General features: G+C 46.9%; 52 protein-coding genes (1 of these 52 cut by a window edge). 39 read left to right on the forward strand and 13 right to left on the reverse strand.

Features of this window, described 5'->3' with window-relative positions; translation table 11 throughout:
• Positions 1-241 precede the first annotated feature (241 nt).
• From isdG to WH37_RS02590, 3 genes are read right to left on the reverse strand one after another with little or no spacing between them, the layout of a single operon-like run.
• Positions 242-1,360 (reverse strand): heme oxygenase, encoded by a 1,119-nt coding sequence (isdG, locus tag WH37_RS36970; RefSeq protein ID WP_046229014.1) that lies wholly within the window; start codon positions 1,358-1,360, stop codon positions 242-244.
• Complete coding sequence (locus tag WH37_RS02585; protein ID WP_046229015.1) at positions 1,357-2,355, reverse strand: FecCD family ABC transporter permease; 999 nt, start codon at positions 2,353-2,355, stop codon at positions 1,357-1,359. Before WH37_RS02585 ends, isdG begins: the two co-directional genes overlap by 4 nt.
• Positions 2,352-3,320: an ABC transporter substrate-binding protein gene (locus WH37_RS02590; protein ID WP_046229016.1), complete on the reverse strand. Its 969-nt coding sequence runs from the start codon at positions 3,318-3,320 to the stop codon at positions 2,352-2,354. Before WH37_RS02590 ends, WH37_RS02585 begins: the two co-directional genes overlap by 4 nt.
• Before the next feature lie 507 nt (positions 3,321-3,827).
• On the opposite strand from WH37_RS02590, the gene isdC reads away from it, so the two are divergent.
• From isdC to WH37_RS02635, 9 genes are all read left to right on the forward strand, one after another.
• Complete coding sequence (gene isdC, locus WH37_RS33275) at positions 3,828-4,868, forward strand: heme uptake protein IsdC (RefSeq protein WP_269431265.1); 1,041 nt, start codon at positions 3,828-3,830, stop codon at positions 4,866-4,868.
• 21 nt (positions 4,869-4,889) lie between these two features.
• Entirely contained in the window at positions 4,890-5,294 is a 405-nt protein-coding gene (locus tag WH37_RS02600; RefSeq protein WP_046229017.1) for an NEAT domain-containing protein, read from the forward strand.
• 68 nt (positions 5,295-5,362) lie between these two features.
• Positions 5,363-5,833: an NEAT domain-containing protein gene (locus WH37_RS02605; protein WP_046229018.1), complete on the forward strand. Its 471-nt coding sequence runs from the start codon at positions 5,363-5,365 to the stop codon at positions 5,831-5,833.
• A gap of 135 nt (positions 5,834-5,968) precedes the next feature.
• Positions 5,969-9,643 (forward strand): NEAT domain-containing protein, encoded by a 3,675-nt coding sequence (locus tag WH37_RS33280; protein WP_052736761.1) that lies wholly within the window; start codon positions 5,969-5,971, stop codon positions 9,641-9,643.
• Between the two features lie 142 nt (positions 9,644-9,785).
• A complete protein-coding gene (gene isdE / locus WH37_RS02615; RefSeq protein WP_046229019.1) occupies positions 9,786-10,739 on the forward strand; it encodes a heme ABC transporter substrate-binding protein IsdE in 954 nt (317 codons plus the stop codon).
• Positions 10,740-10,792: 53 nt separating this feature from the next.
• A complete protein-coding gene (locus WH37_RS02620) occupies positions 10,793-11,776 on the forward strand; it encodes a FecCD family ABC transporter permease (protein ID WP_046229020.1) in 984 nt (327 codons plus the stop codon).
• Positions 11,766-12,536, forward strand: a complete 771-nt coding sequence (locus tag WH37_RS02625; RefSeq protein ID WP_046229021.1) for an ABC transporter ATP-binding protein — start codon at positions 11,766-11,768, stop codon at positions 12,534-12,536. Before WH37_RS02620 ends, WH37_RS02625 begins: the two co-directional genes overlap by 11 nt.
• Positions 12,537-12,666: 130 nt before the next feature.
• A complete protein-coding gene (locus tag WH37_RS02630) occupies positions 12,667-13,653 on the forward strand; it encodes a Gfo/Idh/MocA family protein (RefSeq protein ID WP_046229022.1) in 987 nt (328 codons plus the stop codon).
• Between the two features lie 65 nt (positions 13,654-13,718).
• Complete coding sequence (locus WH37_RS02635) at positions 13,719-14,954, forward strand: aminopeptidase (protein WP_046229023.1); 1,236 nt, start codon at positions 13,719-13,721, stop codon at positions 14,952-14,954.
• A gap of 107 nt (positions 14,955-15,061) precedes the next feature.
• Here WH37_RS02635 and WH37_RS02640 read toward each other — a convergent pair whose 3' ends face one another.
• A complete protein-coding gene (locus WH37_RS02640) occupies positions 15,062-16,441 on the reverse strand; it encodes a Glu/Leu/Phe/Val family dehydrogenase (protein ID WP_046229024.1) in 1,380 nt (459 codons plus the stop codon).
• A gap of 263 nt (positions 16,442-16,704) precedes the next feature.
• Between WH37_RS02640 and WH37_RS02645 the strand changes: the two genes are divergently transcribed.
• Positions 16,705-17,001, forward strand: a complete 297-nt coding sequence (locus WH37_RS02645; RefSeq protein WP_046229025.1) for a hypothetical protein — start codon at positions 16,705-16,707, stop codon at positions 16,999-17,001.
• Positions 17,002-17,186: 185 nt separating this feature from the next.
• Positions 17,187-17,465, forward strand: a complete 279-nt coding sequence (locus WH37_RS02650) for a YqkE family protein (protein ID WP_046229026.1) — start codon at positions 17,187-17,189, stop codon at positions 17,463-17,465.
• 22 nt (positions 17,466-17,487) lie between these two features.
• Here the strand turns inward: WH37_RS02650 and WH37_RS02655 are convergent, their stop codons facing one another.
• Positions 17,488-17,697 (reverse strand): hypothetical protein, encoded by a 210-nt coding sequence (locus WH37_RS02655; protein WP_046229027.1) that lies wholly within the window; start codon positions 17,695-17,697, stop codon positions 17,488-17,490.
• 322 nt (positions 17,698-18,019) lie between these two features.
• Here WH37_RS02655 and WH37_RS02660 point away from each other — a divergent pair, with 322 nt between their 5' ends.
• Positions 18,020-18,847: a sugar phosphate isomerase/epimerase family protein gene (locus WH37_RS02660; RefSeq protein ID WP_046229028.1), complete on the forward strand. Its 828-nt coding sequence runs from the start codon at positions 18,020-18,022 to the stop codon at positions 18,845-18,847.
• 115 nt (positions 18,848-18,962) lie between these two features.
• Here the strand turns inward: WH37_RS02660 and WH37_RS02665 are convergent, their stop codons facing one another.
• Positions 18,963-20,651 (reverse strand): methyl-accepting chemotaxis protein, encoded by a 1,689-nt coding sequence (locus WH37_RS02665; protein WP_046229029.1) that lies wholly within the window; start codon positions 20,649-20,651, stop codon positions 18,963-18,965.
• 19 nt (positions 20,652-20,670) lie between these two features.
• Complete coding sequence (locus tag WH37_RS02670; RefSeq protein ID WP_046229030.1) at positions 20,671-21,984, reverse strand: ABC transporter substrate-binding protein; 1,314 nt, start codon at positions 21,982-21,984, stop codon at positions 20,671-20,673.
• 443 nt (positions 21,985-22,427) lie between these two features.
• Between WH37_RS02670 and WH37_RS02675 the strand changes: the two genes are divergently transcribed.
• From WH37_RS02675 to WH37_RS02725, 10 genes are all read left to right on the forward strand, one after another.
• The gene (locus tag WH37_RS02675) at positions 22,428-23,027 is read left to right on the forward strand and encodes a ribonuclease H-like YkuK family protein (protein WP_231594094.1); all 600 of its coding nucleotides are present in this window, start codon (positions 22,428-22,430) and stop codon (positions 23,025-23,027) included.
• Positions 23,028-23,129: 102 nt separating this feature from the next.
• On the forward strand, positions 23,130-24,014 hold the full coding sequence (locus WH37_RS02680; RefSeq protein WP_046229031.1) for an ROK family protein: 885 nt from the start codon (positions 23,130-23,132) through the stop codon (positions 24,012-24,014).
• Positions 24,015-24,038: 24 nt separating this feature from the next.
• Entirely contained in the window at positions 24,039-25,517 is a 1,479-nt protein-coding gene (locus tag WH37_RS02685) for a serine hydrolase domain-containing protein (RefSeq protein WP_046229032.1), read from the forward strand.
• A gap of 177 nt (positions 25,518-25,694) precedes the next feature.
• Positions 25,695-27,089: an AAA family ATPase gene (locus WH37_RS02690; protein ID WP_143088554.1), complete on the forward strand. Its 1,395-nt coding sequence runs from the start codon at positions 25,695-25,697 to the stop codon at positions 27,087-27,089.
• 92 nt (positions 27,090-27,181) lie between these two features.
• Entirely contained in the window at positions 27,182-27,985 is an 804-nt protein-coding gene (locus tag WH37_RS02695; RefSeq protein ID WP_052736763.1) for an alpha/beta fold hydrolase, read from the forward strand.
• An 81-nt stretch (positions 27,986-28,066) separates the two neighbouring features.
• The gene (locus WH37_RS02700; protein ID WP_046229033.1) at positions 28,067-29,095 is read left to right on the forward strand and encodes a LacI family DNA-binding transcriptional regulator; all 1,029 of its coding nucleotides are present in this window, start codon (positions 28,067-28,069) and stop codon (positions 29,093-29,095) included.
• 274 nt (positions 29,096-29,369) lie between these two features.
• On the forward strand, positions 29,370-30,791 hold the full coding sequence (locus tag WH37_RS02710) for an ABC transporter substrate-binding protein (RefSeq protein WP_414811803.1): 1,422 nt from the start codon (positions 29,370-29,372) through the stop codon (positions 30,789-30,791).
• A gap of 26 nt (positions 30,792-30,817) precedes the next feature.
• Entirely contained in the window at positions 30,818-31,900 is a 1,083-nt protein-coding gene (locus tag WH37_RS02715) for a carbohydrate ABC transporter permease (RefSeq protein WP_046229035.1), read from the forward strand.
• Positions 31,900-32,994 carry a carbohydrate ABC transporter permease gene (locus tag WH37_RS02720; protein ID WP_046229036.1) on the forward strand — a complete coding sequence of 365 codons (1,095 nt, stop codon included), beginning with the start codon at positions 31,900-31,902 and terminating at the stop codon, positions 32,992-32,994. The genes WH37_RS02715 and WH37_RS02720 overlap by 1 nt, the downstream gene beginning before the upstream one ends.
• An 83-nt stretch (positions 32,995-33,077) precedes the next feature.
• Positions 33,078-33,791 (forward strand): Crp/Fnr family transcriptional regulator, encoded by a 714-nt coding sequence (locus tag WH37_RS02725; RefSeq protein WP_046229037.1) that lies wholly within the window; start codon positions 33,078-33,080, stop codon positions 33,789-33,791.
• A gap of 244 nt (positions 33,792-34,035) precedes the next feature.
• Here WH37_RS02725 and WH37_RS02730 read toward each other — a convergent pair whose 3' ends face one another.
• The gene (locus tag WH37_RS02730; protein WP_046229038.1) at positions 34,036-34,923 is read right to left on the reverse strand and encodes a helix-turn-helix domain-containing protein; all 888 of its coding nucleotides are present in this window, start codon (positions 34,921-34,923) and stop codon (positions 34,036-34,038) included.
• 118 nt (positions 34,924-35,041) lie between these two features.
• On the opposite strand from WH37_RS02730, the gene WH37_RS02735 reads away from it, so the two are divergent.
• The 5 genes from WH37_RS02735 (at position 35,042) to WH37_RS02755 (ending at position 40,543) form a co-directional block, all read left to right on the forward strand.
• Positions 35,042-36,547: an L-fucose/L-arabinose isomerase family protein gene (locus WH37_RS02735; RefSeq protein WP_046229039.1), complete on the forward strand. Its 1,506-nt coding sequence runs from the start codon at positions 35,042-35,044 to the stop codon at positions 36,545-36,547.
• 409 nt (positions 36,548-36,956) lie between these two features.
• Positions 36,957-37,292 carry a mediterrocin family bacteriocin gene (locus WH37_RS02740; protein ID WP_046229040.1) on the forward strand — a complete coding sequence of 112 codons (336 nt, stop codon included), beginning with the start codon at positions 36,957-36,959 and terminating at the stop codon, positions 37,290-37,292.
• 226 nt (positions 37,293-37,518) lie between these two features.
• The gene (locus WH37_RS02745; RefSeq protein ID WP_046229041.1) at positions 37,519-39,489 is read left to right on the forward strand and encodes a DUF1430 domain-containing protein; all 1,971 of its coding nucleotides are present in this window, start codon (positions 37,519-37,521) and stop codon (positions 39,487-39,489) included.
• On the forward strand, positions 39,486-40,094 hold the full coding sequence (locus WH37_RS02750) for an ATP-binding cassette domain-containing protein (protein WP_046229042.1): 609 nt from the start codon (positions 39,486-39,488) through the stop codon (positions 40,092-40,094). Before WH37_RS02745 ends, WH37_RS02750 begins: the two co-directional genes overlap by 4 nt.
• Positions 40,091-40,543 (forward strand): hypothetical protein, encoded by a 453-nt coding sequence (locus WH37_RS02755; protein WP_046229043.1) that lies wholly within the window; start codon positions 40,091-40,093, stop codon positions 40,541-40,543. The genes WH37_RS02750 and WH37_RS02755 overlap by 4 nt, the downstream gene beginning before the upstream one ends.
• A gap of 140 nt (positions 40,544-40,683) precedes the next feature.
• Here WH37_RS02755 and WH37_RS02760 read toward each other — a convergent pair whose 3' ends face one another.
• Positions 40,684-41,061, reverse strand: coding sequence for a YtxH domain-containing protein (locus tag WH37_RS02760; protein WP_046229044.1), 378 nt, complete (start codon positions 41,059-41,061; stop codon positions 40,684-40,686).
• A 225-nt stretch (positions 41,062-41,286) separates the two neighbouring features.
• On the opposite strand from WH37_RS02760, the gene WH37_RS02765 reads away from it, so the two are divergent.
• Positions 41,287-42,429 (forward strand): PP2C family protein-serine/threonine phosphatase, encoded by a 1,143-nt coding sequence (locus WH37_RS02765; protein WP_046229045.1) that lies wholly within the window; start codon positions 41,287-41,289, stop codon positions 42,427-42,429.
• A 103-nt stretch (positions 42,430-42,532) separates the two neighbouring features.
• Here WH37_RS02765 and WH37_RS35290 read toward each other — a convergent pair whose 3' ends face one another.
• Positions 42,533-42,700: a hypothetical protein gene (locus WH37_RS35290; RefSeq protein ID WP_156182207.1), complete on the reverse strand. Its 168-nt coding sequence runs from the start codon at positions 42,698-42,700 to the stop codon at positions 42,533-42,535.
• Positions 42,701-42,777: 77 nt separating this feature from the next.
• Between WH37_RS35290 and WH37_RS02770 the strand changes: the two genes are divergently transcribed.
• The 8 genes from WH37_RS02770 to WH37_RS02805 all read left to right on the forward strand — a co-directional run bounded on the left by WH37_RS02770 (position 42,778) and on the right by WH37_RS02805 (position 51,341).
• Positions 42,778-43,104, forward strand: coding sequence for an STAS domain-containing protein (locus tag WH37_RS02770; RefSeq protein WP_046229046.1), 327 nt, complete (start codon positions 42,778-42,780; stop codon positions 43,102-43,104).
• Positions 43,105-43,121: 17 nt separating this feature from the next.
• Positions 43,122-43,577, forward strand: coding sequence for an ATP-binding protein (locus WH37_RS02775; protein WP_231594103.1), 456 nt, complete (start codon positions 43,122-43,124; stop codon positions 43,575-43,577).
• A 146-nt stretch (positions 43,578-43,723) separates the two neighbouring features.
• A complete protein-coding gene (locus WH37_RS02780) occupies positions 43,724-44,287 on the forward strand; it encodes a DUF948 domain-containing protein (RefSeq protein WP_046229048.1) in 564 nt (187 codons plus the stop codon).
• 50 nt (positions 44,288-44,337) lie between these two features.
• Positions 44,338-44,790: an anti-sigma B factor RsbW gene (gene rsbW / locus WH37_RS02785; RefSeq protein ID WP_046229049.1), complete on the forward strand. Its 453-nt coding sequence runs from the start codon at positions 44,338-44,340 to the stop codon at positions 44,788-44,790.
• A gap of 44 nt (positions 44,791-44,834) precedes the next feature.
• The gene (locus tag WH37_RS02790) at positions 44,835-45,539 is read left to right on the forward strand and encodes a sigma-70 family RNA polymerase sigma factor (protein ID WP_231594104.1); all 705 of its coding nucleotides are present in this window, start codon (positions 44,835-44,837) and stop codon (positions 45,537-45,539) included.
• Positions 45,540-45,725: 186 nt separating this feature from the next.
• A complete protein-coding gene (locus WH37_RS02795) occupies positions 45,726-48,431 on the forward strand; it encodes a CHASE3 domain-containing protein (protein ID WP_231594095.1) in 2,706 nt (901 codons plus the stop codon).
• Entirely contained in the window at positions 48,428-49,270 is an 843-nt protein-coding gene (locus WH37_RS02800; protein WP_143088553.1) for a CheR family methyltransferase, read from the forward strand. Before WH37_RS02795 ends, WH37_RS02800 begins: the two co-directional genes overlap by 4 nt.
• A 313-nt stretch (positions 49,271-49,583) precedes the next feature.
• Positions 49,584-51,341, forward strand: coding sequence for a sensor histidine kinase (locus tag WH37_RS02805; protein WP_052736765.1), 1,758 nt, complete (start codon positions 49,584-49,586; stop codon positions 51,339-51,341).
• A gap of 52 nt (positions 51,342-51,393) precedes the next feature.
• On the opposite strand, the gene WH37_RS02810 is transcribed toward WH37_RS02805, so the two are convergent.
• Together WH37_RS02810 and WH37_RS02815 are read right to left on the reverse strand one after the other, a co-directional pair.
• Entirely contained in the window at positions 51,394-51,633 is a 240-nt protein-coding gene (locus WH37_RS02810) for an NHLP leader peptide family RiPP precursor (protein WP_046229053.1), read from the reverse strand.
• Between the two features lie 125 nt (positions 51,634-51,758).
• Positions 51,759-52,676 carry a hypothetical protein gene (locus WH37_RS02815; RefSeq protein WP_046229054.1) on the reverse strand — a complete coding sequence of 306 codons (918 nt, stop codon included), beginning with the start codon at positions 52,674-52,676 and terminating at the stop codon, positions 51,759-51,761.
• A gap of 205 nt (positions 52,677-52,881) precedes the next feature.
• Between WH37_RS02815 and WH37_RS02820 the strand changes: the two genes are divergently transcribed.
• Positions 52,882-53,244, forward strand: a complete 363-nt coding sequence (locus tag WH37_RS02820; protein WP_414811806.1) for a glyoxalase superfamily protein — start codon at positions 52,882-52,884, stop codon at positions 53,242-53,244.
• A gap of 152 nt (positions 53,245-53,396) precedes the next feature.
• Here WH37_RS02820 and WH37_RS02825 read toward each other — a convergent pair whose 3' ends face one another.
• On the reverse strand, positions 53,397-55,520 hold the full coding sequence (locus WH37_RS02825; protein ID WP_052736766.1) for a sensor domain-containing protein: 2,124 nt from the start codon (positions 55,518-55,520) through the stop codon (positions 53,397-53,399).
• A gap of 218 nt (positions 55,521-55,738) precedes the next feature.
• Here WH37_RS02825 and efeO point away from each other — a divergent pair, with 218 nt between their 5' ends.
• The gene (efeO, locus tag WH37_RS02830) at positions 55,739-56,641 is read left to right on the forward strand and encodes an iron uptake system protein EfeO (RefSeq protein WP_046229055.1); all 903 of its coding nucleotides are present in this window, start codon (positions 55,739-55,741) and stop codon (positions 56,639-56,641) included.
• A gap of 4 nt (positions 56,642-56,645) precedes the next feature.
• Positions 56,646-57,671 carry the 5' portion of an iron uptake transporter deferrochelatase/peroxidase subunit gene (gene efeB, locus WH37_RS02835; RefSeq protein ID WP_082110631.1) on the forward strand. Its footprint extends 303 nt past the window's final position, so the window shows 1,026 of its 1,329 coding nt (coding positions 1-1,026); the start codon lies at positions 56,646-56,648; its stop codon lies beyond the right edge, outside the window.

Below are 57,671 nucleotides of genomic sequence, written 5' to 3' on the forward strand. Positions count from 1 at the left end.
AGCTTGGTAGCTGGTTTGGGACCAGGGGGTCGCATGTTCAAATCGTGTCGTCCCGACCATTATATGATTTACAGTATGTCTGAACTTGCTCAGTAATTGGAGCGCAAGAGCGGGCTTTTTTATTTGCCGAAAATTGATAAGAGCGACAGCTATAACTCATAAAAGAAGCTTGCATCTCCACATGAAGAGTGGCTCTGCAAGCTTCTTTTTAATAGGAATAGAACTTGTTTAAAGCAGTGCGCTAGTTAACCGCAGCAATCGGTTGTCTGATGACTTTGACTTCGTAGAATGTAATCGTATTGGAAATAATGTAGTCCGGTGTTCCACCACGACGAGAATGAGCTTCACGGAAAGCGTCGCTGCGAGTCCAAGCATTGAAATCCTCTTTCGTATTCCAACGTGTAACAATGGATACTTCCTCATAGTCTTTTGTTTTCTCTGTCAGCAAAACCTCAAGGCCGAGGAAACCCTCTGCTTTCTCAACATCACCAACGCGATCGAAACGTTCGATCAACTTATGGGCATTGCCTTTTGTAATATGCGAGGCATTAGTCACAATAATCATTTTAGTGTCCTCCTGATTTTTTCTTGGATTCGGGATAATAAGGGGATAACCTTCATCAAATTTGATACGGGCATCCATGTTATACACATCTTTTAAAAACTCTGAAGTTAAAACGGTTTGGGGTTCCCCTGTCATGGCAATTAATCCGCGTTTCATAGCAATCATATGGTCACAGTATGCAGCTGCTTGTTGGAGGTCATGTAAAACCATAACAATTGTAATCTGATGATCCCGATTAATCTGCTGCAGCATCTCCATCACATCGAATTGATGTGCGATATCGAGATAAGTAGTAGGCTCGTCGAGCAGAAGAATATTCGTTTTTTGCGCCAACGCCATTGCGATTCGCGCTTTTTGCTGCTCACCTCCAGATAAAGTGTAAAACATTTGGTGCTGGTAACGCTTAGTTCCGGTAATTGTTAGTGCCCAATCTATGATGTCATTGTCTTCGTGTGTCATTTTGTTTTTAAACATAGGCTTGTGAGGCGAACGCCCAAAGGAAACGAGTTCACGTACCGTTAGGTCGGGAATCATTTCTTTGGATTGCGTAAGCATCGCAATATCTTTGGCAAAATCTTTGGATTTGTAGCTTTTCAATGACTTCTGATTAATAAATACTTCGCCTTTGTCTGGCGTAAGCAGCTTGGTAATAACCTTCAGCATCGTGGATTTGCCCGATCCATTAGGACCAACAATGGCCGTGATTTTTCCGGAAGGGATAATCATATTGGCATCTTCCATTTCGAAAGCGCCGACGGATAAGCCTACATTTTCGATATTAATAGCAGCATTCATCGTATTGCCCCCTTTTTGCGTAATAAATAAAGAAAGAATGGTGCTCCCAGACAGGCGAGAAGAATGCCTACAGGAAGCTCAATCGGATCAAACCAGGTACGTGCGAATGTATCTGCTAAAACGACTAAAGATGCTCCGCCCACTATAGAAAGCGGAAGGAGAAAGCGGTAGTCGTCTCCGATAATTAAACGAACGGCATGTGGGACGACGAGTCCAACAAAACCAATTAGTCCAGCGACGCTTACGGCGGCTCCGGCTAATAGTGCAGCTAAAATAATGAGCAGGAAGCGCTGGATTTGAACTTTTTGACCAAGCAGTTGGGCGGAGTCATCGCCCAGCAGCAGCACATTGGCCGGCTTAATGGCCAGGAAGCAGAGCAGCAAACCGACAATGGCATAAGGCGCCATGAAGGAGAGGTGGCTCCAGCTTCTTCCGTTCAGCCCACCTGCAAGCCATGGTAGGACCGATTGTACACGGTCGCTATAGACGACCATAAGTCCATTTGTTACAGCACCGAGCAATGCATTAATAGCGACACCTGCGAGCACGATTTTAATAGGTGATGTCCCTTTGTCCCATGCGCTCAAATAGATCAGCAGACAAGTAATGCTTGCGCCTAAAAAGGCTGCTATTGGCAGCATATAGCCAAGCTGCGGAAGAACAACCATTGTGATGACAGCTGCAAGACCGCCGCCAGCAGAAACCCCGATAATACCGGGATCAGCAAGGGGATTGCGCATTACTCCTTGTAATAGAGCGCCTGATGCAGCTAGACAAGCACCTACCAGCAGACCGATAATAACGCGTGGCATTCTTAAATTCATAATAATGGTTTCGTAACGGGGATCGGCATCGGAAGTGAGAACCTGGCCAATCTCTTTTAAAGTAATGGGAACAGAGCCGTAAACGAGACCGAAATAAGTTACGAGTAGCAAAATAATAGGCGCAATTACGATCGACCATTTGCGCCGGCGGCTTCGTTGTGTTTTATTCATCGCTGCGTCTTCGCTCCATCCAGCATTTCTATCATTAGAGTGAGCGCGTCGGTTATACGTGTGCCAGGGTTGCTGCCGAACAGATCGGCAGGCAGCACTTCTATGGCATTATTTTTTACAGCATCAAGTCCATTCCAAGCGGCATTACTTCGCATTTCCTTCAGAAAAGCGTCCTTGACCTGTTCCGGTTTGCCATGTGTCATGATCATGACGATTTGCGGATTGGACTGAACAATTCTTTCGGAATTGAGCTGCGCATATTGCGGATAGCTTTGAAGCGCTTCATAGTCGGAAGCAATATTTTCTCCTCCTGCCATCTCCAAAATGTTGCCGCTGAGCGAGTTAGGCAAGGCAGCCATAAATGTACCAGGAGCACCATATACTAATAGAGCTCGTGTTTTGTTTGTGCTGGCACTAGCAGCAATTTGACTGAGCTTGTCGTCGATTTCAGCAATAAGCTCTTTCGCACGCGTTTGCTTTTGCAGCAGCTCGCCGAATAATGTAATTTGTTTTTTTATATCGTCTATGGAATTGGCAGAGGAGAGCACCATCTTGGCTCCAATGCTTTCAATAGTGGGGATATCCTTCGTATTCATAGGATTGTTGCCAAGAACGACATCCGCTTTCAAAAAGGCGATTTTCTCCAGATCAACCTCGTGAGTAGATCCGATTTGTTCCACTGCCTCTGCTTCTTCGTTGCTTAATGGAACGGAGGAGGTAGGTCGGCCGACGAGTGTCCCCCCGAGGGCATAAATAATATCGGCTTCTCCATTGCTTAACGCTACAATATGCGATGGGACAGCAGCAAATGTTAGTTGCCTTCCTGCAAAATCGGTTATGGCCACTGCATTCTGTTTTTCATCATTGCTTGTAACCCCTTGTGCAGCGTTTGAATCAACAGTTTGCGAGCATCCTGCTGCGGCTAAGAGAAGCAGAGCCAGCATCACAGGGTATAAAATTTTCATATAATCCTCCCAATCCGATCTGATAATGATTATTATTATTAAAATAATGATATTGTAAATGATAATCAATGTCAATAAGAAATAAACAATATATAGAAAAAAATAATACATAGACAAATGTAAAATAAATATCTAAATTTATTATGTTACAAGCTTTATAATCAAAATAATCGAATGATGATAGATATAAAATGTATAATAAAAAATGTTTGTTTAAACTTTGAAATCAATTAAAGAAAAATAAACAAAAAAATATGTAAAAAACGATTGACAAAATTAATACAATTACGTTAATATCAAATTGTCGAGCAGCTGATAAACAGTTTGCTAGACATCCTGAGAACTGCGAAGAGGCTTAGAAGCAGGCTGAGGAGAAGGGAAGGAAAGGTATTTTTTTGACACTCAATTGATAATGATAATCATTAACTAGATTGTTGTCTACCTTTTCTGAACTATTTTTTCGAAACGACAGGAGAGGAGGAGAAAGACTTCATTCGTAAACTCCCAATATCAACCTTCTTAATTATTTGTTTTTTGGTTCTTCTCGCAGCGCCGGCTGCCTATGCAGAAAACATGGCAGACGGTACATATACGATCGATTATGTCATCAAGAAAGCTGAAGATGGATCAGCATCTATGGCAAATGATTATTGGGAAAAGCCTGCCAAGGTTATCGTTGAAAACGGAAAAATAACGGTGCAGCTGCAAATTAATCATAGTGCTTGGGTAACAGAGTTCAAAGTTCCTGGCGGTGGGGGGTTCGTGAATACGAAGGTTGTCAGCAGCAGCAAAGCTAATGATACCCGGGTTGTACAGTTCAGTGTAGACGACTTGTCTAAAACGATGCTGTCTAAAATTCATGTTACGGTTCCCGATATTGATTATGATCACGACTACACTATACGATTCGATTTTGATACGAATAGCCTGAAGCTAGTAAGCAAGGCAGAAACTCCTGCGACAACGGAGACCACTCCCAAACCTGCAGAGTCTGCAGCAACAAAGCCGATTGCCACACCAACTCCTAAGGTGACTGCTTCCCCGAAAGCTACCAAGGTGCCTGCTAAGGATGAAAATTCTGGGGCAGCAGCAGCTACACCGAAAGCTTCGGCTCAAGCCACGCCAACTGCTGTTGAAGAAAAAGGTGCAGCTGGCAGCGTAGCGGAAAGCGCTACCCCATCATCGACAGAGCCTAAGGAGACAGCAGCAAGCGCATCTCCTGAAGCTGTAGAGACGCCGGAAGCATCAGCTGATGCAGCAACTTCTGCAGATGAGGCAACCGCTTCACCAGAGGAAGCTGACAAGGCGGTTTTGGAAGAAGGAACAGACGAATCTGTTGACGCTGCCAGTGCAACCGAGAACGAAGTGACGGCTGAGGATGCAGGCAAGGCTAATGTTGCTGAAGCAGTTTCTGTAGAAGCCGCAGCAGAGGTAGAACCGCTTCAAGAGCGTTCCAATAATTGGACAACGCCATTGACGGTTGTTGGTATCGTTATTTTAGCAGGAGCTGCTATGTATTTTTATCGTAAGAACAAAACCAAAAACTAAAAACTAGGGAGTGTTTTGATTATGATGAAATCGTTCAAAAAAATGATGCCTTTGATGCTGTTGGTTATGGCTGTTGCACTTATTGTTCAAGTAGGTTCCGCTTTTGCCGCAACTTCTAAAAACTACAATGTTTTGAAACCAGATGGAACGATTTCCACTTGGGCGAATTCCTATGCGGTTAAGCCTGCTTCCGTAGCTAGCGATGGCGAAACGGTAACTCTTGCATTCAATGATACAACTTACATTCAAAGCCTGACGATTGTTGATGGCTCGGGTTCCCATACTTACTACGGCACAATCGTTGGCAGCACACGGGTATTCACATTCACAGTTGATGATTTCAGCGTTAACACACAAGCTAAACTCCATGTTATCGTTCCAGGCATTTACGATACTGTACACGATATTCAATTTAAATGGCTGTAAGCCCTATAGCTAATCCGAACGTTATCCTTCTATAACCATTTATCTTGAATTCGAAAAGGAGACTTAATATGCTGAAATCTTTATCTTTGAAAAAATCTTCGACTATGTTTCTACTAGTGGCTATGCTGCTTATGGCATTTGCTGTAGCACCAGCATTTGCTAACCCGACACTTGCTGATGGCGAGTATACGATTAATTTCACGGTGCTTAAAGATGGCACAAGCAGCGCTTCTACGATGGATGGCTATGCAGTTAAACCTGCTAAGCTGATCGTAGAAAATGGACAATTCTATGTAGAAACGACTTGGAACAATGCTTCGTGGATTCCTGATATCCAAGTAGACCAAGACGGAGACGGCGTATACACAGACGCTGATCTAATTGGAACTTCAGGCAATACGAAAACGGTAGGCTTCGAAGTTGCAGATTTGTCTGCGAAATTGGAAACGAAAACGCATGTTGTTATTCCATTCCTTTTCTATGACAGCTGGTACAAAGTTCAAATTCAATTTGATGAGAGCAGCATTGCCCCTTATTAATCCTAGAGAAAACGCTATAAACCAGATGAGCGGTCTGCCTAAGAAGCAGGCCGCTTTGAATGGCGAAGAGCTGGAGAGGGAAAACAAGCATTCGCTTCCGATTTGAAAGCGATAATTAGAAGGAGAGTAAATAAATTGAAGAAGCCATTTAAACAGGCGATTGCCATGCTGCTTTCAGCAGTATTGTTATTTTCATTGGTCTACATAGGCCCTAAAACAGCAGAGGCAGCAGCTGAAGTGACTGTACCGGATGGTACCTATGATGTAGGTTTTAAGTATCTTTATGATGGTAAAGAATCAACATCGGTGATGAATGATTATGCAAAAGCAGGAACAGGCAAGCTGATCGTAGAAAACGGAAAATTTTACTTTGAAAATCAATGGAATAATTATACATGGTTTATGCATTTCTCTGCTCGCAATGCAGGCAGCCCAAAAGCTGAAATCAATAACAACGTGCCTTCGAATATGGAAGGCTATACTTCCGTAACGACAAGAGTTGTTGATAATAATCCGGATTCGGTTGTCGCTCGTATGGAATTGTCCAGTATTTTGGATAAGCAGGATGTGCTTATTCATATTATTGCGACGGGCTTGCCATTTGTGTATGACAACTGGTATAACGTACAGCTGAAAATCGATACAACAAATGTACCGATTGTTCCAGTAGGTGGCGGGAATGAGAATCCCTCCCCCGTTGTTGATATTACGCAGTTCAATGAATTGATAGCGGTAGCACAATCGGTATATGAGAGCACTTATGAAGGAACGGGCGATGGATACTATATTCCTGGATCCAAGCTTTCTTTGTATAATGCTATTCATGTCGCAAAACAGACAGCTGACAGCAGCCCAAGCAGCGAGCAGGTAACGGCAGGATACTCGTTACTGGACACCGCTCTTAGAAACTATGAAGCGTTTAAAATTGTTGTTTCTAAAACAGCATTAGTTCAAGCGGTTGAGGAGGCTTCGGCCTTTGTTGCAACAATCAAAGAATTTGGAGCGATAAGCGGAAGTGCAGACGTACGCTCAGCTGGAGAATATCCAAGTGATTTGAAGACGGCTGTTTCCACTTCGATTACAACAGCAAATACAACGATTAGCAATGTACACGCAACACAGACAGAGGTTAATGCAGCAGCAGCAGATTTGACTTCGAAGATCGATGATCTGAAGGCAAATGAATTGACGCAAAGCACGGTAAATATGTCTGTGCTAACTGATGTGACCTCTTCTGCTCAGCAATCCGAGTGGGTAGATTATTTCGGGAAAACAGCAACTGTTCTGAAATCCGGAAACAAATTGTATGCCAATATTACAATCAATAAAAGCTCTGAAATCGATTTGAGTTCCCTTCTTTACCTCCGCCCAGCTGTGGATGGATCGGCTACTTTTACTGGAAGTACACATAACAGAACGCTGGGTCAAGTTAGCCGCGACGTTGAAAAAGATACGTATGTAGGCCAACTGGAGTTCAATCGCAGCAATACAGCGACGACAAGCGGTATCGTTTCTTTCAAATTCACTCCGGTTGCGACAGGAGTAAGCCAGATTGTTTATTTAAGCTTTAATAAGGATGAGCTTAATGCATTGAACGTTGCAATCGGAAAGGCCAAAGGCTTGCATAAAGTCATCTCTGACAGCCCGTTGAGCGGACAAAATACCGATAAGCTGGCAAGCTTGCAAGCAGCTATTGATTTGGCAAGTCCAGTAGCGGCTAATAAAGCAGCCATTAAAAAAGACATCGCAGCAGCAGTAGCAGCTCTTCAAACGGCGCTAGATTTGTTTAAAGAAGGAACATTTGGCATACTGCCTTTCCAAGTGATGCATGCTGCACAAAACAGCTTGTCCACGATGAAGGACTATTTTGTTAGCCCTGCTGAAAAGGTGACAATTGACGGCTCAACCTATGTTATTTTCACAGTGAAGAGCAGCAGTTTGGTTACCGCATTCAAAGTGAAGGAAGACGGCGTACTTGTGGATACGGAAATTGTCAGCAATGATGCAGCCTCCGACACACGGGTCGTCAAATTTAAAGTCAATGATTTAACGGCTTTACTGGATGCACAGGTACACATTTTTATTCCTTATGTGATTGATCCGCGCACAGGCAATCCTTATAATGCAGATCATAATATTCGTCTGAATTTTGATGCTGGAGATGCTTCGGTATTGAATGTGGATGCGGCGGCAGCACAAGCCATTCATGATGCTGCAGTTGCAGGAACGGCTGTAGGCGAATATCCGGCAGCGGCAAAAGAGAAGCTGCAAACAGCTATTAACACGGCTAAAACGTTTGCTTCTGTTGCAGTAGTTTCTAAAACGCAGGTAACAGCAGCGAAAGCTTCCTTGGAGCAAGCAGTCACAGCGTTTAAAGCTGCAAAAGTGTTGAGCGATGGCACTTATAAGCTAGTTGTGAAGACACTTGACGGAGATTTGTCCGGCCATTTGGATGAAGCGGGAAGCTTGGTCGTGTCGGGAGCAAATCACCTTGTAACCTTTACGCCAAAAGTAGGCGTTACGGTGAAAAAGCTAGTAAACAATGCGACGAATGAAGAAATTTTGCCTTCTACAGTGACAACTGGATCTAATGCAGGGGCTGCACTGGTTAATACGCTTGTCATGGCAGCAGCTGCCACAGGAACACCTGTTAAATTCTCTGTTCCTAATCTATCTGATACGTACACGCTAATTCTAGGTGTAAACGGATTGGCAGCTGATCTTGAATACGCGGTACAGTTTGCGGACATTGCAGTATCGACAGACGGTGGAACAACACCGGGAACAACGCCAGGAACCGATTTGCCTCCTGTTGTTACTCCAGGCCAACTGGCGGACGGCAACTACTTCCTGCAGTTTGAAATTAAAAAATACGGAACAGATAATAAGTCCGTCATGCAGGATTACGTTATCTCCCCAGGACTGCTGAAAGTTTCGGGCGGCACAAAAACATTCTATATGACGCTTAAGCAGGACAAGGAAATTACGGGTCTCAAATTCAACAATAACAGTGTTAGTGTTGAAAGTAGAGATACGGTAAATAACACGCGGGTTGTCTATTTTAATGTTCCTGATCTCAGCAAACGTATCGATGGCTGGGTTAAAATTGATTGGGCTGCAATGAACTATTTCCACGAATATGATATTCAAATTGAGTTCTATCCTAACACGCTGGTAGCAACAGCCGGCTCTGTAGCACCTGGTGTAGGCGATGTGGAAGTCATTGAAGAGAAAGATCCGAATGCAGGCAAAGATGATTTGAACGAGCCGGTTGTAACGGACTTCAAGGATATTCAAGGCCATTGGGCACAAGCGTCCATTGAAAAAGCGCTTGAGCTTGGTATCGTCAAAGGTTATTCCGATGGCAAATTCCGTCCGAATGGCGTCGTTACTCGCGCTGAATTTGCGGTTCTAATCAGCCGGGCTTTGAAGCTCACGGATGGCTCAACAAGTGCGACATTCAATGACAGCAAGCTAATCCCGGCTTGGGCGAAGCCGCATATTGATCGAGCTGCGAAAGCGGGCTTAATCTCTGGCTATGCGAACGGAACGTTCCTTCCGAATAGAGAAATTACCCGTTCGGAGCTGGCGTCCATTATCGTAAGAGCAGCTAAGCTCGACATTGATGAGACGAACGAGCTGAACTTTGCAGACGCTGCCTCGATTCCGGACTGGGCGAAAAATGATATTGCCGCTGCTGTAAAAGCCGGCTATGTTCAAGGCAAAGGCGACAATAAGTTTGAGCCGCTTGCTAATGCAACAAGAGCAGAGGCATTGACGCTAATCATGAAGCTTCTGGAAATGAAATAAGCCGGATGCATGAACGCACAGGGAGATAAAAACCTTCCTTGCACGCAATGCTGCGGTTCATACACAAGTGAAGCAAAGCTGACAAGGATGCCGGGAGACCGGTATCCTTGTCATGTTCTTATGAAAGGAGTTAGATAAACGCATGAATAAAGCTCTTGGCAAAATACTGGGGCTGATTGGATTGTTGGCGCTGCTGTTAATGGCCGCCTGTTCGGCTGGAGGAGCTGAGCCTGCGAAGGAGCAGCAGGGAGCAAGTCAGGCTGCACAGGCTGAGCAAGCGGAACAGGCGAAAAATACCGTAGAGCCGCCTTCCTCTCCTGTGGCAGAGCAGCGCGTCGTATCAACAACCGTCGCGATTACGCAAATGCTGGATGCGCTTGAAGTCGAGCTTGTAGGCGTGCCGACCAGCTCAAAGACGCTGCCTGCCCGCTATAACAAAGTGACAAGGGTTGGCAATCCAATGAGCCCAGATATGGAGCTCGTCAAATCGCTCAAGCCGACAGAAATTTTGTCGGTGACGACGCTGGAGTATGACCTGAAGCCGGTTTTTGAAGCGGCGGGGATGCAGGCTGATTTTCTAAACCTTACGAGTGTGGAAAGTATGAATAATGCTCTTAAAAAGCTGGGCGAGACGTACAATAAGCAAGCACAAGCGCAAGCTATCATCGATAAGTTCGAACAGAAGGTTGCAGAGATTCATACAGCTACCGCTGAAAAGAAAAAGCCAAGTGTATTGATTTTGCTAGGGGTGCCCGGCAGCTATCTTGTTGCGACTGAGCATTCGTACATCGGTGATCTGGTCCGGCTTGCAGGTGGCGTCAACATTGTACAGGGTGAAGAGGTAGAATATTTAGCCTCCAATACGGAATATTTGCAGCAGTCGAATCCGGATGTGATTTTGCGTGCCGCTCATGGCATGCCGGAGGAAGTTGTGAAAATGTTCGATAAGGAATTCCAGAAAAACGACATTTGGAAGCATTTCAGCGCCGTGCAAAATGGTCGTGTATACGATTTGGAGGAAGCGTTATTTGGTACAACGGGCAATTTGTATGCTGTAGACGCAATCGATACGTTAATGGGGATGCTGTACCCCTAGGCGCAGATGACCGGGCGGTTTCGCTTGGGAACTTTTTATAAAGGACGTTGGTCATGATTAAGAAGGTTGGCAGTTTTATTGTCGTTATCGCTCTGCTGGTAGCCGCTATCATTTATTCTGCTATGACCGGGAGCATTAAGGTAGGCATTTTGGATTTGGTACAGGGCTTATTTTCAGGAACGAATGATCAAGTAGAGGTTATAAAAGATTTGCGATTTCCGCGTATCATTGTCTCCCTGCTTACAGGGGCGGCGCTCGCCGTTTCCGGCGTATTGCTCCAGGCCGTGATGAAAAATCCACTCGCAGATGCAGGCGTGATTGGGATATCATCCGGCGCAGGGCTAGTATCGCTGACCGTTGTGACGATTTTTCCAGGGCTGTTTTTCTGGATGCCGCTGTTTTCCTTTTTCGGCGGTGCGCTGGCCTGCTATCTCGTTTATGCGCTGTCCTGGAAGTCGGGGCTTAGCCCGCTGCGGCTCATTCTCGTAGGTATTGCTATTAATGCGACGTTTACAGGACTGGGGCAGTCGTTTAATTATCGCGGCAGCTATGCGGTTACGAGCGTCAATCAGGCGATTTCATCGATTTTCACAATGAAAACATGGACGGATGTGCAAATTATCGGGCTGTATGGCGTCGTTGGCCTGCTGCTGTCCTTGCTGCTGAGCTCATGGTGCAACATGCTAAGCTTGCAGGACAAAACGGCGAAAAACCTCGGGCTGCGGGTGACGCGGGCACGGCTGCTGATCTCAGTCGTAGCAGTGCTGCTCGCATCCGTAGCCACGGCAATTGGCGGCTTAATTGCTTTCGTCGGCCTGCTCGTTCCGCATATTGCGCGCACATTGGTTGGCTCCGATCATAAGGTGCTTATTCCGTTTTCTGCGCTGGGCGGCGCCTTGCTGATTTTAGCAGCGGATACGCTCGGACGGACGGTGCTGGCGCCGACGGAAATTCCGGCTTCGATCATTATGACGATTATTGGCGGGCCATTCCTCATCTTTATGCTTAGAAGGAGTGAGCGCGTTTATGGAAATTAAACAGGTGACATTCTCCTATGACAAAAAGACTGACCAGCTTAAAAACATCAGCGATAAAATTGAAATGGGGAAAATAACGACGATTATCGGCCCGAATGGCTGCGGCAAGTCGACGCTGCTCGGTATTTTATCGCAGAACTATGCGCCTGCTCACGGTGAAGTGCTGCTCGATGGCAAGTCGCTGGCCCAAATCAAGCCAAAGGAGCTTGCTAAACAGCTCGCAGTCGTGCATCAGCAAAATGAGGCACCTTACGATTTGACGGTGGAGCGGCTGGTCAGCTATGGCCGGCTGCCGCATCGCAGCTTCCTCGGACAGGCGAATGAGGATGACGAGCGGGCGATTGAAGAGGCTCTGGCCTCGACCAACCTGCAGCAGAAGCGCAGTATGCGGCTCAATCAGCTGTCTGGCGGCGAGAAGCAGCGGGTATGGATCGCTATGGCACTGGCGCAAAAAACGCCGATATTGTTTCTAGATGAGCCGACGACCTTCCTCGATATGTATTACCAGATTGAAATATTGGAGCTGGTCAAGGCATTGAATCGGGAGCATGGCATGACCATCGTCATGGTATTGCATGACATTAACCAAGCGATCCGCTACAGTGACCGGATTGTCGTGATGAAAGCAGGAGAAATTGTAGCGAGCGGTACGCCGGAGGCTGTTATTACGAAGGAAATCGTTAAGGAAACGTATCAGGTTAATGTATTGCTTAAGCAAGAAAGCGATACGGGGCTTTATGTCGTACCGATCGGCATTTGAGTTCGTAATAGAAAAGAAAGTCGACGATTCGTGCAGAGGGATGTGCGAGAGTCGGCTTTTATTTTTTTTCGCTGGCTGTAGTGGTAGAATAAGAGGAACAAATCAAGATGAGATAGTGAGGAAAAAGCTTATGATACGTTTTGGCATAATTGGCACCAATAAAATTACAGATTCCTTTATTGAAGCGGCACTTGGGCTGGAGGACTTTTCCCTAGCAGCCGTGTATTCCCGAACGTCAGAGCGGGCGGCTGAATTTGCGAGCAAATATAATGTTCCGCATACGTTTACGGATTTGGAGGAGATGGCAAAGAGCGATCTGGTGGACGCTGTATATATCGCAAGTCCCACCTCGCACCATGCTCAGCATGCGATCACCTGCATGAAGCATGGCAAGCATGTGCTTTGCGAGAAGCCCATTGCTTCAAATGCCCGAGAAATGCGGGAAATGATCGCAGCGGCCAAAGAAAATAATGTGCTGCTGATGGAGGCGATGAAATCGACGTTCGTGCCGAATTTTGCGGTTATTCGCGAGCATCTGCCTAAGCTAGGAGCAATTCGGGGTTATTTTGCATCCTACTGTCAATATTCTTCGCGCTATGATGCGTACAAGGAAGGCAATGTCATGAATGCGTTCAAGCCGGAGTTTTCGAATGGCTCGCTGATGGACATTGGCATATATAGCGTTTACCCGCTGGTCTCATTGTTCGGCAAGCCGAATAAGGTAAAAGCAAGTGCCGTTATGCTGGAATCCGGTGTGGACGGGAAGGGCAGCCTGCTGCTGCAATATGATGGAATGGATGCGGCAGTACTGCACTCCAAAATTTCCAATTCCCAGCTTCCAGCGGAAATCCAAGGCGAAGCGGGCAATATGATCATTGAAAATATTAGCTATCCGAATCAGGTGCGCATCGAATACCGCAATGGCGAAGTGGAGGAGCTGACGGTGCCGCAGGCAGATAATGTGATGGTGTATGAGGCTGAGGAGTTTATTCGGCTTATTCAAAGCGGCCAGCATGAATCAGACATTAATTCGCTTGCGAACTCGCTTACTGTACTTGAGGTGCTGGATGAGGCGCGCAGCCAGATCGGGCTTGTTTTCCCTGCAGATCGGCTATAATATGGATGCAAGGAAGTAAATGAAATGCAGAAACACCTATTTTATAGAGATAAAGGAGACTTGGAATGAGCGATACATTAGCTGTTCAATTGGAGAAATATGCCGAGATAATTGTGAAAATAGGTGTGAATGTTCAGCAGGGGCAGGCGGTATTCGTAACGGGAGCGATTGAGGTGGCGCCACTAGTGCGTCTCGTCGCAGAGAAGGCTTATGCAGCTGGAGCAAGCAATGTACATATTGATTGGACGGATGACCAGTTATCCAGATTGAAATATGAAAAAGCTGGCGCTGAAATTTTTGACCATTTCCCGCAATGGGAAACGGCGAAGCGCCAGGAGTTTGTTGAAAAAGGCGCCGTATTTATTTCGATCGTTTCCTCCAGCCCGGATCTGCTGAAGGGAATTGACCCGCAGCGTATTTCCAGCTACCAAAAGGCGGCAGGAGCAGGGTTGAAGGAGTTCCGTAGAGCGATTCAAGCGGACAAAGTGAGCTGGACGGTCGTTGCGGCAGCCGCCAAGGACTGGGCGAAGAAGGTGTTCCCGCAGGCTGAGGGCGAGCAAGCTGTCGAGCTGCTATGGGAAGCGATTTTTAAAGCAGTACGCCTGCATGCAGAAGATCCTGTTGCGGCTTGGCAGGAGCATAACGCTGCGCTGGGAAGCAAAGGCGAGGCGCTTAACAACTATCATTTTAAAAAGCTGCATTACACCGCTCCGGGCACAGATTTGACAATTGAGCTGCACGACAAGCATCTTTGGGTTGCTGCCGGCAGTGAAAACGAGCAAAACGTTCCGTTTATGGCGAATATGCCGACGGAAGAAGTATTCACCGTGCCGCTGAAAACCGGCGTGAATGGTTATGTTTCCAGCACGAAGCCGCTAAGCTACGGCGGCAACATCATTGACCGCTTTAAGCTGACTTTCGAGAACGGTCGTATTGTGAAGGCCGAGGCGGAGGAAGGTGAAGCGATTTTGCAAAAGCTGATTGATACGGATGAGGGAGCGCGTTATTTGGGCGAGGTTGCTCTGGTGCCGCATCATTCCCCGATTTCGGAGTCCAACATTTTGTTCTATAATACGCTGTTTGATGAAAATGCTTCGAATCACTTGGCGATCGGCAGCGGCTATGCGTTCAATATTGAAGGCGGCAAAAAGATGTCGCCAGAGGAGCTGGAAGCAAACGGTGTTAATGCGAGCCTGACGCATAATGATTTCATGATTGGCTCTGCCGACATGGATATTGATGGCATTCAAGCCGACGGCACAGTCGTTCCGGTATTCCGTAAAGGCAACTGGGCGTTTTAAGGCGTGAAAAATAAACAGGCTCGGAGCTGCACGTTGCAGCTTCGGGCCTGTTTTTCGTTTTGCTACCTGATCCGCGCATGATAGCGGTTAGGTTACCCTGGCTGAGCCTAGTATAGCTTGCCTTGGCGGTACAGAACCGTTGACAGCTTCATCACCGAATGATTATAGCAATTTTGCCGCAGCGTGAAAGTGGCGCTAAAGAAGGAAGGCAAAATGGAGCCGAGTGTGCTTTGCATTTTCTCAAACAGCATGCGATGAACCTGCTCCTCGGTCAAATATTGCGTTTCACGGCCTTGCAGCCACTCAAAATAAGAGACGATAACGCCGCCGGCATTGGCAAGAATGTCGGGAATAATAATAACGCCATTGTCGGAAAGCTTCTGGTCGGCTTCGCCGGTTATCGGCGCATTTGCTCCTTCGACGATGATCTTGGCTTTCACTTTATCTACGTTATCCTCGCGCACCTGTTCCTCCAACGCGGCCAGCACGAGCACATCAACATCCAGATACAGCACTTCTTCACGCTCGAAAATGTCGGCTTTGAGCTCCAGCTCAGCGAGCTCTTCCTTCGTCTTAGGCAAATCGCCTTGATGGCGATTGGCATAGTCAATCAGTGCCGGAATCGATAAGCCGTCGGCATTGTAAAGCGTGACATTGCGGTCGCTGACCGCTACGACTTTGTTGTTGAGATAGGTGCATTTATGCGCTTCCAGCGCGACGATGGAGCCGACATTACCGAAGCCTTGAACGGCGATGGAAAGCGGTTTTTCCGCCTGGGCGAGTACATTGGCAGCAAAAGGATTAGAGCTGTTGGTCAAATAGCCGCGATGCACTTTAATAAAATCATGCAGCATGTAGCGGAACGTGAAATAGACGCCCTTGCCTGTCGCTTCTCGGCGTCCTAATGAGCCGCCGTTAATGACGCTTTTGCCGGTGAAGCTGCCGAGATACGGTTTGCCAGGATGAATATTTTTATACTCGGCCATCATCCAGTCCATTTCGCGTTCACCGGTTCCCATATCGGGGGCGGGAATATCTTTTTCCGGGCCGAGAATATCGGTAAAATATTGGACATATTTTTTGCATATAATGTATAGCTCTTTCGCTGAATAATGGCGCGGATTAATACCGACGCCGCCTTTGCCGCCCCCGAACGGAACGTCGTGAAGCGCATTTTTGAGTGTCATTAAGGCTGCCAGGTTGGTAACCTCTTCTTCATTTACGGACTCGTGGAAACGAATGCCGCCTTTGTATGGGCCAAGTGTATCGTTATGCTGGATACGGTAAGCCGGTATGCGAACGACGTCGCCATCATCCATCGTAATGCGTAAAAAAGCTTTATTCACCTTGTTTGGCGTAGATAAAATAGCAGCTAAAGACAGGAAAGCCTGATCGCGATGTTTTCCCTGTAAATCAGATAAAAAGGAAGAGTCTCCCAATAATGCATTTAAGGATTGCTGAACGATTGTGCCAGTTTGGTTTGCCATGTTTATTCGACCTCCAGTATGGGTAACGAAGATTGTGGTACATGGAGCCGGGTAAGGCACCTACATCATTTTAACATAGCAAGGAGAGTAATCCAAAATGGAATATAGGTATTTCGTAATGAATATTATGTTTTTTAGTTCTTGAAGCCTATGTTACAAATGGAAAATAATCCAAAAGTATGTTGAAATATGTCGCTTTCCTCGTTAACATGTACAGAGCAAGAGAATTTTTATTAGATAAATAGAGGGAGAAGTGAAAGGTCATGGAACAACAGTATCAAAATCAGAATGGATATCAACAGCACAACCATCTGGCAGAGCCGGTAAGCTTTAAAGAGTGGATGATTACAATGCTGCTCTATGCTATTCCACTCGTAAACATTATTATGTTGTTCGTTTGGGCATTCGGTGGAAATACAAAAATCAGCAAGGCTAATTTTGCCAAGGCTGCATTGGTTTGGACAGCAATCGGTATCGTTTTGTCCATTCTGTGGATAGCAGTGTTTGGTGCTCTGGCATTTAACAGTGTGAATGAACTGAGCGAGATGAGCAGATCCTAAGCTTTCCAAGCAGGTAAAGAAGAGGCGCTTTAGCCTGCTGCAATGCGGCGAGGGGCGTCTTTTATTTTGCCCAAACGGGCGGGGTCTGCGATTAATCGGGCTTAGCGGCAGGATAGAGCCATAAGCAGATTAATGCTATAATAAACGACAATGAAAGGCTAACCATGGAAATAGAGGTGTTAAGGATGGCGAAAAAAAATCGACAGGCAGCTTCGCACGCGAGCAAGCCGAAAGCGGCCGCGGCGGATAGCCAGCAGGCGACCTTGAAGGATTTGCTGAGTGCTGATGTCCTAAGCAAGCTCAAGGAGCAGTCGAATGCACTGAAGGCAGCGGAGGAGCAGAAGAAGCAGGATGCCGCTCAGAAGGCGGATGAAGCGCGAAAGCAGGAGCAGAAGCGGCTGGAAAACGATATGGAGTATTTGCTGAACAACAGCAAGCCGGGCGACTGGAAAAAATACAAATAAAGACGTATAGCGTTATTGCCTGTTATGCGCAATAAATACAAAAGGAATCATCGCTTCTGCCTGCGTGATTCCTTTTGTGTTTCGTATGCAGTTTATTTACTCGCTCTTGCAGAGTAGGAGTTTTTCGTTCACTAGGCTTCACTCCATTCCAGCTTCCCCGCAGCTGTTCGGGATTCATTAAGCCTCTTTGTGCCAGCTTCTGTCTTGCTTTCTTCGCCTTGCTCATTGCCATAATCGTTTTCCTCCTGTTTGCCTGCGTATGTGGTGCCGGGTGCTTCAAAGCACCTGCTTCTATTATATGCTGAAAAACATGCTTAGGAAAGTATCGACTTCCTGCAATTGACAGACTTTGCAGGCTGCGTTACAGTCAATAGGCGAGCAAGAAAAGTAAGCGTCATCATAATGGACTGGCTAGACGTCAAAAATCAGGTGAAAATGTTCAATTAACCGCTATATTAGGCTGCTTTGCGCCTGTACATCGGTTTGTTTCGTTATACTGAATAGAGGCGCAATTACATAACCTTGTTGTTGCGAAAAAAGAAAGGGTGAAGGAAATGTCCGTAGGCGTATTGGCACATTTATTTGGGAGCTTGTCTTACCGGGAGCTGGCTGAGAAGGTGGGCGCTGCCGGATTCAGCCATATCCAGCTGGCGATGTGGAAGGCTATTAATGATGTTGATTTTAATAAACCGGGCAAGCTGACGCCGGGGCTCGCGATGTCGATAGCGGAGGAGCTTCGCAAAAATGGCGTGTCGATCTCCGTGCTTGGCTGCTATTTGCATTTCTTTGAGCGCGATGAGCAGAAGCTTCGCGAAAATATAGAGCGGTTTAAGGAGCTGATCCGCTACGCACGCTTATTGGGCGCGCCTATGGTTGCTTTTGAGACGGGAACCCATCCGGACGGCATTTATACCGAGCAGGACTGGAAGACGCTTAAATCGACGGTTCAGGAGCTTATAGAGGAAGCGGAAAAATGGGGCGTATTCATTGGCATCGAGGCAGCCAGCAGCCATTTGATTGGCACGGCGGCGGAGCTGCACGCTTTTCTGCAAGAGATCCCGTCCTCGCATGTTGGCGTCGTGATCGATCCGGGCAATTTGCTGACAACGAAAAACTTCGCCCGTCAGGATGAAGTGATTGAAGAAGCATTCGCACTGCTTGGAGACCGGATTATTGGCGCTCACGCGAAGGACCGTAAACCCGATGCGAATGGAGAGCTGCAGACGGTTCCGGCCGGCTATGGCGAAATGAATTACAGCCTGTATATGCGCTTGCTTAATAAGTACAAGCCGGGCGTTCATATTATTATGGAAACGGCGAGCGAGGAGCAAATGGCGTTTTCCAAAAGCTATATTGAGCGTATTCGTTCGGAATACGTATAGTTTTCAGGCATTATTTTTATTCTCAATGGTGAATAGGTCGTTGTAATAAAAAAGGTTGAATTGGACTGAAGCCCAATTCAACCTTTTTTCGTGCGTTTATGGATTCCCTAAATCTTTAAAGCTTAACATCCTTAACGAACTGCAGCAGCTCTTCGGACATTTTAGCCAGCGCTTGGGACGAGGAGGTGATTTCCTCCATCGTCGCCAGCTGCTGCTCGGTTGCGGCCGATACGCTTATTGCGCCGGAGGACGTTTCTTCTGCAACCTCGGCTACTCCTTGCAGGGACGCCGCCAGCTTATTCGTATCCTCGGACATTTGCTGCGAGGCTTCGGAAACCGAGTGGATTTGCAAGGTCACGGAATTAACAGCTTGCTTGATGTTGTTAAAGGACTCACCAGCCGCAGATACCGCAGCAATGCCCGCTTGTACGACTTCCTTGCCGTCATGAACGGATTGGACGGTACGTTCTGTATCCGACTGAATCGAACGGACCAGCACGGCAATTTGCTGGCTGGACTCAGTCGATTGCTCAGCCAGCTTGCGAACCTCTGCGGAGACGACAGCGAAGCCGCGTCCTGCTTCTCCCGCGCGTGCAGCTTCAATCGCGGCGTTAAGCGCCAGCAGATTCGTCTGCTGGGCAATACCAGCGATTACCTCGACGATTTTGCCGATTTCATCGGAGCGTGAGCCTAAGATGCTAACGTCCTCCGCAATATTTTGCACCGTGGACTGAATATGGCTCATTTGCTCGACTGCGGATTGCACCGCGACAGTTCCGTCTACGGCAGTCTGAGCGGCTGCCCGCGATTTCTCCGAAACCTGAAGGGCGCTTGCCGCAATGCCGCTAGCCTCCACTGACATATTGTTCACAAAAGCTACGCTTTCCTGAACGACTTTAATTTGCTCCTCGGAGCCGCCAGCTACCTGCTCAATAATTTCAACGACCTGCTCGGTTGCTTTAGTCGTCTGTTCAGCTCCGGCAGTTAACTGCTCGGACGAAGCCGCAACTTGCAGTGCATTTTGTGACACTTGCTCAATCAGATTGCGTAAATTTTGCGACATCGAATTAAAGGATGCAGCTAAAACGCCAAGTTCATCACGATTTTTCACCTTAACGGCTTCACTTGTCAAATCCCCATTCGCAATACGTTCTGCTACGGCAGTAATTCGAACAATTGGCACCGTAATCATCCGGCTAATGAAATAAGCAATAGCGAGGCCTACAACTATCGAGAGCAGTGAAATAATGAGAACCATCAGCTTTGTGCTAGCCACTTTGGATGATGTCTCCTCCGAGCTTAGGCGAAGCACCTCTTCTTGCTCCAGAACGAAACGATCCGCAGTTTCCATAAACTTACTGATAATCGGTTCGTTTTTGTCGGCGAGGCGCATATAATCCTCTACTTTATTTTGTTTCTTGAATTCAATCATTTCCTCGGCGTTGCTCGTATAGCTTTGCTGAAGCAGATCGAGTCCTTGCAGCAGCAGCCAGTCATTTGAATCGGTTGTCATGCCCTGCAGCTGCTGGCTGACTTCATTATAACGGCGAACCGAATCACGGTAGGCATCGATTTCCGCTTCGTCATTCATCAGCAGAAAGCCTGTAATGCTCAAGTTTTCATTTTTAATCGAGAGGCTTAAATCTTTGACCAGACTGACACTGTGGGAGCGTTCCTGCAGCAGCTTCTGATAGGTGCTGTTAATCGAGCCAATCTCCACATAGTTAAGAGAGGCGATAACAATGAGCAGCAGCAGAATCGAGAAAAAGCCGCCGTAAAGCTTTTTACTAATCGTTAGTTTCATCGGTTATTGTCCTTTCCGCCTAAGAAGCAGCATCTGCGAAAATTTCGTTCGCGCCGTCCCGGAATTGTTTTGCAGCTTCATCCGGCGTAATTTGCCCAAGCAGCGTCTGATTTCTGATTTTGGTGAACAACGTGTTGATGCTGCTGGATGTTAGGGGAACAGGTGGATCAAGCGGGCTTGAATTTTTCTCAACCTCACCCATGTAGATGTATTGCTCTTTATCGGTTTCCTTCATCGTGCTGAGCAGATGCTCGCGCACCTTAGCCGTGGCGGGAACACCGCGCTCGCCAAGCAAAATATCATTTGCTTCAAAATTGTTGAAGAAAAAGTCAACGAACAAGGCGGCTTCATCCTGCAGCTTCGTATAGGCAGAAATCGAGAAATACATCGAAGGCTTGACGTAGTTACCTTCAGAACCGCCTTTAAAGGCCGGAAGCGGCAGCAGCTTTAATGCTTTGCCTGACAAGCTCGTAAATGAAACGACGTTGTTGCTCGTCAGCCTATGGAAAGCAGCAAGCTGATTGACGATAAGCGAATCCTTGTCAGAGGGCCGGTCTTTAAGAATGTCCGCGCTTGCCATCAGACCGTCATCGATAAGCATTTTCTCCATCGTGAAGAAGTCTGATAAATATTCATCCTTATCATAGCCGAGCGAGTTTCCGTCCTTGGAATAGTAGCTTGCACCCCGTTGTCTGAGGTAATAAGCGAAGTCGAGCGAATCAGTACCGATTGGGACAAAGCCCGGCTCATTTATTTTTTCCTTAAGGTCGCGGGCTGTCTGAATGAAATCCTCATACGTATAGCCTGTTGCAGGAACGGGAACGCCAGCCTTTTCGAATATTTCCGGATTGTACATCATGGTTAGTGCATTTATGCCGGTAACGACGCCGTAAAGCTTCTCGTCTATCGTGCCTGTCGTGCGCGAGCTCGAGTCCAGATCGGAAAGATCGAGCTTGCCCGAAGCAGCCAAATCATCCAGCGGCAAAATCAGCTTGCGCTTGGCAAACTCATCAATATATTTATAGTCCATTTGGATGACATCAGGGAAGTCTTGATCAGCTGCTTTCATTGCAAGCAGCGTCCAATAGTCACCGTTTGTCGCATCAACCGGTTCAATTTTGATATTTGGATATTGCTTCTCAAATAAATCAATAACTTTAAGCGTTCTTTCACGTCTCCCGTCATTGCCCCACCAATAAACTTTAAGCGTTTTTTGCCCGTTTTCTGTTGTTGCAGACTCTGTGGTAGCGGCTTCATTTGTGCAGCCAGTAGCGATTAAAGCAACAATGATGACAGTAAGGATGATGAATCGGATTTTAAGAGCTGTCTTCACTTATTTCCCCCTTGCGGCTTTTTTGCCATTTATATATTGTTCAATACTTACTATATCGGATTTACAGTTTTTTTAATTAGAGCTGACATATCTAACTTTATTGAACTGATGGCGAATACTATTCTGCGGCACTGCTTGCATAGGTATTAAAAGGAACCCGGGTATCGAAGCGGGGGACGGCAACGAAGTGGAGCGCCTGCCAGCGGGCGGAATTTATTTAAATATAAGCATGTATAAGTTACACCCTTATAATGGGCTTATATTTCACCCTCGAAACGGTAGCTTTGCCGCCAGAGGACGGCTTTCGGCCGTTTACGCTTGAAATATAGGAAAGGATATGATTTCTCCATCCCTTCTCTATATTTCTCGGACTGAAACGCGCCGCGCTGCCAAAGGACGGCGACAGCCGTTTCACCTTATCACACGGGGAGGAATTTGCGATCGTGTCCATAGTGGGAAGCAATCAGCAGCTGATTATACCAGAGGGATTATCGTTCCAAAATGTGACCGAAAGCCGCTTAACCTTTCAGGATGTGAGTGAGCGGATTTGCAGCTTTATTGCTGGTGATGTGCATGCATCGTATCATTTTGTAGTAGGGACGGACAGCCAAGTATTTCGAGGGTATACGAAGTTTGTTACGGGGGTTGTCATTCGCAGAATTGGAAAAGGGGCCTGGGCCTGCTATCGCCAAACAGTTGTTCCCAAGGAAATGATGAAGCTCAGAGAGAAGCTGACGCTGGAGACGGTGTTGTCGCAGGAGGTTGCTTATTATTTTAAGGATGGCGTGCTGCAGCGAATGGAGGATTTGCTGCTGCCCTACGTGTATCAAGGGGCTTCACTCGCGCATTTCATTGATATCGATGCCGGAACGGTGCCTTCTATTAATGAAACCTCGCTGTATGTGCAGGAAATGGTAGAGCGGGTGCAGGGAATGGGAACCTATGCTGCCCGAGTCAAGCCGGATTCTTATGTGGCTTCCTCCTACGCCAACCGTTTTACGAAAAAGGCGGTTCCCCGCTACAAGCGCAGGAGCCTGCTCTGAAGCAGCTAGACTTCAGGGGGATTTCTTGCTTATACAGTGGCACTTAGCTGCCCAGCATGGTATATTTCTGTTAGATCATAGGAATAGAAAGCAGGGATTATCGTGCGTATTGGGGCAATTGAGGCAGGCGGTACTAAATTTGTATGTGGTGTAGGCAATGAGCATGGCGTCATTGAGGATCGGGTAAGCTTCCCGACAGAAAAACCGGAAATAACGATGGCGAATGTAGTCGGCTATTTCAAGGACAAGCAGGTTGAGGCGATTGGCGTTGGCACATTCGGCCCAATTAATATTGATAAATCCAGCCCGCAATATGGGTTTGTTACAACGACACCTAAACCGGGTTGGGGAAATTTTGATTTTCTTGGCGCGCTGAAGGCGCATTTTGACGTGCCTTATGGCTGGGATACGGATGTTAACGCAGCGGCTTATGGGGAAGCGGTATGGGGTGCTGCTAAGGGTCTGGACAGCTGCGTTTATTATACAATTGGTACTGGCGTAGGTGTAGGCGTCTATTCGGAGGGCAAGCTGGTCCATGGACTTGTGCACCCGGAGGGCGGACATATTTTGACTCGCCGTCATCCTGAGGATACGTATGATGGCTTTTGTCCTTATCATGGCGACTGTCTGGAGGGCGTGGCGGCAGGTCCTGCTATTGAGAAGCGCTGGGGCGTGAAGGCAGTAGAGCTTCCTCCGGAGCATAAGGCATGGGAGATGGAAGCTTTTTATATCGCACAGGCTGTAGCGGGCAGCATTTTGCTGCTGTCACCTCGCAAAATCATTTTGGGCGGCGGCGTCATGCATCAATTGCAGCTGTTCCCGCTTATTTACGCAGAAGTGAAACGCGCCTTGAATGGTTATGTGCAGGCAGCGGAGATTTTGCACAACATTGAAGATTATATCGTATCGCCAGGCCTTGGCGACAATGCCGGACTATGCGGCTCGCTCGCGCTTGGGCTTGATGCTTTGACAAATAGCCGGAAGTAACCAGTCCTTTATAAGGAGACGACGATGCAGAAACCATATGAATTACCTCGTGCAACACCGGAAAGTCAGGGGATAAGCTCGGCAGCTATTCGTTCTTTTTTGGCAGGCATTGCGGATAATAAGTTGGAGCTGCATGGCTTGATGCTTGTCCGGCATGGGCATGTCGTTGCCGAAGGCTGGTGGACGCCCTATCAGGCAGATAGGCAGCATACTGCTTACTCGCTCACTAAAAGCCTGAGTTCAATGGCAATTGGCTTCGCAGTGGAAGAAGGGCTGCTTTCCGTGGAGGATGCGGTGCTGGACTATTTTCCCGAGGAAGCGACCGAAGAGGCTAAAGCCAATATGGGCAGGCTTAAAATTCGCCATTTGCTTACGATGTCCACCGGACATACGAAGGACACGGCACGCTTCGAAATGTTCCATTCCTTGTTGTCTGATCGCGTTATTCCCAAAGTAGGCGACCGGGCCGACCGCAATTGGATAAAAGGATTTTTGGAGCAGCCGATTGATCGCGAGCCGGGCTCGTTTTTCCTCTACAACAGCGGGGCAAGCCATATGCTGTCAGCTCTTGTACAGCGGGTAAGCGGCCTTGATCTGCCGGACTATTTAATGCCGCGGCTGTTCGAGCCGCTTGGTATTGATCGTCCAGTATGGGATGCGGCGCCTAACGGAGAAGCTACCGGGGGCTGGGGAGCCAGGCTGAAAACCGGGGACTGGGCGCGTTTTGGCCAAATGCTGCTGGATAAAGGCATGTTTAACGGCAAGCGGATTATTTCCGCTGAATGGATCGAGCAAGCGACTGCCAAGCAGGTGGAGAACATCAATCACGGCGATGTCGTGACGGGCTCCGGCACGGATTGGCAGCAAGGCTACGGCTATCAGTTCTGGCAATGCAGACATGGCGCTTATAGAGGCGATGGGGCTTTTGGCCAGTTTTGCGTCGTCATGCCAGAGCAGGATGCCGTTATTGCCATCAACAGCGGCGTGCAGGATATGCAGCTAGTGATGGACATGATGTGGGAGCATTTGCTTCCAGCCATGCTTCCAAATGCGCTGCAAGAAGATGAAGCTGAGCTTGCGGGCTTACGGGAGAAGCTGGACAGTCTTGACGTTGTGGAGCGCGCTGCGCAGCCGCGCCCTCTATTTGCCGAGGGCACGATTCGTTATAAGCTAGAGCCAAACGAGGATGGGGTCACGGAGCTTAGCCTAATATTTGGCGGAGAAGTGACAACTTTAATGTGGAGTGATGCGGCAGGGATACATCGTCTGGACTCTGGGCATCAGGAATGGTATTATGGCAATGAGCTAGCCTATGAAGCCGCAGCAGCCCGCGCGACTTGGCTGAGCAGCGACCTGCTGGTTTTCGATATTTGCCGCGTCTTTACGCCTTATCATGACGAGGTTATTTGCACATTCAGCGGCAGCCGTATTACAATTGCCTACAAGCATTTTGATTTTGTAACCCGGCATCGCGAGCTTGCTGGCGAGCGGCTTTCAAACTAGCATTTGACGAATATTCTATTAAACTTGAAGCTGCGGAGAAAGGAGGCCTTTGGTCATGAATCGTTTGTGTCATAGCCGTATAATGTCCATGGGCCTCTACGGGCCGTTTTAAGCATAAGAATGAAGAGGAAGTGGCTTATTTATTTTAGGCCGCTGCCGTAGGCAGCTTCTCTTCACATGCAGGAAGACCGTAGGCTGATGGCTTGCGGTCTTTTTTTGTCCTGCCTGACGGGCGGGGCGGACAAGCCTGATCGTAATTCCTATTTTAAAGGAGATAATGCCCCATTTATGATAACCAAAACGTATAAACCTTATATTTTCAAAGCAGAAGCAGGCCAATCCACCGATGATTATTTCAATTATGCAACGGCCGTCCAAACGATTAAAAACATGCTGGAGGAAGCTTTCGGCGCACCTATGCAGCTGTATATGCAGGATGACGGGGACGATGTGTGGGACTGGGTATCGGATGATCTCGCAAGCGAGTATGAAGGGGTGAAGCGGGAGGCCGCTATTTACGACTTGGTGGAGGATCGCTCATTCCGATTTGAGGATTCGAAGTCTGAAGCCAATTACCGGATCAATCCTTCGCTGCGCAATAATGTCATTACTTATCCCGAATATGAGGTAGCTTTCGCGCGAATCCCGTTTTTGCGTCAGTATGGTCTAAATACGGAAGATATTATTTTTGCGAAAAATGATGAGACGATGCGTGCTTTTCTCGAAGCGATGCAGGAGAGGCAGCTTAGCGAACGGCGTGTGACGATTTTTACCGATACGAAGGAAGGGTTTGAGCGCAGCCGCGAGCAAATTACGCGTATGGTGGAACGCGACGAGGTAATGATGAGCGATTCCTTGAAGCAGCAAATTTATCGTTCCATTGATGAGTTTTTCTCGCGGGATCGCGAGTTTTTCCAAACCTATAACGTGCCGTATAAAAGAGGTATTCTACTGTATGGCAAGCCAGGGAATGGCAAGACAACGCTCGTAAAATCAATTGCAGGCAGCGTGGAGGCTCCGGTCGCCTACTGGCAAATTACGGAGTATACGACGAGCGATTCGATTCAGCAGGTGTTCTCCGCTGCGATGAAAATGGCGCCAATGATTCTCGTCATTGAGGATATTGATTCGATGCCGGATTCGGCACGCTCCTTCTTCCTGAATACGCTGGACGGGGCAACGTCCCGTGAAGGGCTGTTCCTGATTGGCACGACGAATTATCCGGAAAAAATCGATCCGGCGCTCATGAACCGCGCGGGCCGTTTCGACCGGGCTTATGAGATGAAGCTGCCGGATAAGGAACTGCGGCTCGCCTATTTGCAGCGTAAAGGGTTCGGAAGGCTGGCAGGGGAAGCCGATGGACTCATGGAGGATGCAGCGCAGTTTACTGAGGGCTTCTCGTTTGCCCAGCTAAATGAGCTGTATGTATCCGCGGCGCTTCAGAAGCACTACGAGCAAAGTGTGGATTTGAAGCGGGTCATTGAAGAGCTGAAAACGGACTTTGACAAGGACCGCCGCGGAGTATGGATGGCTGACAAGGGGCAAAAGCCGGTTGGCTTTCAAACGCGTTAAGCCTTTCCTAGCAGCTAATTAACGTAATCGGATGGCGGCAAAGGATGCTGCCATCCGATTACGTTTGAAATGAAAGGAGAGTTGAAACGGAAATGGATTATGGTTCAAATGCAATCTCGTTATCCCGTCATTCGCGTGGACGCCGTTCACCTTGGAAGCGAGTACTGCTATGGGCAGCCATCATCGTCCTTGTTCTCATCCTAGGGCTAGTCCTATTTTTGCAGGTGAAGACGTATAGCCCGCTGGAAGAAGCGCTGACCGCGCTGAATAGCGACGGCTCGGTTCAGGTAAGCGAGCTGAAGCATGGATACCGTTTTGAACCGGGGGAAGGCAAGGAGCTGCTTTCGCCTAATATTATTTTTTATCCAGGAGGGCTGGTGAAGCCGGAAAGCTATGCACCGCTTGCAAGGCGCTTAGCAGAAGCTGGACATCGCGTTTATGTTGCGTCAATGCCATTTAACTTGGCGCTCACTGCGCAGGATCGCGCAGATGAATACATAGCGGAGCATCCGGAAGAAAGCTACGTGATCGGCGGGCATTCACTTGGCGGAGCGTTTGCTGCGAGATATGCGGCGGAGCATCAAGGCAAGCTGGCCGGCATCTTTTTCATGGGCGCTTATGCCGATGACGGGGCCGATTTGAGCGGCAGCAAGCTTGCGGTACTGCAAATTACGGGAACGCTGGACGCTGTGCTGAACAAGGAAACCTGGGAGCAATCGAAGAAAAATTTGCCTGCGGATCAGACCGAATATGTATCGATTGAAGGCGGCAATCACGGCGGCTTCGGTACATATGGCAAGCAGTCCGGCGACAACGATGCGACGATAACGGCATCCGAGCAGGCGGACGAGGTAGCAGCCGCAATCGATACTTGGCTGGAGAAGCTGCAAAAATAAAACGGTTGCAAAAGGATATTTTAGCCATTATAATGACGTTGAAAAGGTTTTCAAAAAAAGAAAATAAAGGATGGTTTGGCGATGAAGCCTACGATCCGTGACGTTGCTAGAATGGCTAACGTATCCATCAGCACCGTTTCCCGTGTCATGAATGCGCCGGAATCGGTCACGAAGGATAAGCGACAGCGTGTGCTAGAAGCGATTGAAAGCTTGAATTATCACCCGAATGCGCTGGCCCGAGGTCTTATTTTCAAAAAGTCGCAATTGCTTGGCGTTCTCATTCCCGACATCCGCAATCCTTATTTTGGCGAAATTATTCGCGGCATGGAGGATGCGGCTAAGCAGCTCGGCTACAATTTGATGATTTACAATACGGACCGGGTGCCGGAGCGAATTATTTCTTATCTGGATACGTTGAACAAGCAGCAGGCCGACGGCTTATTGTTCGTCAGCGATTATGTCCAGAGGCAGTATTACGAAACGATGCAAGCTTGCGGTTATCCTGTCGTGCTTGTGTCAACCGTGTCTTTCGAATATGAGCTTCCATCCGTCAAGGTTGACGAGGAGGCAGCCGCTTTCGAAGCGGTTAGTTATTTAATTGAACAAGGGCATCAGCATATTGGCCTCATCTGCTTCACGCTGCCCGACCCCATCTCAGGTCAGACCCGCCATGACGGCTTCGTCCGGGCTCTCGAACGAAACAACCTCCATCATTGTGCAAGCTACGTAGAGTTTGCAACACACTGGTTTGAAGAAGCATATGCAGCCACCTCCCGCTTATTCGACCGATACCCACACTTAACTGCTGTATTTGCTTGCTCCGATGAATTTGCAATGGGCGTCATTTCCTGTTTGCATGACCGTGGAATCCGTGTTCCCGATCAAGTATCCGTAGTAGGCTTTGACAACCTGCGCATGTCTTGGATGACGATACCGAAGCTGACGACGATTGCCCAGCCCATGTATGCGATCGGCTGGAGAGCTGTAGAAAAAATGCATGAGCAGCTCGAATTCGGAGAAGCAGCTGTTCTAAGAGAATGGCTTCCTCACGAGTTAATCGTCAGAGAGTCCACTTTGCCCATGTTTCATAGGCCACAGCACAGGGAATAAAGAGGCCTAGGCCGATGTCTATTCGCTGTTCTTGTCACCTGCGGTTCATTTGCTCAATATGTCGAATGTAAGCGCGTTCATTTATGGCGGAGCAGTGGGTATCTTTCTGCTATCTCATTTCGCTTTCATCGTGAAGGGGGTGATGCATCATTACGCTATGAAGATTGCTTTCATGAACGACGTACAACCTACAAACGTACATCATGCGGCGAACGTTCATCAACGAGAATGACTTGCGATTCACTTGACTATGAACGATAAGGGGATGGGTCTTTTGAAAAAGCCATTTAAGTTTGGTTATACGCTCATGCTGAGCATGGTTCTAATTATGGCGCTGCTCGTAGCTGCTTGCAGCAGCGGAAGTGGCGGGAGCAACAGTACTGCAAGCGAGGAAGCGCCAGCAACAGCTACACCTGAGGCAAGTACGGAAGCTACGAAGGAGCCAGCAGGAAACGCAGATGGTTCGCCGCTGGAGCAGGCGCTTGCCGGCAACTATAAAGGCACGAAAGTCTCGATGTTTGGTCCATTCGTTGATGTGGACCAGGTGAAATTCGAGGAGAGCATTAAGGCGTTCGAGGAGCAAACGGGCATCGACATTCAATATGAAGGCTCGAAGGAGTTTGAGGCGACGATTTCCATTCGAATCGACGGCGGCAATGCCCCGGATATCTCCGACTTCCCGCAGCCGGGACTGCTGGCGAATTTCGTGAAATCGGGCAAGGTTATCGATGTGTCGCAATTTCTGGACGCAGATAAGCTGAAGGGCAACTACAATCAGAGCTGGCTGGATATGGCGACGATGGAAGGGCCGAATGGATCGATTATGGCCGGAGTATGGAACCGCAGCAGCGTGAAAAGCCTCGTCTGGTATCCAAAGAAAGAGTTCGATGATGCGGGCTATACCGTACCGAAAACATGGGATGAGCTGCTGGCGCTAACCGAGCAAATTGCGGCAGACGGCGACCCGGCATGGGCGATTGGCATCGAGAGCGGAGCAGCAACAGGTTGGCCCGCAACCGACTGGATCGAAGATATTATGCTGCGCACTACAACACCAGAAAACTATGATAAGTGGGTAAAAGGCGAGCTGCCATTTACAGATCCTGTTGTGAAAAATGCATTCGAGAAGCTGTCGCAAATTTGGCTGAACGACGACTATGTATACGGCGGACGCAAGTCAATTGTAACGACCGCGTTCGGCGATTCGGTAACGCCGATGTTCGATCATCCGCCCAAAGCATGGCTGCATCGCCAAGCCAGCTTTATTACAAGCTTCTTCCCTGAAGGTTTGAAATCCGGTGAAGATTATGACTGGTTCTACTTGCCGTCGATCGATGAGGCCTATGGCAATCCGGTACTCGTTGCAGGCGATTTGTATGCAATGCATAACGACCGTCCGGAAGTGCGCGCGGTTATGGAGTTCTTCACGACAGGCGAATCGATTAAGACCTGGGTGCAGTCCGGCGGCGTAATCGCGCCAATGAATGATGCAAGCCTAGATTGGTATCCGACGGATGTGGAGCGCAGAATGGGGGAGCTGGTGAAAAATGCTTCGACGCTGCGCTTCGATGGCTCTGACCTGATGCCTGGCTCGGTAGGCGCAGGCACGTTCTGGAAAGGAACGACGGACTATATTAGCGGTACCGTTGATTTGGACGGCGCGCTTAAAGAAATTCAGTCTGGCTTTAACAATTAAATTTTAATTGAAGGAGGGGCTGGGCCATGCTAGCTTCCACGCCAAAAACGAGCAAATCGCGAAACGTTGCCGTTACTCTGGCTGTCGTGCTTGTAAATGCGATTTTACACTCAAGCATTTACCTGTTTTTGCGCGATACGAATTTGCCATCTGTCTTATATGCTTTGCTTGCTATCATTTGGGGAGTGCTGGGCGTTTATTCGATATATTGGTCGTTTAACTGGGCAGTGGAACAATATCCGGATATCTGGAAACGACGCATCCAGCCCTTTATTTTCGTTGGACCCGCAGCTTTGCTGCTCGGTTGGCTGCTGCTCATTCCGACGCTGCGCACCCTCTATATGAGTCTTATGGATGCGGGGACGGAGAAGTTTGTCGGCCTTTCCAATTATGCCGCCATTTTTACAAACCGCTTGCTGCTAACCGCGCTGCGCAACAATCTGATATGGGTCGCTTTTGGCGCTACCGCCTGCATCTGTCTAGGACTGCTCATTGCGGTGCTTGCTGACCGCAGCAGCTTCGAGAAATTGGCGAAAGGCATTATATTTATGCCGATGGCGATTTCCTTCGTCGCAGCCGGAGTCATTTGGAAATTTATTTATTTCTACAAGCCGGGAGATGAGCAGATCGGTCTGCTCAATGCGATCGTGGTCGCCTTCGGGGGAGAAGCGCAGGCATTCACCAGCATGCTTCAGCCATGGAATAATCTCTTTCTTGTCGCCATTCTGATTTGGATGCAGACGGGATTTGCGATGGTGCTGTTCTCGGCGGCGCTCAAGGGCGTGCCGGAGGATATGCTTGAGGCGGCGCGCATTGACGGCGCGGGGGAAATTCGTATTTTTCGCAGCATCATTATACCGGCGATTTCAGGGACGATTTTGTCCGTATCGACGACGATTGTTGTATTTACGCTTAAAATTTTCGATGTCGTCATGGTAATGACCGGGGGGCAATACGATACGGAAGTGGTGGCGACGCAGTTTTACCGCCAGTTTTTCATGTATCGCAATGCAGGCTACGGCTCAACGCTGGCGATTGTGCTGCTCTTCGCTGTCATCCCCGTCATCATTATTAATTTGCGGCAGTTCCGGAAACAGGGGGGATTCTGATGAAGCGAACAAGGAAAAAGACGATGTCGAAAACAATCGTCAACGTCGTACTCGCTTTTATTTGCCTCATCTGGCTCATCCCGACGGTGGGCCTCTTGGTCTCCTCGTTCCGGCCTGCGGTTGATATTTTGCAAACCGGCTGGTGGACGGTGTTTCCGCACCGCGATTATGTCACGCAATCGACGATCACGCTGCCGAAGGATACCGATTTGCGGCAGCCGATTGAGGTGAATGGCGAAGTATTTGACGACGATCAGCTGCGCAGCGGCGTCACCGCGCAGGATGGCAGCAGGCTGATCTGGGAAAATCGCCGGGCGCGTACGATCCAGGTGCAGCAGCCGGACTGGAAGGTGAATACGAATTTCACGCTGGAAAATTACAATGGTGTGCTGACGGGCAAAAGCTTTGAAATTATGCAGGCAGACGGCACTATAAAAGCGCAGAAGGGAGAAGGCCTCTCCAAAGCATTTCTCAATACGATGGTTGTGACGATTCCATCGACGATTATCCCGATCCTGATCGCGACATTTGCCGCTTATGCCTTTGCATGGCTGCGTTTTCCGCTGCGGCGCTCCATGTTTGTCGCCGTCATCATGATGCTGGTTGTGCCGCTTCAGGTCGCGCTAATCCCGATCTTGAAGGATTATACGGCACTTGGCCTGAATGGCAGCTACCTTGGCATATGGATCGCGCATACCGGCTTCGGCCTGCCGCTGACGATCTATTTTATGTATACGTTTATTAGCCAGCTGCCCAAGGACCTGTTCGAATCGGCGTTTATGGATGGGGCGTCGAACTTTACGATTTTCACAAGGCTCATTCTGCCGTTGTCGGTTCCGGCGATTGCCTCCATCGGCATTTTTCAGTTTCTGTGGGTATGGAACGATTATTTAGTATCCTTGGTGTTTATCGGCAGCCAGCCTGATGTACAGGTCATGTCGATGCGAATTGCCGCGATGGTAGGATCAAAAGGCAGCGATTGGCATCTGCTGACGGCAGCTGCGTTCGTCTCGATGCTGATGCCGCTAACCGTATTTTTCGCCCTGCAAAAATATTTCGTCCGCGGCTTATTGGGCGGCTCGGTGAAAGGTTAGGCAGATAAGGAGCCTCTCCTTCAAGAAACCCGTGCGTATGCTCGAAAGATTGGGTACAATAGCTGGGTAGGAGGAGATTGAGGATGTCAGATATTGCATTTTTACGCAACTTCCCCTTTTTTGAACATTTGAATGATTTGGAGCTGGCGGCGATCGCTCCGCTGTTCGTGACGAAAACCTTTGCCAAGGGCGTCCAGCTGTTCTGGGAGCAGGATGAAGGCGATGAGCTGTATATGATTAAAGCCGGAGCCGTGCAAATTTACCGTCATGAGGAGGATCGCGAGATTATACTCGCCATTTTCCATGAGGGGGACTATTTTGGCGAGATGGCGCTGATCGATAGTACGAAGCTTCGTTCTGCCTCGGCGAAAGTATTGGAGAAAAGTAAGCTTTATGTATTGAAGCGCGAGCAGTTTTTTGCGCTGCTAAAGGAAAATCCGGGCATTGCGATTCATATTTTGGGCATTACGCTGGAGCGTCTGCGCAAGGCGAATGAGCTTATTACCGACCTGACGATTACGAATGCTCGCACGCGAATCTCGCGGCTGCTGCTGCGGCTGTCGGATAAATACGGAACGACGATCGGTCTGAAGCTGACGCATCAGCAAATTGCCGATATGACCGGTACGGTGCGGGAGACGGTAACGAAGGTGCTGCTTGAAATGCAAAATGAAGGTTATATTCGCATTGTGAGCAAAAAAATCAGTATTTTAGACAAAGAACAGCTGCAAGTCATCGGCGCCATCCAGCAGGATGGCAGGCTGAACGATGAGGGGACTATCGCTCAGGAAGGCTGAGTGCAATTATTTTTTCGAAAATGTAATTTGGATTACATTTTTTTGCGGGAGAAGTTGTTATGATTTAAAAGAAGAAGATAATAATAATGACGTGATGTCATCCTCCCGTTTATTCATTACCTATTCATAATGCGCTTCTGAGCGAAGCGCCCTCTCTATTAAGCAAGCATGATGCCTTGCGAGAGGCCGCCCTGAAAGTAGTGTTTCACTACGGATAGGGCGGTCTCCTTTTTTTTATTCCCGCTTAACGAATAGATGATGGCTGCCATTGTTTACGGTACACAAGCGGCGTTACCCCCTCCCTTGCCTTAAACAGGTTGATAAAATGGCTGACGTTGTCGATTCCGACCATTAGAGCGATTTCTGCTACGGGCTGATTCGAATATTTCAATAACTCCTTCGCTTGTGAAATACGAATGCCAATAACATATTCGTGAGGAGAGAAGCCTGTATAGCGCTTGAATTGCTTGGCAAGATGGTATTTGCTCACCGCATGCCGGCGAGCCAGCTGATCGAGCGTCATTTTTTGTGCATAATGCTGCTCTAATTCCCCTATGATTGCGGAAATGTAGGGCGGAAGCTCTACGCTCAGCAGCTCCGGTTCCTGCGCTGCAAGCAGTACCTCAGTTAGAAGCTCTGCCAGCAGCACCGAACTGGTCAACTCGGTGCGTGTGCTTTTTTGCCGATTGATTTGCAGCAATTGCATGAGGCAGGCTTGAATCCGGCAATCTGGCTGAAGCGTGAGGACCGGAGGGCAGCCCGCGGCAAATTGCTCATAATATTCGCGCGTGGTGCTGCCGCTGAGGTGAACCCATAAAAGCTCCCAATTGCCGCCCGCCGCGGCGTCTGCTGCGTAATGCTGGTAGCTCATGCAATCGATGAAAAATAACTGATGAGGCCGCAGCTCGTAGGTAACGTCACGGTATGTCAAGCGGCCCGCGCCAGCAAGCGTATAGACGAGCAGAAACGATTCGAGCTGCTCCCGCTCGGTATAATAGGGGGAGAATGCTTGAAAATGGCCGATTTCCTGAATGTAAAAAAGAGCGGATTTTGCGAATGAGGATGGTGTGGCGGCTAGACGGACGGATTCAGGCGTCCAGGCATGAATGGCTTTTTCACGATAAGCAGACATGGAGGAATGCCTCCCCAAGATTCTATTATTTTTAAACAACTTTGTTTGATGTTTATTATAATGTAAGCCGTTACAATAGTCATATAAAACATGATTATAGCTGAGAGGATGATCCGTCATGACGCTGCTGACACCGATTAAGCCCGTCCGCAAACCGAGAATTGGCTTGTATTCCGTAGGCCTGCGCGCGTATTGGGAGCAGTTCCCCGGCCTGCGCGAGCGCCTTGAGCAATATGGCGTTTTTATAGAGCAGAAAATCGCCCAATGGGGCGAAGTGTTCAACTATGGCCTTGTGGATACCGAAAGTGAAGGGCGCCAGGCGGGAGAGTGGCTTAATACGCAAAATGTCGATCTGGTTTTTTGCCATGCCGCTACTTACTCAACTAGCTCGACGGTATTGCCCGTACATCAAATTAATAAAGCTCCGGTTGTGTTTCTTAATTTGCAGCCGACCGAGAGAATGAATTATGACGGCTCGACGACAGGTGAATGGCTGGCGCACTGCGGCGCTTGTCCGGTTCCAGAGTTCGCAAATGCATTTAATCGTGCCGGAATACCTTTTAAGGTTGTAAATGGCCTGCTGGGACTTGATTATACGCCGGATATTTCGCTCACGAATGAGGTGACAAACGAGCGCAAGGAAGCCAAACGCGCATGGCTGGAAATTGAACAATGGGTAAGGGCTGCTGCTGTTCCGCGCACGCTGCGCCATAGCCGCTTCGGTTTTCTTGGCAATACGTACAACGGCATGCTGGACATGTATAGTGATTTTACGATGATTCAGGCACAGACTGGCATTCATATTGATGTCCTGGAAATGTGCGATTTGGATCGTATGCTAAGGGAGGTTACGCCGCAGGAAACGAAGCAAAAGCTGGATGAAGTGCTGGCGATGTTTCAGCTCAGCGGCGACTCACCTTCTGACCCGATTGCCAGAAAGCCGACGGAGGAGCAGCTTGAATGGTCGTGCAGAGTGGCGGCGGCACAGGAAAAGCTCGTTCGCGAATATGATCTTGATGCCCTAACCTATTATTATCATGGTGCGCCCGGCGGTGAATACGAGAAGCTGCAAGGCGGCTTTATCGTAGGGCATTCTTTGCTGACAGCGAGAGGTATTCCTTGTTCGGGAGAAGGAGATCTGAAGACGGCAATCGCTATGAAAATATGCGATATTCTCGGCACAGGCGGCAGCTTCTCGGAAATCGTCGTCGTCGATTACGTCGACGAGACGATTTTGCTTGGGCATGATGGGCCGTTCCATATTGCGATATCCGAGGGCAAGCCGATTTTGCGCGGCATGGGTCTGTATCATGGCAAGCAGGGGACGGGCGTATCCGTTGAGGCGAAGGTGCGGACGGGACCGATTACGACGCTGAACTTGACCCAGACAGGAGATGGCAAGCTTAAGCTGATCAGCAGTGAGGCGGAGTCGACGAACGGCCCGATTATGCGCATTGGCAATACGCAGACGCCAGTAAAGTTCAGGCAGCATCCTGATGATTATATGTCGAGATGGTTTGCCGAAGCGCCGACCCATCACTGCGCCATGTCGATTGGACATAATGCCTCGCTGTTCAGCAAGGTTGGGGAGCTGATGCGGATTAAGCATGTGGAGCTCGTGTGATAGCAGGGCTAGATTAAACGTGAAACTATACTATATATTTAATCCATCTTTTCCCTTATGCGTATAATGTAAAGGGATAGCCTATGAGTCATGAAAATGATAGATTGCCCTTTTTCTCGAAAATGTAAAATAAAAAGAAACCGTTCCTTGGTAAGATGGAGATATGCCCCAACCATTTACGAAAGGAATGGTTTTTTCGTTCGCCGTGTATAACATGAATCAGTGGTTTCTTCCAATGGATTTGGAGGAAGATAAAATAGGAGTGAGTAAAAGTAGTTGGTATAGTGAGGAAAAAAGTAGATTGGTGGTATACGAGGCAAATTCATATATTTCAAACTGTTGTATTTTATGATAAATAAAGGTAATATTAGAATATGCTATTTATTACAAAAAAAAGGAGTTGTCCGGATTGAAAAAAGCGATATTTTGTAGTGTACTAGCTTTAGGCTTAGTCGTTTCATCGTCTTCCGCATTCGCTGCCACCGTTACCAAGAATAGCAGTGGGAAAACATTTACTAAGTCCTGGGAGTTGACCGCGAGCGGAGGAAGCTGGCTCATGAAGTACGGATTCAATACAGATTTTATTAATGAAGATTATACTCATACTTATAATTCTCAATTCCACCATACTGCAACAGTTAGTAATAGTAATGGTGCATTTACAGATGAAGATAGTGCGGGCTCTTGGGCTGGGATTGAAGTTACTCATAGCGGCACCTATATTGAGTATAGCATTTCATATTAAGTCAAAATAGAGTAGGTTCACATTATAGCTATTTTACCAAAGTCCTAACTCTTTGAGGGTTAAGGACTTTGGCGATTTGTGTTTTAGATACCCAATAGACTTCAGTAAGTAGTAGGAGATAATTGATTCAACTCGCCTTTTGTTTACATGATAGTAAAGTGCCAATTTCAATACATATGAGCTTGCTCATTTAGGCTGCATACTCCTAAAGGAAGGCAGGGGCCTCATGAAGACAATTAAGTTTATTATCAGTTTTTGTGTTCTCTTTATTGGTATGTTAATTATTGGAGAAAGCCATACCTTCCACTTAGATAATTTCTATACTAAATTTGATCAAACAACCCTGTATAAGCAGCCCCATACAACGGATCAAGAAATGGTCAAAGATATACTTAATTCTGCTAAAAATAACGATGTTGAAGTATTTACCTACATAAAATCGCCTAAAAGTATGTTTTCCACTGAGTTTGAAGTATATGGATCATCCGGAGTAGAACCATATATAAATAAGGAACTACAAATCCATGAAGGAGAGTATGGGAGTCTTTTTATGGGGAACATTCGCTTCTCATTCTCGGACTTGGGGAAAATAGGAAACATGGATGCTATTCATGAGTTTTATGTAATAGGAAATGACGATCAGGTTCATACATTTAAAATGAATTTAATTGATAAGTATGCTGGTAACCATCCGCAAGAAGGTTATGAAAATACAGAACTACGAAACACTATCATACTTATATGGCTGTTGATTTTATGTATGATTTTATTCCTAACTTTTTATGATGCGATATTTACAAAAAAAGAAAGTCTCATTAAAATTTCCATGGGAGAATCGGTTCACAAAATATTTTGGAAAAATGTGATGATAGATTCGATCGTTCTGACTGTTCATTTTTTTATAGCCGTTAGTGTCTTATCCCAGTTTACTAGTGTATTGTTTAGATTCGATCTTTCATTGACGTTCTTTCTGCTTATGCTGTTTTTAAATTCCTTACTCTATTTGAGTCTTTTTAATTATCCGATAAAAGAAGTTTTTTCTAATAGTGTAGGTTCTAAAAAACTATTGACATTAAACTACAGCTTGAAATTATTTACATCTATTATCACTATTTTAATTATTTCAAGTAATTTAGTTTTTATAATTGAATCCGTTAACTTATACAAACAAAAATCTTTTTTTGAAGAGTATTCCGAATACGATTACATCCGGCTTCAGTATAAACCTGTCCCCAATCATGACGGTTCAGCAACGAATACTCTGACAGACAGTGTGAACGTACAGACGAGCTTTTATCAAGCATTTTTTCGGGAATTTAAGGCAACTTCATTTGTTAATATTTCGAACCTGACAAAGGTAGAAGGAATTTTGGCCAACCAAAATTCATATGCCTACTTATCAAGCAAAATCAAAGAATTGAGAGAGGCAGCGCTAGCTGAGAAAGTTTATTTCGTATTACCGAAACGATTGTCAAATGATACTGGTGTCGTGAAAAAAATGATAGAAGCTGTTCGCTTCTACGAGGGTGCGGACTTTAGCTATAATCATGAGGTCATTTACTATGAAGATCCTATAGAATTGATAAGCATTGATGAAAATTATACGTATGGAAGCGATTTTTTTGAGAACCCCGTCATCATTTATAATAATCTGGCGCCCAAAATGCTCCCATCGGGTTCGAATAATATACAAAAAATGAATGTTTTGCATGATATTATGTATAAAGTTGAGGATCAAGCATTCACTCGTTTTATTGAAGAGCATGGATTAGAGAATCAAATTGTTAGCCGGACAAATGTTTTGGAAAACTACGAAAATAAATGGACTATTGCGAAAAGAGTATTGTATATCAACCTCGTGTTTAGTGTATTGGTTATCGTAATGGAACTTCTTATTATTAGTTCGATTATTAAATTGGAATATGATATTAATGCGATTGAACTTGCGGTAAAGAAAGTGATGGGATATAGTGCGGTTGAAAAGCACAGGAAACTACTCGTTTTGACCGTGTTAACGACGACATTAAGTATGGGCCTAACTGTGATTATTTCCTTCATGCTAAAATTCAGCGAGTTCTACTATTTAATGATTGGCGGAATATCCATCTTATTATTGGAAGTGGCTGTTATTTTATTTTTCATTCATAGAATTGAAAAAGTGAAGATTCAGAAAATTTTAAAGGGAGGAAATCTATGATTGAGATTAAAGGGTTAACTAAAAAATTTGAAGACAAATACCTGTTTTCCAATTTTAATTTGACGATCAGCGACAGGGCATTCGTCATATTCTCTGGGCCAAGTGGTTGTGGGAAAACGACATTGCTTAATATGATTGGAGCCATTGAGAAAATAGACGAGGGAGAGATTAAAGTTGATGGTATTGACATTAAAAATAAAAAAAATCATTTGAATTACTTTAGATCAAAGGTAGGGTTTCTTTTTCAAAATTTTGCGTTGGTCGATAATAAAACGGTGAAAGAGAACTTGAACTTGATTCGTAAGGATTGTAAAACGAACCTTTCGATGGTAGAGGCACTGAAAATTGTAGGCTTGGAAGATAAATTGAACAAAAAAGTATACACATTATCAGGTGGAGAGCAGCAGCGGGTAGCCTTGGCCAGACTGATGTTAAAAAAATGCGATGTCATCCTAGCCGATGAGCCTACCGGTTCTCTGGATACAACGAATGCAGCAACCGTCATGAACATTTTGAAAAATTTAAATGAGCAGGGAAAAACGATTATTCTTGTCACTCATGATGAAAAGATAAAAGAACAGGGGAGCCTCATGGTGAATTTATGAAAAACAAAAAAAGTATCTTCTTAATAATTGCTGCTGTATTTATCCTTTGGAATGTAGGCTGGTTCATAGCTGTAAACGTCATCTATAATAAATATACCGTTCCAATCCCTAAATTTCATGGTGTATATATGAAAGAAGAAGAAGGTTACATTTATAATGTTAAAAAACCTGGCTATTTAAGATTAACAGGAAACTTAGGAGTTGCTAAAGCCGATAGTTTCAACGGTTTAATTATCTGGCCGCTATTATTTGGGGGATATGAATACGGGCTCAGATTTCAAGGAGTGAACGGCGAAGTATATGAAATTTTGGTGGATAAAAATTTGAATCCTATAAACAATGATGATGAATCTGCTCTGAAAGCAATGGAAGAGAATGAGGTGCAGATACAAGAGCTGGTTTCAAGAGCTCAACGAATGTGGAATTTAGAATTTAATGAAGCTAGTTAAAGAAAGGTGATTTACCTAATGCTTGAAAATGACTGGTTTCTCAACAATTTGGCGCCATCCTCTAGGGATGGCGCCTTTATTTTGTACGCCTCTCTTGCCTAATTCTTATTTAGGTGAAGAGCAGTTAGCGAGCAGTGCGATTAAACTTTCGGCGCCTCTAGCTGCGCCTTAATGCCTTCCTTCGCCTCTTCAGCCTTTTCTGATACTGAACCAATGATATGCTCGGCGCTTTGCTTTGCATGGTCGGCTACGTCGCAGGCCTCATCGCGAACCGTAGTGGCGAGGGTTTGCGTTTTGTTGCCTATCGTAGAAACGAGATCGCTAGTTTTCTCGCTAATGTTGGAAGCTAAGCGGCCCGTTTTTTGGGTTAAATCTGAGCAGGTATTGGAAAGCGATTTTCGCAGCTCGGAGCCTGTTTTTGGAGCAAGCAGCAGGGCTGACAAAGCGCCGAGCGCACCTCCAATAAGAATTCCCGCGAGCAGTCCGTTTGATTTTGCTTCATTTACAGGATTTGACATATTAATCCTCTCCTCTTATCTGGTTATCGTCTCTCATGTCACTAAGTAACCTCCCTAGCCGTTTTTGAAACAAGCTTTAATATGTGAAGTGGCAACCGAACAATGCGGAGGGATCATTTTTTATAGGATTGGAATGGCATTATCGTTTATGATATAACTACTAGAGCGTTTCACTTTGAAAAAAAAAGGTTGATTAAGTTGTAGCAACGAAAGGAGCGCGAACATATGCGAATTGCAATTGTGGACGACAACGCTACGAATTTGCTCATAATAGAGAAAATACTGCAAAAAGCCGGATACACGAAATTAGCAACAGCCTCCTCAGCGATGGAGCTGTTTGATATTTTGGAGCTAGATGAGCCGAATGCGACGGAACCGCCGGTTTCTCTCATTCTAATGGATTTAATGATGCCGGGCATCGATGGCATTGAAGCGTGCAGGCGTATTCAGGAAAGTGAGCGGTACCGCGATATTCCGGTTATTTTTGTTACGGCGCTCGGGGATTCGAATAAGCTGGCGGAAGCGCTGGACGCGGGAGCGATCGATTATGTCATGAAGCCGATTAATAAGGTCGAGCTTCTGGCTCGCATTCGCTCAGCACTTCGTCTTAAATATGAAAAGGATTGGCATAGGGAGCGCGATCAGCGAATTTCCTTCGAGCTGAATTTGGCGAAGCAGGTGCAGCGCAGCATATTAAGCGATCCGATAGACAATGATCGGGTGAAAATCGATGCGATTTATCGGCCGTCCTCCGAGCTGGCCGGCGACTTTTATGCCTGGTATTGCTTAGGCGGCGGAAAATATGGCGTGATTTTGCTTGATATGATGGGCCATGGCATTTCTTCCTCGCTCGTGTGCATGTATATTTATTCGGCGCTGCAGGATACGATCAAAAGCATTTCCGATCCCGAGCTCGTCGTGCTTGAGCTGAACCGAAGAATGATGCAGCTGCAAGGCTCGAATCAACTGATGAACTATTATTTTACCGCTATCTATTATGTGCTGGACACGAAGGAGCAGACGATTGAATACGTCAATGCAGGACATCCCGCTGGCATCGCCTTTGTGGATCAAAAACCGCAGCTGCTGACGGAAGGCTGCTGCGCCTTAGGATTTTTTGATAACATTGAAGTGAAGAAAGGCAGCATTTCTTATCGCAACCAAGTGAAAATTGTACTTTATACCGATGGTCTGCTGGATCAGCTCGCCAAAGGACAAGAGGATGACGTTCAGCAGCTGCAAGCAAGGCTGGGTGAAGATGGGGAACAGCTTGAGGATCATGTGCTGAATTTGTTCGAAGGTTTAGGACAGGTGAGCCAGCAGGACGATATATGCCTCGTTACGGTCGAAACAAAAGTGAAGGCGTAATAGATAGTACAAGCGAGATACAAATAGAAAGAAACGATAGGCCCAAAGCTGGCAGCACGCTTTTACGGAAAAATAATTTTGAAATCGTTGCCCGCCAGCTGTTTCAATCATTTCCAAACGGTTTAATATAAGGATATCTGACTATTTCAGCAGATGTTGGTTTTGTATGATCAGCATGATCGGCTGCATTCACTTCATTGTAAACGTAGGCATGATAAACGTAATAGTCGCTTTCATCCCGGCAAGCGGCAAGCAGGCAGCTGGTCTTCAAGGTCGGCTGCTCTCCGCTTGTGCAGTGACGGTGTTATTGATATGATCTACTTAAAATTTGCCTTGGGAGTGTGTTCAATGACGTTAAACAAATTTCAGGCAGTTATTCATGAAACGGATAGCGCGATAATTGTACAAGTAGGCGGTGAGCTTGATTTGGCCGCAGCGCCTGAGCTGCGCTCCCTGCTTGAAACGGTTGTCAATCGTACGGATAAAACGCTCGTTCTTGATACGGAACGCCTTGCTTATATTGATAGTACAGGTATCGGCATCGTTGTGTCGGTCATTAAAGCGCGTGATGAGAAAAAAGCCGAATTTATCGTTAAAAATATTCCAAGAAGCATTAAGCGGCTATTTGATATTACAGGCATTTCAGGTTATATCAACGAAGGGACCGTAAGCTAAGGATGAAGCGTATTGTGATGCAAATACCGGCGGACGCACAATATTTGGATATCGTGAGGCTTGGCCTGTACGGTATTGCTTCTAAAATGGGTTTTTCGTACGAGGATATCGAAGATATGAAGGTTGCTGTGGGAGAAGCATGCAATAACGCTGTTCTACACTATATGCCAGATCAAGCGGTCGAGCGGGAATCGGCTGATGCCGTTCAAGCAGCCCAGGATGAGCTTCAAATTACGGTTGAATTTGAAGTGCTGCCAGATAGCTTGACGATTAAAATTACGAATAGCGGGGCAGGCTTTGAAGCTGACGCTTATATGGAAAAGGCAGGGCCGCTTGAAGGTGAAGACGCGAGCGGTTTGGAAGTTGGCGGACTTGGCTTGTATTTAATGCAGGCGCTAATGGATGAGGTTAATATACATTCTGCTGAAAGTACGCAGGTTGTTATGACCAAGCGTCTTCTGCCGCTGCAATAACACATAACCACGACTAGAGCATGGGACGCCCCTGCAAGTCGTGGTTTTGTTTTTTTATATCCCTAGACGGCCGCTGTTTCATTCCTTGTAGAGCAGGGTAACTTAAACGTAACAAGAAGCACAAGGAAAGCAAGGGGGCCATGCTTATGCTATGGGAAATAGGGGTTTTGATAGCAGCAATTGCTTTTGCCATACTCGTTTATTATGTGATAGAGGCACTGAGATCACTTAAGTATTCACTTGACGAGATGAGGGTAACTTTAATCGAAGTGAAGCATGAGATATCGGCAATCGGTACAGAAGTGAAGGGTGTCGTTCAAACCACGAACTCTGTTGCAGATGATGTAAATATGAAGCTTAAATCGCTTGATTCGCTGTTCGGCTCGCTTGATGATGTAGGCCATGTCGTTCAGGAAGCAACCTCGGCGGTTAAGGAATCGGCGGTTGCACTCATTTCCTCTGTGAAAACGAAGCAGAAGCAGTGGCAAGAGGCCGCCGTCCAAGCAGAAGCCCAAGCTGCAGCTGCAAGGTCACAAGCAGCAGGGAATGGGAACAACAGCAGCGCAAAGATGGAATTAATTATGCAAGGAGCGACGCTTGCAACGAAGGTGCTGCAGCTGTTTGCAGAGAGAAAGGCCAATACGGCCGCCGCAGAGGGAGCAGCAAGGCAAGCTGCGGTTCATAGAACGACTTCAAGTACACCGTCGTAAACAGGCTGCTTGCAGCATAGAACATAACATCTTACTGTAGAAAGGAAAGAATGGCTGATATGAAAACATCGGTGCAGTTGACAATTCCAGCGGAGGCAGATTATCTCGATATTGTAAGATTGACCTTATATGGTTTGGCCGTTAAATTAGGTTTTGAATATGAGCAAATTGAAGATATGAAGGTAGCTGTGGGCGAGGCGTGCAATAACGCGATTATACATGGCTATGAGCATCTCGGCTCGGGCGAGCTTCATGTGAATTTTGAACAGCAGCTTGACGGCTTGAAAATTTGCATTCGTGACAATGGTACCAGCTTTAATTATCAGCAGGCTATCAACCGTACAGCGGGGGCGCTTCATACGACAAGACTAAGCGATGCTCCAACTGGCGGTCTTGGTCTGTATATGATGCAGGCGCTCATGGATCATGTGGAAGTGAATACAACTAGCGGTACGGAGGTCATTCTTACCAAACTGCTTGGGAGAAAAGAGGAGATGGCATGAGTACAAAACCCTCCTCCAAAGCTCCAAGTGAAATAGCCGCCTTCATGCAAACTTACCGTGATGAAGGTTGTAATGAAGCGGCTACGGCGCTTCTAGTGCATTATGAGGATATTGTTCGAATGGCGGCTAGCAAAATGTCTCGCAGCCGCCCGGATTTATATGAGGATTTATATCAGGTAGGCCAAATGTCGCTGCTGCGGCTTTTTAAACAATACGACCCTTCAATCGGTATTCCGTTTGAAGGTTATGCGATGAAAAGCGTCATCGGCAATTTGAAAAATTATTTGCGTGACCGCTCTTGGTATATTCAAGTGCCTAGACGTGTAAAGGAAAAGGGCAGCATGCTTCAGCATGCGATCGACGAGCTGACGGTAAAGCTGGAACGCTCGCCGAAAGTGGAGGAAATCGCCGACCATCTGGAGCTTACGCAAGAAGAGACGATTGAGATTTTGGCAGGACGCGATTATTACCATTACACGTCGCTTGATACGCCGTTGACCAGCGAAGGGGATGGCGCTTCTATTGGCGATCTCATTGCCAATCCGTCCGATGAATTTAGAGCGCTTGATATGAAGCTGGATATAGGCGAAGCGATGAAAAGCCTCAAGGAAGAAGAGCAGACGGTCATCCATTTAATCTATCAGGAGGGCCACTCTCAGCGAATGATAGCCGATAAGCTGGGAGTCTCGCAAATGAGTGTTTCCCGTATTCAGAAGCGCGCGATTGAGAAGCTGCGGGCATGGTTGTAGGTTCGTCAGGAGGCCGCTATTCCTTGCCATACTCTTAGCAATGGTGATAGAGTTATAGGTATGGTTGGAATGGAGGAATGACTTATTTGGCGTTCGATGCGCTTTACAATAAGAGCGAAAATTTTATTAGGCTACCTTTGTATACTATTATGCTTAGCCGTTGCTATTGCCATTATTGTAACCCGTATGAGTGCTTTGCAGAATGAAATCAATTTTATCGCTGAGCACGATATTGCCGTTCATGAAATGGTGGACCAACTGGAAATGAATATGCTGGATATGCAAAATGGACAGCGCGGTTACGTAATCAGCGGTGATGAGAAGTATTTGGTTCCCTATAACGACGCTAATCTGGTGTGGGAAAGTAATTATAATACGCTTCATGAGCTATTGATGGATAATCCTGTCCAACAGGCTAATTTGGACGAGATTAAAGGGAATATTGAGCAATGGGGCAAGTCTGCAGGGCAGCCCGTTGTCCAACTGCGCAAAGAAAACAAGATGGATGCTATACGAACATATTACGAGAGCGATCCGGGCAAGGAAATCGTGGAAAAGGTGCGTTCCCAACTGGACCAGCTTCGTAATTCGGAGAAGGAGCTTACGAAGCAAAGAGTGGATACGCTCTCACAAAATAATCGCAATTTGCAAAATGCGTTATTTGTTGCATTTGCCTTAGTGACGATAAGTGCGATTGCTGCCGCTTTATTCGTTTCGGGCGCCATCGTGAATACGATTAGGGATGTCAAAAATACGATTCGTCGCATTATCGCTTCGGAAGGTGACATAAATGAGCGTATTCGCGTGAATACGAAGGATGAAATTCGGGAGCTGGCCGAGGCGACCAATGAATTGCTAGACAACGTCAATGAAGAAAGCTGGGTACAGAAACGAACCGTGGAGATATCGGATATGTATCAGGGCTTTAAGCATATCGCTGACCTCTCCGAAGCGTTTGTCTATCAAGTAACGCCGATGCTTGATGCTACTTATAGCGCCATTTATCTACGCCATGTGCAGAATGGTGTGACTACCTATGTGAAGACGGCCTCTTTTGCAGGACATGAGCATGCAATAGAAGCAGCCGTAAGCTTTAAGCCTGGAGAAGGAATTGCTGGCCAAAGTGTCGTTGACAAACGGCTGTATCATTTGACAGATTTGCCAATGGGATACGTTAAAGTCCGCTCCTCCTTGGGCGAGGCTTCTCCTCGCAGCTTGCTGGTGGCTCCGATTTTCTTTGAGGGCAAGGTTCTGGCAGTTGTAGAATTTGCTTCATTAGGAAGCTTCGACGACAAGCATCTTACGCTTATTAAAGCGCAGCAGGAAAGCCTTGGCGTAGCTATTAACAGCGTCGTAGGCCGCATGGAAATCGAGCGTTTGCTGAATGAATCGCAAATGCTGACAGAGGAGCTGCAGGCGCAGTCCGAGGAATTGCAGGCACAGTCTGAAGAAATGCAAATGCAGCAGGAGCAGCTGCGCCTGACGAACGACTATTTGCAGGAGCAGCGGGATTTGGCGGAGCAGCGCAACAGGCAGCTGGAGCAGACGAAGCATGAGCTTGAGGATTATTCTGAGAAGCTTGTGCAGAGCTCGCAGTATAAGACGGATTTTCTGGCCAATATGTCGCACGAACTGCGTACACCGCTTAACAGCATTTTGATTTTGTCGCAGATGCTTTATGAGAATGAAAATAAGACGATGACGGAGGAAGAGCAGCATTATTCCCATGTCATCCATTCAGCGGGCAAAGATTTGCTCAGCCTTATCGATGATATTTTGGATTTGTCGAAAATCGAAGCCGGAAAGCTTGAAGTGACGATCGACGATGTAAATATGACAGAAATTCCAATGCTGATGCGCCAGTTATTCGATCCCGTAGCGGAGAAAAAACAGCTTTTCTTCGTTACCGACTTCGATGAGCACGCACCGCCTATTATCTCGACGGACGGTCACCGCTTGCAGCATATTTTGAAAAATCTGCTTTCTAATGCATTTAAGTTTACAGATAGTGGTTCTGTGCGCCTCCGTATTTCTCCGGTAGAGCAAGCACGTATGCTAGAGCTGTATAATGGCGAGGCGCCATCCGATACGATGATTGCGATTTCGGTAACCGACAGCGGCATTGGAATTTCGCCAGACAAGCAAGCAATTATTTTTGAGGCGTTCCAGCAAGCCGATGGCACGACGAATCGCCAATATGGCGGTACGGGCCTAGGCTTATCGATTTGCCGTGAATTTACCCGCCTGCTTGGGGGCAGGCTGCAGCTTGAGAGCGTGGAGGGCGAGGGAAGTTCGTTTACGTTGTATTTGCCAAGCTTAAGTGAAGAATTCACAACGTTCAGTCAGGAAATGCTGAATAGCCGTGCCCAGTCGGCGGCTGGTGCCAATACCGTCATATTGCTTACTTCTGATGATGTTGGAGGCGACACTCGGCAGCCGGAAGATAAAGTGCCTAGCGAGGAAGAGGCGGCCCAATTAAAAGCTCATATAGAGGATACTCGGCTGTTCGAGGGGAAAAGGGTGCTGCTCGTAGATGATGACGACCGGAATGTATTTGCGCTCAAGACGGCGCTTACCAGTAAAGGGGTTATCGTGGAATCGGCCAGCAACGGCAGGCTTGGTCTGGAGCTTTTGAATAAACAACCTGATTTTGATATTATTCTTATGGATATTATGATGCCGGTTATGGATGGATTGGAAGCTATACGCAGCATTCGCAGCAATCCTATCCTCAAAGAGCTGCCGATTATTGCGCTCACAGCGAAAGCAATGAGAAATGATCGGGAGCGCTGCATGCAGGCGGGCGCTTCGGATTATATTAGCAAGCCGCTCCAAATGGAGCAGCTCTACTCGCTGCTGCGTGTATGGATGACGAAGCAGGAGGGCCGATGAATCAAGAAGTGGAGAATGTAGAGCTGGAATTATTTTTAGAAGGCATCTACCGTTATTATGGATTTGATTTTCGGCATTATATTCGTTCGTCGCTCTTGCGCCGGATTCAAAATCGGTTGCGTATTGAAGGTATTCCTACGATCACAAGACTGCTTGACCAGGTGCTCCGGGATAAAGAAATGCTGGACAAGGTGCTGCATGATTTTTCTATTAGAGTAACCGAGATGTTTCGGGATCCTGGATTTTTCCGTGCCCTGCGGCAAGAGGTTATCCCTTATTTGCGGGAGCTTCCGGAAATTAGAATATGGCATGCTGGCTGTGCGACTGGTGAAGAGGTTTATTCCATGGCGATTTTGCTCAAAGAGGAAGGACTCACGCAGCGCAGTAAAATTTATGCGACCGATATGAGCGAGAGCGCAATTGAAAAGTGCCAGCGCGGCGCTTACCCGCTCAAGCAAATGCAAATTTATACGAAAAATTATATGGAAGCGGGCGGAACGATCGCATTTTCCGAATATTATCAAACGGATCATCAATATGCTTATTTTTTGCCGGAGCTGCGTGATAATATTATGTTCGCCCAGCATAATTTGGTGACGGACGGCTCGTTCAATGAATTCCATCTGATCATTTGCCGCAATGTGATGATATATTTCGACACGACCTTGCAGCAGCAAGTCCATAAGCTGTTTTACAGCAGTTTGGCAGCAGATGGGTTCCTCGGTTTGGGCAATAAAGAATCTATCGTCCAGCTTGATAAGCATTTGCGATATGTCGAATTTAACCCGAATGAGCGGATTTATCGCAAAGTAACATTAGGCGGAGAATCCATAATATAGGCTTTATAATTGAAAGAGCGGCTTGTCTGCTCTTTTTTTGTGTTATATAATTTTTTTGCCAATAAGTAAAAAAGGCAGGGATGCTATCAAAGATTGTCGAATACTTTAGGAGAAATGGGCTATTTATGAATTTTCGAAGCTTTGAGGTGCAGGAATGAGAGAAGTATTGAGATACATAAGGTTCATCGTATTATTCTTCGTTTTATCCATCAGTTTAATGGTTCCTCGAGCTTTTGCGAGTTCTCCTCCTCCACCAATAACACATATTGAACAGTGGTATATCCAATGGCTAGATGAGGCAAGTCAGGAACCGGTGCTCGCAGATGTGATGGATCAGGAGCATATGGATAGCTGGATTTTGGCTTCGGGGAATGATCGGGTAGCCGACAAGCCAGACGGCTTTAACTCCGCCTGGATCAAGATTGAGGTTCCTGCTTTGAATTGGGAAAACCCGGGCATTATGATGGACGTTAATTATGCGCAACAAATTCGTATATATACCGATGGTTATCTGATTTATGAGGATGAGCGAAACTACGGTTATGAGACGAATAATATTTTGCTAAAGCTGTCTCCCCATTATTATAATAAGCCGATATACATATATTTAAAAGGCAGTGCAGATGCGAGCCTGCTAGGAATCGATGGCAGCGTGAAGCTGGGCGATTTTCAAAGCATGAATTCTAAATATTTGCAAAAAAATATACTGGATATTATTTTGGGCGGCACGCTTGTTTTTGTATCGATTTCATTGCTAATATGTATGCTGTTTGTGAATAAAATATATTGGCCAGGCTGGAATTCGTTATGTCTCCTAATGCTGTCGCTTGGAGTTATGACGTTGACGATTTCCCCGTATTTGTATGCTTTTTTCGGCAAATCCAGCCGGGTGTATTATTATTTGTTTGATATCTCATCGACGTTTATTATGACTTGGGTCTTTTTGTTTTTCGAGCAAATTATCGGGAAAGGCACAAGCCGAATTTTAAAATATTGTTTGCGTGTCCAATTGTTTATCTCCATCGGAAGTATGCTGTGGATGCTGCTCAGCATTGTTTTTGGCGGAGAGGTGCTGCATCTGTATGAGATGATCATTTCATACATCTTCGCTGCATCTGTCTTTATTGGAAATCTTATTTTGATTTCGGTGCTGGCGCTGTATTGTGTGAGGCGCAACCGGGAAAGCATTATCATTTCCATGGGCTTTGCGCTGTTTGCTCTTACGGTTGTTTCAGAGCTTGCTATTTATTTAACGCATAAAGATTACGAAATGTTTTATTGGAAATGGGGAACGCTGTTTTTCATTTTTTCGTTGATTGTCGTGTTGATTCGGCGAATCATTTATAATTATGAGCAAATGATGCTGTACTCCCGAAAGCTTGAAGTATTCAATAATGAGCTGCAGCGCTCGGAAAAAATGGAAATTATTAGCCAGCTCGCCGCTTCAGTCGCTCATGAAGTACGCAATCCGCTCCAGGTGACACGCGGTTTTCTCCAGCTGATTGGCCATCGTTCCGCCGATCAGAAGGATAAAAATTATATGCTGCTTGCTATCGATGAGCTGGATCGCGCCTCCAGCATCATTACGGACTTTTTGACCTTTGCCAAGCCCCAGGTGGAAATGACGACCATTCTGAATATAGCCGAGGAACTGGGACAAATTGAAGCGATTTTATCTCCGCTTGCTACGATCCAAGGCGGAGAACTGCGGGTGGAGTCGAATTTTGAATTATATGTGCGGGGGAATTCCTCTAAGTTCAAGCAAGCGATTATAAATATTGTTAAAAATAGCATCGAAGCGCTGCCGACAAAGGGAAGCATCGACATTATCGCGTATCAGGAGGATTCTACTGTCATTATCCGCATTAGCGATAATGGAGTTGGGATGGAGGAGAGCGAGCTGGAAAGATTAGGCGAGCCGTATTTCTCCAATAAGTCCAAAGGTACGGGGCTTGGGCTGATGGTAACCTTCCGAATTATCGAAGTGATGAATGGCCGGATCTATTTTAACAGTATTAAGGGAGTAGGCACGGAAGCCTTCGTGAGCTTGCCTATAGCAGAAATTCAATAAAAGCGCCTTGCCATTCTGGCAAGGCGCTTGATTTATGACTGTACATAGAAGTTTACTTCCAAGGAGGGGCTGCGACAGCTGGATTGGAGCTATCAGCAGGGCTAACAGGAATAACGAGATAATAGCTGTTAGGCTGTTCTTCTACCGCGTTGACTTCAACGCCTTCTGGAACTTCAACTTGAAACGCCTCTTTAATAGCGGCACGTGGATCAGCCAGGAGCTGCTTTTTGAAAGCCTCATCTTCCCATGCTTTCTGAATAATTTGCTGACGTAAATTGTTTTCGCTGCTCATACTTCTCCACCTTTCTAATCTTATGTATAAGTTCCATTTACATATTGTAACATGAAAATTCGACAAAAACTACTATATATTTTCAAAAAATATTGATGAATATTGGCTGATTTTAGCGAATTTAGTCATGTTAGTGTTTGGAAAAGTCCGCCTTCCATCTGTTTTTGTCGTGCCAAATCTATATTTCGAGCATCATTTGCGAGGGAAGCGGTTATGGAGGCATGAAACGCGAATAAATGACCAGCCTTAAGGCCTAATTCTAGATGGGCTTGCTCAAACTGGCAAGCGAGCTTCGCATAGTCCGTTAGTAGCCCCTGCACGTATATCGCTTTTCTCACTTTGCTGACCGTAATAGGCGACTGCTCCGGCCATTTATCCCTAAATAACGCAAGTAATCCGTTATAGCTTCCATCTGCCAAATCAGCTTCCCAATCCGTCCAATCATCAGCCATTTGAAGCGCAACGAGTACATAATCAACAGCCTGTTCCACTGCTGGTATAAAGGCGTGCTGACCCGAGAGCAGCAAGGCGCCAGTGCTGGCTATCTTCACCAGAGACGATTTTAAAGCGGTGCGAAGCGGATCGGTATTGAAATAATCGTCAGCAGACTCTTGGGCTACACCAATTGACCAATCGGCCAGGTAGCGGTCGTAATACTCCCAAAACTTAGAGTCAGAGGTGTGCATGCTGTGCAGAACACCGTACATCTGCGTATAAAATAAATGGCTCAAAGCCAGCTTCTGTCTGCTCTCCCTACTCCCCGTATCCATCACTTCATCCACAATGAAAAAATGCAGCATGCCAAATAAATTGGCAAGCGCAAGCTGTTCGCATTGCTCCTTGGTCACAGAGGCCATTTCCGTCATCCAATACGGCAGCAAATAGCCGATATAGTTCTGGTCGCCGCTGCGATGCAGAGGATTAATGTGCGTTATATACGCTTGTCCCGTTTGATTTAGCGGTTCGGGAAATGTCGCGGTTATTCGCTGTGCTTTGGTAAAAACAGCCTGAAGGCTGGATTCAAAAGGGGTGATATATGACATGGGTTAAGAGTCCCCTTCTCTTGTTATAATAGGTTTAAAGGCATGTGAAATAATTTGTTTTCCAGTATTATACTTTGTTTTGTCAGTTGAAGATAGAGAGGAAGTTAAGTAAAATGTAGGAACCTGGAACATTTTTGTAGAAAATCGAAAAAGGAGCGCGGCGAATGTGAAAAAGGAGGCGCAAATGGCACAAAACGGGCTTTTAATGAAACCAGTCGTACCGATTTTGCGAATTTTCGATGAAACACGTGCTAAAGCGTTTTATATGGACTTTCTCGGCTTCCGACTGGATTGGGAGCATCGTTATGAGGCGAATTTTCCATTGTATATGCAAGTATCCAATGGCTGCTGTGTGCTGCACTTGTCCGAGCATCATGGAGATTGCTGCCCCGGCGCAGCTATTCGTATTGAAACGAGCCAAATTGAAGCCTATCATGCCCTTCTGCTTGAAAAAGATTACCGTTACGCCAAGCCCGGGCTGGAACGAACGCCTTGGCATACGCTCGAATGCGTCGTGACGGACCCGTTCGGCAATCGGCTGCTTTTTTATGAAAACCAAATGAAATAAGCCATACAAACGGAGCTGATTCAATCCGCTGTATGGCTTTTTCTATTTAAAATATAAGACTTTATAAGTTTCACCCTTATAAACGGCTTATATTTCATCACGAAACGGTAGCTTTGCCGCCAAAGGACGGCGACAGCCGTTTCACCTTGGAGTCAGCGATAATGTTCATCCAGCTTTTGCCGAAGCAGCAGCGCACGTGCCTCTTCCGCCGGGATCGGACGCGAGAACAGATAGCCTTGCAGCCGCTCGCATTTGAGCGCAGCCAACATTTCTAGCTGCGAGACGACCTCGACTCCTTCGGCCAAAACATCAAGCTGGAGGCTGTGGGCAAGACGGATAATGGAATGGACGATCGAAATATCAGGCGTGACGCTGATCATATCGCGAATAAAGGACTTGTCGATTTTAAGTGTATCGATCGGCAGCTTTTGCAAATAGTGCAGCGAGCTGTAGCCTGTTCCAAAATCATCAATTGCAATGCGTACGCCAAGCGTCTTGAGCCGATTCAGCTTGTTAATGACCTGATCGGCACCTTGCAGGCCGATGCTTTCAGTAATTTCTAGCTCCAGCAAATCAGGAGGCAGCTTGGTTTCGATTAAAATATGCCGGATCGTTTCAAACAGGCTGTCATCCTCGAATTGCTTCATTGAAATATTGACCGCAATGATTACCGGCATAAGTCCTTCATCTATCCAGCGCTTATGCTGCTCACAGGCTCTGCGCAGCACCCATTCGCCAAGCTGGATAATCATGCCTGTCTCCTCAGCCAGCGGGATAAACTCCAAAGGGGAGATGAGTCCCCGCTCCGGCATATTCCAGCGCACAAGCGCCTCGAAGCCAGCGATTTTCCCCGTGCTCGCCTCAACCTGCGGCTGATAGAACAGCGTCAGCTGCTCCTGCTCCAAAGCAATCGCGAGTTGCTTCTCCATCGTCGTACGGCGAACGATCGATTCATTCATTTCGGAGGTGAAAAAGAGATAGTTGTTTTTCCCCTGCTCCTTTACCCGGTACATGGCGATATCAGCAAACTGAATCAACTGCTCAGAGGATGTGCCATGGTCGGGATATAAGCTAATGCCAATACTTGCGGTTGAGAGCAGTCGATTGTTGTCGTAGACGATGGGAATGGCGATTTCGTCAAGTATTTTTCCTGCCAGCTGTTCTGCCTCTTGGGCCCCAGCTTTGGTCAGCAAAATAATAAACTCATCGCCGCTGAGCCGGGCTATCGTGCCGTTGTTCCCAATGCATTTGCGCATGCGGAGTGCCGTTTGCTCCAGCAAAAAATCGCCAGCCCGGTGGCCAAGCGTATCATTAATGAGCTTAAAGCGATCCAAGTCGACGAAAAGCACAGCGAATTGCCTGTCCATACATGTGCTGCATTGCGCCAAAGTTGCGGTCAGCGTCTCAAAAAACGAATGACGGTTCGGCAAGCCCGTCAAGGAATCAAAATAAGCGATGCGGGAAATCGTCTCCATCGCTTGTTTTTGCGTGGTCACATTTTGGGCCACGATGTAGAAGCCGGCGAGCTGCTCCTCGACAATAATGGGAATGACCGTCGCATGCAAATAAACAAGCTCGCCCGTTTTATTTGTAATAGACGTTTCTTGATGAATGGTTCGTCCTTCATGGACTTTCTCCAACAGGTGCTGTAGCTGCCAAGCCTCCCCATCGTTTATCAATTCACCAACCGATCGGCCGATAAGCTCGGAGGCTGAATGGCCAGTGACTTTTTCAATGGCTGAATTGACGCTGAGCAGCTTCCCCTTCAAATCAAACCACAGAACCATATCTGGATTATGTTCAAAAAGCGATTTAAAGCGCTGCTCGCTTACCTCAAGCCGCTTCTCATGCCATTTGCTGAGCGTAATATCGTGGACGACAAGCATGAAGCCGAGCGGCGTTCCTCTAAAGGAGTGAAGGGCCTTGCCGACGATTCGGACGATGCTGCCAGCCTTTCCTTCTCCTGGCTTCAGCCACAGCTCCTGGACAATATCCTGTTCCCCCTGCAGCAAACGGTTCAGGGGCTGCTGTTCGGAAGGGAGGGGCATAGCCCCGTTTATTTTAAAATAAAGCGGGTAAATGCTGTTCTTAGCCGCAGCTGTAGCGAGGAACCCGTATTTTTCGGCTACGTGGTTGCTCATGACGAGCTGTCCATCTGTATGATAAATGACGATTCCTTCATTCATATGATTAAATAGCAGCTTGCTAATCGGTCTTATAAGCTTGCCGATACCAGGCTGATAGATTGTTTTTGCAATATGTTGGGTGATAGACAAGGGCTGTTGACACTTCCTCATGAGGTTCATTTACGTTTATGTTATGTTCGATGAGAATAATTGTCAACGGTTTCCCGCCTGCTGGCTGCCAGTAGGAAATGAAGCAAGGAGGAGTGCCACCATTGCCATAAAAATATAATTGACAATGATTCTCAATGGGAATATACTTCGCAATAGAATACATTCACATGACGTGGATACTTAAAGGGGAAAATCGAATGAACTGGAAGTTGATCGCAATTTCATTATCTTGTGCAAGCTTATTATTTCTTTCTGCTTGCGGGTCGGATACTGCTACTAATACAAAAACAGACACTGCGGCAGCGACAGCAACGAATACAGAATCACCAGCAGCGTCGGAATCGCCAGCCGTTACAGTAGCGCCTGCCACAGAAGCGGAATGGCAGCCTGTTCTTGATGAATATCGCGCCTTCACGATTAAAGAGGCGGATTCGCTCGTTATTGAAACCGAAAAATTCGTCAAAGCCGTTAAAGCTGGCGATATCAGGGCGGCGAAGCAGTTGTATGCGCCATCAAGAATGTATTTTGAAAGAATCGAGCCGATTGCTGAGGCGCTGGGCGATTTTGACCCGCATATTGATGCCCGTGAAAATGATGTCGACGAGAAGGAATGGAGAGGCTTCCACCGTATCGAGAAAATTTTGTGGGAAGAAAATACAACAAAAGGTGCTGAGGGTTATGCCGACACGCTGCTCGAGGACATCAAGCTGCTTCGCGCGCTGATGGAGACGGTTGAAATCGAGCCGAGCCTGCTCGTTACGGGGGCCGTTGAGCTGCTGAACGAAGTATCCTCCTCTAAAGTTACCGGCGAGGAAGAGCGTTATTCGCATACCGACTTGTATGATTTTGTTGCGAACGTAGAAGGTGCAGAGAAAATTTATGAGCTGCTTAAGCCGCAGTTGAACAAGCATGATGCTGAGCTGGAAGCATTAATTGGCACAAGCTTCAAAAACCTTGATGATGCGCTTGCTGATTATAAAGCTGGCGATGGCTATAAATCTTACCTGGATTTGAAAGAAGAAGATACGAAGAAGCTGAGTCAGCTGCTCGACGCTTTGGCAGAACCGCTTTCACAAATGGGCAAAATTTTGGGGGCTTAATGTCATGAGTTCTACTACTAACAACGACGACAAACAGAAGCATAATCAGAAGCAGGCTGGCGACAGCGTGCTGGAAAAATCGATGAGCCGCAGAGATTTACTGCGGCTCATGGGTGTTGGTGGGGCTGGTTTGCTGATTGGTGCGACTGGCGTAGGCGGCATCATGCAGGCGGCGAATAAAAGCCTGGCCGTTGCAACAACGGCAGCTACAGGGGCAGGAGCAAGTGGAGATGTGCTGCCGTTTTATGGCGTCCATCAGGCAGGAATTGCGACACCGTCACAGGATTTTATATTATTTGCCGCTTTTGATCTGACAGCTGCTTCAATAAATGATGTGCGCACCTTGTTTCAAGCGTGGACAGCCGCTTCGGCTGCCATGACGCAAGGAACGATGATTGGCACGGACAATAACAATTTAAACCTGCCGCCATCCGATACGGGTGAAGCCGCAGGGCTGTCGCCTTCCAAAACAACGATTACATTCGGCGTAGGGCCGAGCTTTTTTGATGGGCGCTTCGGCTTGTCAGGCAAGAAACCTTCGTCTCTTGAGGAGCTTCCGGCATTTGGCGGCGATGAGCTGCAGCCGGAATGGTGCGGTGGCGATATTGGCGTGCAGGTATGTGCAAACGATATGCAGGTCGCTTTCCATGCCATTCGCAATTTGACGCGGATCGCACGAGGCAAAGCGGTGCTTCGCTGGACGACGGAAGGCTTTCAACGCACCTCTGGCGCTGATAAGCAGGGTGCAACACCGCGCAACTTGATGGGTTTCAAGGATGGGACCGCGAACCCGGATACGAGCGATGAAACGCAAATGAAGCAAAACGTTTGGGCTTCTGCTGATGACGGCGTGCCGTGGATGGCGGGCGGAAGCTATATGGTCGTCAGAAGAATTCGCATGCGGGTAGAGGTGTGGGATCGCTCCACGCTATCTGACCAGGAGGCAACCTTCGGCCGCCACCGGGAAAGCGGTGCTCCAATAGGCAGCTTGAAGGAGTTTGATACAGTCGATGTGAATAAAAAGGATGAG

Origin of the sequence: Paenibacillus algorifonticola (genome assembly GCF_000971975.1) — a bacterium.
Taxonomy (GTDB): domain Bacteria; phylum Bacillota; class Bacilli; order Paenibacillales; family Paenibacillaceae; genus Pristimantibacillus; species Pristimantibacillus algorifonticola.

Excerpts from the sequence above, each read along its gene's own strand:
- isdG (WP_046229014.1), bottom strand. The coding sequence starts at position 1,360 with ATGAATGCTGCTATTAATATCGAAAATGTAGGCTTATCCGTCGGCGCT.
- WH37_RS02585 (WP_046229015.1), bottom strand. The coding sequence starts at position 2,355 with ATGAATAAAACACAACGAAGCCGCCGGCGCAAATGGTCGATCGTAATT.
- WH37_RS02590 (WP_046229016.1), bottom strand. The coding sequence starts at position 3,320 with ATGAAAATTTTATACCCTGTGATGCTGGCTCTGCTTCTCTTAGCCGCA.
- WH37_RS02600 (WP_046229017.1), top strand. The coding sequence starts at position 4,890 with ATGATGAAATCGTTCAAAAAAATGATGCCTTTGATGCTGTTGGTTATG.
- WH37_RS02605 (WP_046229018.1), top strand. The coding sequence starts at position 5,363 with ATGCTGAAATCTTTATCTTTGAAAAAATCTTCGACTATGTTTCTACTA.
- isdE (WP_046229019.1), top strand. The coding sequence starts at position 9,786 with ATGAATAAAGCTCTTGGCAAAATACTGGGGCTGATTGGATTGTTGGCG.
- WH37_RS02620 (WP_046229020.1), top strand. The coding sequence starts at position 10,793 with ATGATTAAGAAGGTTGGCAGTTTTATTGTCGTTATCGCTCTGCTGGTA.
- WH37_RS02625 (WP_046229021.1), top strand. The coding sequence starts at position 11,766 with ATGGAAATTAAACAGGTGACATTCTCCTATGACAAAAAGACTGACCAG.
- WH37_RS02630 (WP_046229022.1), top strand. The coding sequence starts at position 12,667 with ATGATACGTTTTGGCATAATTGGCACCAATAAAATTACAGATTCCTTT.
- WH37_RS02635 (WP_046229023.1), top strand. The coding sequence starts at position 13,719 with ATGAGCGATACATTAGCTGTTCAATTGGAGAAATATGCCGAGATAATT.
- WH37_RS02640 (WP_046229024.1), bottom strand. The coding sequence starts at position 16,441 with ATGGCAAACCAAACTGGCACAATCGTTCAGCAATCCTTAAATGCATTA.
- WH37_RS02645 (WP_046229025.1), top strand. The coding sequence starts at position 16,705 with ATGGAACAACAGTATCAAAATCAGAATGGATATCAACAGCACAACCAT.
- WH37_RS02650 (WP_046229026.1), top strand. The coding sequence starts at position 17,187 with ATGGCGAAAAAAAATCGACAGGCAGCTTCGCACGCGAGCAAGCCGAAA.
- WH37_RS02655 (WP_046229027.1), bottom strand. The coding sequence starts at position 17,697 with ATGGCAATGAGCAAGGCGAAGAAAGCAAGACAGAAGCTGGCACAAAGA.
- WH37_RS02660 (WP_046229028.1), top strand. The coding sequence starts at position 18,020 with ATGTCCGTAGGCGTATTGGCACATTTATTTGGGAGCTTGTCTTACCGG.
- WH37_RS02665 (WP_046229029.1), bottom strand. The coding sequence starts at position 20,651 with ATGAAACTAACGATTAGTAAAAAGCTTTACGGCGGCTTTTTCTCGATT.
- WH37_RS02685 (WP_046229032.1), top strand. The coding sequence starts at position 24,039 with ATGCAGAAACCATATGAATTACCTCGTGCAACACCGGAAAGTCAGGGG.
- WH37_RS02690 (WP_143088554.1), top strand. The coding sequence starts at position 25,695 with ATGCAGGAAGACCGTAGGCTGATGGCTTGCGGTCTTTTTTTGTCCTGC.
- WH37_RS02695 (WP_052736763.1), top strand. The coding sequence starts at position 27,182 with ATGGATTATGGTTCAAATGCAATCTCGTTATCCCGTCATTCGCGTGGA.
- WH37_RS02700 (WP_046229033.1), top strand. The coding sequence starts at position 28,067 with ATGAAGCCTACGATCCGTGACGTTGCTAGAATGGCTAACGTATCCATC.
- WH37_RS02715 (WP_046229035.1), top strand. The coding sequence starts at position 30,818 with ATGCTAGCTTCCACGCCAAAAACGAGCAAATCGCGAAACGTTGCCGTT.
- WH37_RS02720 (WP_046229036.1), top strand. The coding sequence starts at position 31,900 with ATGAAGCGAACAAGGAAAAAGACGATGTCGAAAACAATCGTCAACGTC.
- WH37_RS02725 (WP_046229037.1), top strand. The coding sequence starts at position 33,078 with ATGTCAGATATTGCATTTTTACGCAACTTCCCCTTTTTTGAACATTTG.
- WH37_RS02730 (WP_046229038.1), bottom strand. The coding sequence starts at position 34,923 with ATGTCTGCTTATCGTGAAAAAGCCATTCATGCCTGGACGCCTGAATCC.
- WH37_RS02735 (WP_046229039.1), top strand. The coding sequence starts at position 35,042 with ATGACGCTGCTGACACCGATTAAGCCCGTCCGCAAACCGAGAATTGGC.
- WH37_RS02745 (WP_046229041.1), top strand. The coding sequence starts at position 37,519 with ATGAAGACAATTAAGTTTATTATCAGTTTTTGTGTTCTCTTTATTGGT.
- WH37_RS02750 (WP_046229042.1), top strand. The coding sequence starts at position 39,486 with ATGATTGAGATTAAAGGGTTAACTAAAAAATTTGAAGACAAATACCTG.
- WH37_RS02755 (WP_046229043.1), top strand. The coding sequence starts at position 40,091 with ATGAAAAACAAAAAAAGTATCTTCTTAATAATTGCTGCTGTATTTATC.
- WH37_RS02760 (WP_046229044.1), bottom strand. The coding sequence starts at position 41,061 with ATGTCAAATCCTGTAAATGAAGCAAAATCAAACGGACTGCTCGCGGGA.
- WH37_RS02765 (WP_046229045.1), top strand. The coding sequence starts at position 41,287 with ATGCGAATTGCAATTGTGGACGACAACGCTACGAATTTGCTCATAATA.
- WH37_RS02770 (WP_046229046.1), top strand. The coding sequence starts at position 42,778 with ATGACGTTAAACAAATTTCAGGCAGTTATTCATGAAACGGATAGCGCG.
- WH37_RS02775 (WP_231594103.1), top strand. The coding sequence starts at position 43,122 with ATGCAAATACCGGCGGACGCACAATATTTGGATATCGTGAGGCTTGGC.
- WH37_RS02780 (WP_046229048.1), top strand. The coding sequence starts at position 43,724 with ATGCTATGGGAAATAGGGGTTTTGATAGCAGCAATTGCTTTTGCCATA.
- rsbW (WP_046229049.1), top strand. The coding sequence starts at position 44,338 with ATGGCTGATATGAAAACATCGGTGCAGTTGACAATTCCAGCGGAGGCA.
- WH37_RS02790 (WP_231594104.1), top strand. The coding sequence starts at position 44,835 with ATGCAAACTTACCGTGATGAAGGTTGTAATGAAGCGGCTACGGCGCTT.
- WH37_RS02795 (WP_231594095.1), top strand. The coding sequence starts at position 45,726 with ATGAGTGCTTTGCAGAATGAAATCAATTTTATCGCTGAGCACGATATT.
- WH37_RS02800 (WP_143088553.1), top strand. The coding sequence starts at position 48,428 with ATGAATCAAGAAGTGGAGAATGTAGAGCTGGAATTATTTTTAGAAGGC.
- WH37_RS02810 (WP_046229053.1), bottom strand. The coding sequence starts at position 51,633 with ATGAGCAGCGAAAACAATTTACGTCAGCAAATTATTCAGAAAGCATGG.
- WH37_RS02815 (WP_046229054.1), bottom strand. The coding sequence starts at position 52,676 with ATGTCATATATCACCCCTTTTGAATCCAGCCTTCAGGCTGTTTTTACC.
- WH37_RS02820 (WP_414811806.1), top strand. The coding sequence starts at position 52,882 with ATGAAACCAGTCGTACCGATTTTGCGAATTTTCGATGAAACACGTGCT.
- efeO (WP_046229055.1), top strand. The coding sequence starts at position 55,739 with ATGAACTGGAAGTTGATCGCAATTTCATTATCTTGTGCAAGCTTATTA.